This window comes from Sulfitobacter sp. 1A15299, from assembly GCF_043556915.1.
Taxonomy (GTDB): domain Bacteria; phylum Pseudomonadota; class Alphaproteobacteria; order Rhodobacterales; family Rhodobacteraceae; genus Sulfitobacter.
Genome location: NZ_JBIFFJ010000014.1, coordinates 1 through 55,604 on the forward strand (window position 1 = coordinate 1; position 55,604 = coordinate 55,604).

Here is a 55,604-nt window from a genome sequence, read left to right on the forward strand (position 1 = left end):
CGGTTGTAGCTCAGTTGGTTAGAGTACCGGCCTGTCACGCCGGGGGTCGCGGGTTCGAGCCCCGTCAACCGCGCCACCGCTGCCTGAAAAGGGGACCTCTCTGAGGTCCCTTTTTCCATTTCCAATCCCCTTAAAATGCCGCGCGAAAACTTCTTTCGAGAAAGCGCATTTTCTCGCGCGAATGCGCTTGACGTCCCGCGCCCCGTGGCCTATTCCGCCCCCATCGCGCGGTTGTAGCTCAGTTGGTTAGAGTACCGGCCTGTCACGCCGGGGGTCGCGGGTTCGAGCCCCGTCAACCGCGCCACTTTCCCCTCTATTTCGTAACGTGCAGGCGATAAGTCCCCGTTCGCGCAGGCTTATTCAGTGCGGCCCCTTGGCGCCTCGGAAGGTGGCATATGTGGCGACCGGGCAGGCCCGATCGCCAGCCTGCTCAGGTCAGCGCATCAATGATGCGCGCCCAGGAGCGGATGCCTTTGTGAAAACTTTCCATGTCGTATTTCTCGTTCGGGGAGTGGATCTGATCGTCATCTTTGCCGAAACCGATCAGCATCGGCTCGGTCCCGAGAATCTTCTGAAAATGCCCGGCAATCGGGATCGAGCCGCCACAGCCGATATAGGCCGCAGGCACCTGCCATTCGTCGCTCAGCGCTTGGCGGGCCGGTTCGAACATCGCATGGCCAATGTCCACCCCCGAGGCTTGGCTGGCGCCGTGGCCTGAGAATTCCACCGTGCAGTCTTCGGGCAGCATCTCAGCCACCATCTTGCGGAAGTTCTCACGGATGGCGAGCGGGTCTTGCGTGCCGACGAGGCGAAAGCTGATCTTGGCGTGGGCCTCGGAGGGCAGCACCGTTTTGAAGCCATCGCCGGTATAGCCGCCCCAGATGCCGTTAACCTCACAAGTCGGGCGGGACCAGATCATCTCAAGCGGGGTGCGGTCCTGCTCACCCGCCGGTTTGCTGAGGCCCACGTCGCCGAGGAAGGCGGCGTGGTCAAAGGCCAGCCCCTGCCACTGCGCTTCCAGATCCTCGGGCAGGTCGGGCACGCCGTCATAGAAGCCGGGGATGGTGATGCGGCCTTCGTCGTCATGCAACGCGGCGATCACCTTGCTCAGCGCGCGGATCGGGTTCATCGAAATACCGCCATACATGCCCGAATGCAGGTCTTTCGACGGTGCGGTGACGGTCAGCTCTTCGCCCAGAAGCCCGCGCAGCATGGTGACGATGGCGGGGGTCTTGCTCTCGAACAGCCCGGTGTCGCAGATCATCGCCACATCGGCTTTCAACTCCTCGGCGTTCTCCTCCATGAAAGGGACGAGTGAGGGGGAGCCGGATTCCTCTTCGCCTTCGAGGAAGAAGGTGATGCGGCAGGGCCAATCGCCTTTCACCTCTTTCCACGCGCGCAGGGCTTCGATGATGGTCATCAACTGGCCCTTGTCATCGGCGGCCCCGCGGCCCCGGATCACGCGGCCCTTCTCCGTCTCCTCAACCGCCGGATCGAAGGGATCGCGGTCCCAAAGGTTCAGCGGGTCGACCGGCTGCACGTCATAGTGGCCATAAAACAGCAGATGCGGCTTGCCTTCGCCGACATGACCCACGACCATCGGATGGCCCGGCGTGGTGCGTTTTTCGGCTTCCACGCCCATGGATGTGAGGTCGGCCACCAGCCAATCGGCGGCACGGTCGCAATCGGCCTTATAGGCCGGATCGGTCGAAATCGAGGGGATGCGCAGCAGGTCCAACAGACGTTCGGTGGCGGCGGGCAGATCGTCGTCGATCCGGGCGAGAACATCGTCGAGGGACATGGGTATAATTCCTTGCGCTTGTGAATTTGGCGCGAAGGTATCAGGCGGGCAGGGCGTGTCCAGTGGCCGCAAGCCCCGCGCTCAAAAGGTGAGCGAGAGGCGGCTGCCCTCGGCGGTAAGCTGGCTGTCGACCTGCGCGTTCAACTGCGACGCTGCCGCCGCCATCAGGGTTTTGCCAATGCTGTCGGCCCGCGCTTTGCCTTCGTTCGCAGCCCCGATGCCATCATCCTTGCAGTCAAGGCGGAAGCGCCCGTCCCGCAGGCTGAGGTCGATGTCGATATGGCCGGGCGCGCCATCCGGGAAGGCGTGTTTGATCGAATTGGCGGCAAACTCGCTAATGATCAGCCCCAAGGACGAGGCCGCGCTGGAGCGTAGTGTGGCGGGGTCTGACCGGTAGCTGATTTTGATATGCCCCGGCGCGGTTTCCTGCAAAAGCCCCACGACCTTGTCGAGGTATTTGCCCGCATCAACCTCATCGCGCCCCTGTCCGGATTGCAGCTCACTATGGAGCGTTGCCATGGCGTTGACCCGGCGCTGGATGCCGTTCAGCACATTGACGGTGGTCGTGTCGTCCAGTTGCCGGGTGTGCAGCCGCACCATGGCCGACAGCGTCTGGAGCGAGTTCTTGACCCGGTGATCCGCCTCGCTCATCAGCACGGCTTGGCTGCGCAGGGCAAGGCGCAGGTCGAGCTGTTTCATCACCTGACGGGACAAAACGGAAACGGCTTTGCGTTGTAGCGCGGTCAGTTGGCGGGGTTTGGTGTCAAGGATGCATAGGGTACCAAGCGGCAGCCCATTGGGCGCCAGCAAGAGGGCGCCCGCGTAAAAGCGCAGCCCTTCGCCCGCGGTGCAAAGCGGGTTGTCGGCCATGCGCGGGTCTTTCAGCGTGTCGGGTATCTCGACAAAAGGGTCTTCCAGAATCGCATGAGAGCAGAGCGAGGTTTCAAGCGGCGTCTCGCGGGCATTCAGGCCCACTTCGGCCTTGAACCACTGGCGGTCCTTGTCGATCAGATTGATCACTGAAATCGGCGCACCACAGATTTCGGCCGCCAGTTCGACGATCTCGTCGAACTCCTCTTCACGCGGGGTGTCGAGGATTTCGTAATTATAGAGCGTCCGCAGGCGCTGGTCCTGCTGGGGATGGGGATTGGCGCGCACAACAAACTGCCCTTTCTGGGTTGGCCTTCTGCAAACATCAAACTGGCTGGCAATACAAGCATACATTCATACATCCAGCGCCTGCCTGCGACAGTTCGCCCCGCAGAGGGGGCGGGATAAGCGATTGAAGCCTCGGCTTTGGATCTGTAATCATTCTAAAAGCTGAATATGGAGGGGGCCCTCCTGTTCGCGCCAAAAGATGGAGACGCGCAATGGACTATAACGAGAAGCTCGACGCGGCGATTGCGCGCCTGCATGACGAAGGACGCTACCGGACCTTCATCGACATCGAGCGCCGCAATGGTCAGTTCCCCCATGCCGTCTGGACCAAGCCCGATGGGTCGCAACAGGATATCACCGTCTGGTGCGGCAATGACTACCTTGGCATGGGGCAAAACCCCGTGGTGATCGAGGCCATGGAAGAAGCGCTGCGCGCCACCGGCGCAGGCTCTGGCGGGACACGCAACATCTCGGGCACGACGGTTTACCACAAGCAGCTTGAGGCCGAACTGGCCGATCTTCACGGCAAGGAAGCGGCGCTGCTGTTCACCTCGGCCTATATCGCCAACGATGCCACGCTCTCGACCCTGCCGAAGCTCTTTCCCGGGCTGATCATCTATTCCGACGCGCTGAACCATGCCTCCATGATCGAAGGCGTGCGCCGCAATGGCGGGGCAAAGCGCATCTTCCGCCACAATGATGTCGCCCATCTGCGCGAGTTGATGGAGGCGGATGACCCTGCCGCCCCCAAGCTGATCGCCTTTGAATCGATCTATTCGATGGACGGCGATTTCGGGCCCATCGAAGAAATTTGCGATCTGGCGGATGAATTCGGCGCGCTGACCTATATCGACGAGGTCCATGCCGTGGGCATGTATGGCCCGCGCGGGGCAGGGGTGGCCGAGCGTGACCGCCTGATGCACCGCCTCGACATCATCAATGGCACGCTGGCCAAAGCCTACGGCGTGATGGGCGGCTATATCGCCGCCTCGGCCAAGATGTGCGACGCGATCCGCTCCTATGCCCCGGGGTTCATCTTTACCACTTCGCTGCCGCCTGCCGTCGCCGCGGGTGCCGCCGCTTCGGTCGCCTATCTCAAACGTGCGCCCGAGCTGCGTGAGAAACACCAGCAGCAGGCCAAGGTGTTGAAGCTGCGGCTGAAGGGGCTGGGCTTGCCGATCATCGACCATGGCAGTCACATCGTGCCCGTCATGGTGGGCAACCCGGTGCACACCAAGCTTTTGTCGGACATGCTGCTCGAAGATCACGGCATCTATGTCCAACCCATCAACTTCCCCACCGTGCCGCGCGGCACGGAGCGGCTGCGCTTCACACCTTCGCCGGTGCATGGCCCCAAAGAGATGGATGCGCTTGTCCGGGGGATGGACGTGCTCTGGTCGCATTGTGCGCTGAATCGTGCCGAAGCTGCGGGCTAACGCAGCGCTATTCGTGTTTTGCGTTGTCTTGTGGTAGCCTTTTGTCAAGAAAAGGCTATATCCGAATCGTTGGGGCGTGTTTGGATCAAAGCTACAGGCTAATAGGGACAGGGCATATTGATGATCGGGCGATGGGCCTCCAGAACCGCTGAGGACGAAACAGTCGAACCCAAAGGGTTCGATGCATTCGAATTGCGGTTGGGGGATGTCATGCGTGGCGAACGGGCCACGCTTGGTAAATCCCTGCTCGATGTGCAGCGCGAATTGCGCATCAAAGCCTCCTATATCGCTGCTATCGAAAACTGTGATCCCGGCGCATTCGACACGCCCGGTTTCATCGCAGGCTATGTGCGCTCCTACGCGCGCTACCTCAATATGGACCCCGATCAGGCCTTCACCGCCTTCTGCAAGGAATCCGGTTTCGCCGTGGCCCATGGCATGTCCGCCGAAGCCTCCGTCGTGAAAAAGCCGAGCTTCGAGGAACGCCGCAAGACCCCGAAAGAAGACGATCTTTTCGCCCGGCCCAACACGCCCTTCGTGCCCACGGGCGACGGGTTGCTCAGCCGGATCGAGCCGGGGGCGGTTGGATCATCGCTGGTTCTGATCGCGCTGATCTCGGCCATTGGTTTTGGCGGCTGGACCGTGCTGAAAGAGGTGCAGCGCGTGCAGGTGGCCCCGGTGGATCAAACCCCGATCGTGCTTTCCGATCTCGACCCGCTGGATGGCGCACTGGCCAGCGCGCCTGATGCGGAAGACGATTCCGCCGCGCCGAAAAGCGTGGAAAGCCCCCGGGCCGAGGCACTGGACCGGCTTTATCGCCCTCAAGCGCTGGACGTGCCGGTGCTGGTGGCGCGTGACGCGCCGATCGCTTCGATCGATCCGCGTTCTGTCAGCAACTTTCCAACGCCGGACCGCCCCGACACCGCCGCGCAGGGCACCGTGGTGGCCGGCAGCGGTGATGGCTCTTCGGATAGCATTACCAGCGCGATCGACGAGGCGCTGGTGCTCGCCAATGCCGATACCGATCTGCCCAAACCTCAGGTTGTCGAGCCTTTGGGCGAGAAAGTGCGCATGGTCGCGGCTTACCCCTCATGGGTGCGGGTGCGCGCGGCTGACGGTACAGTGATTTTCGAAGGCGTGATGAACAAGGGCGATACATGGGATGTTCCCGTCACCGAAGAACCGCCTTCCCTGCGGACGGGCGAATCCGGTGCGCTTTATTTCGCAATGGCGGACGGCTGTTTTGGCCCCGTCGGGCCGCGCGGGGCGGTGACTTCCAACGTGCCGCTCCACGCGCAAGCGCTGGCTGAGCTCTATGAGCCGGTCGATCCGACGGCAGAGCAATCCCTCAGCCGGATGTTCGCCGATCTCGAAGGCTCGCTCGACCCTTCCGCGCTGGCGGCGATGCCCTGTCAGGGCAGCTAAACGCGCGGGCTGCCGCTTCCCATTGCACATGAGGGCTTGGCTGAATAGGTAGGGGGCCATAGCCCCTGATCCCGCGAAAGGTGTCTTCATGTCGCTTCATTCCATTCGCCCTTGGCGCGATATTCCGCGTCGCAAGTCCCGGCAGATCATGGTGGGCAATGTGCCGGTGGGCGGTGACGCGCCGATCACCGTGCAGACCATGACGAACACGCTGACCACCGATGTCGCCGCCACCATCGCGCAGGTCCAAGCCGCCGCCGAGGCGGGCGCCGATATCGTGCGGGTCTCGGTCCCGGATGAGGATTCGTCCAAAGCCCTGCGTGAGATCGTGCCCGAAGTGTCGGTGCCCATCGTTGCGGACATCCACTTTCACTACAAGCGTGGGATCGAAGCCGCCGAGGCCGGTGCCGCCTGCCTGCGCATCAACCCGGGCAACATCGGCGATGAAAAGCGGGTGCGTGAGGTCATCAAAGCCGCGCGGGACCACAATTGCTCGATCCGCATTGGCGTGAATGCAGGCTCGTTGGAGCGGCATTTGCTGGAGAAATACGGCGAACCTTGTCCCGATGCGATGGTGGAAAGCGGGCTGGATCACATCAAGATCCTGCAAGACAACGATTTCCACGAGTTCAAGATTTCCTGCAAAGCCTCGGACGTTTTCATGGCCGCGGCGGCCTATCAACAGCTTGCCGATGCCACCGACGCGCCCATCCACCTTGGCATCACCGAGGCGGGCGGGCTGATGTCGGGCACGATCAAATCGGCCATCGGTCTGGGCAATCTGCTATGGAGTGGCATCGGCGATACCATCCGTGTCTCCCTTTCCGCCGATCCGGTGGAAGAGGTGAAGGTCGGCTATGAGATTCTCAAATCCCTGGGCCTTCGGCACCGGGGCGTGAACATCATCTCTTGCCCCTCCTGCGCACGGCAGGGGTTCGACGTGATCAAAACCGTCGAGACCTTGGAGAAACGGCTGGAGCATATCAAGACGCCGATGAGCCTGTCGATCATCGGCTGCGTGGTGAACGGCCCCGGCGAGGCGCTCATGACGGACGTGGGCTTTACCGGCGGCGGGGCCGGGTCTGGCATGGTCTATCTGGCGGGCAAGCAGAGCCATAAGCTCGGCAACGAGGGTATGATTGACCATATTGTCGAGCAGGTCGAGGAACGCGCGGCACAGATTGAGGCTGAGGCGGTGAAGGCGGCTGAGTAGGTTGGAGGCTGAGCCGCTGACCCTGTGTTGGGTGAGAGGCTGCGCAGAGGTATTTTTAAAAGGATGAAGATGTAGGGGGAGCGCGTGAGTCGGGAGGTTTGCGCGCTTTGTCTTTTGTGGGAATGTCTATTTATGAGTGGGTTGCGGGTTTGTCTTCATCGTATTTGGGCTGAGGTGTTTTTCTAGGACCACGGGGGGCATGTGGCCATTGAGGACCATTTCGGGCAGCACATAGAAGGGGGCATTGGTGAGCCCGAGGGCGGCGGCCCAACGGGCGGGTTGGGGGTGGCTAAGATCGTGCTGGATGAAGGTGATGCCATAACGCTCTGTGATTGCGGTTAATTCCTTGACGGCGGTGGCGCAGCTCTCGCAGGTCTCTGTGGTGAAAACTGCGATGGGGTGGCCTGCCAAAAGGTCGGGGGCCAAGCGGTCGAGCAGGGAGAGGTCGTTTTGGATATGCCGTTGCATTTGCGACGGACCGGCCATCGCTTTGGCGATGACATCGCCATTGGCGAGGATCGCGGCGCGGAGTTCGGTTTCAAACGCATCACGCGCAGCCGGTTCATCGGCCCCGGCGGGCAAGGCCAGCGCGAGCGCGGCCACGACTGCCGGGGCGCGCATCTTTAGCCGCGCTTTTCTTCTACCAGCGCCATCATTTGATCATAGGGCAGGTAGCCGCGCAGCATTTCGTCTTGCATGACGAAGGTGGGGGTGCCGGTGATTTGCAGCTTTTCGGCCAGCGCGCGGGTCTGGGCGATCTCTTGTGTGACCGCGTCGCTGTCCATCTCGGCCTCGATCGCGGCGACATCCAGATCGAAGCTTTCGCCCAAGCGGCGCAGGGCGGGGAGGGTGACCTCTCCGTTGAAGGCCATAAGCGCATCGTTCAGTTGCTTGTAAGCGTCATCGCCCGCGACCTGTTTGGTTGCCACGGCAAAGCGCGAGGCCAGCAGCGATTGCTCACCAAGGATCGGGAATTCTTTGACGATCAGTTTGATGTTGCCGTCCGTTTCCAGCAGTTTGGCCACTTCGCCATGGGCGCGTTTGCAGTAGCCGCAGCGGTAGTCGAGGAATTCGACCAGTGTGATATCCCCCTCCGGATTACCACCGACCCAAGAGTAGCCATCGTCGAAGATTTCATCGGCATTGGCGGTAACCAGATCGAAATCCGCCTGCATCTGCGCTTGGGCCTGACGGTTTTGCATCTGCTCTACCGCTTGCAGGATCACTTCGGGGTTTTCCATCAGATAGGCGCGGACCTCGGCCCGGAACTGCGCGCGTTCGGCATCCGTAAGCTCGGTCAGGTCCATGGCCCCGGCGGGGGCGGCAAGGGCGACAGCACCGGCGAGGGCGGGGGCGAGGAGGCGGGCGAACATGGGCGGTCCTTTCGGTAAAGCTGCGAAATAGGGGCCAAGGGTTGACGCCCGGCATCAGGCGCGGTGAAAGCACATGCCGACAGTAGGAGCAAGCCCATGCGCAATTCAACCAGGTCCGCCGTTGATCCCTTTATCGTGATGGACGTGATGCAGGCCGCCAGCGCCGCCGAGGAGGCGGGCCGTCACATCATTCATATGGAAGTTGGCCAGCCCGGCACAGGCGCGCCGAAAGGGGCGGCTCAGGCGCTGACCAAGGCCATGAGTGAGGGGGCTTTGGGCTATACCGTGGCACTTGGGCTGCCTGCTTTGCGCGCGCGGATCGCGCAGATGTATGGCGAGTGGTATAACGTCGATCTCAATCCGGCCCGGGTGGTGATCACCCCCGGATCCTCGGGCGGGTTTTTGCTGGCATTTACCGCGCTTTTCGATTCCGGTGACCGGGTGGGCATCGGCGCGCCGGGCTATCCCAGCTACCGCCAGATCCTGCGCGCCTTGGGGATGCAGCCCGTCGATCTCCCCGCCGCGCCCGAGAACAGGTATCAGCCGGTCGCGGCGGATTTCGCGGGGGCGGACCTGCGCGGTTTGCTTGTGGCCTCCCCGGCCAATCCGTCGGGCACGATGCTCGACCGGCCCGCTTTGACGGCGCTGACGGATGCCTGCGCGGCCAATGGGATGTCCTTCATCTCGGATGAGATTTACCATGGCATCGAATATGACAAGAAGGCCGTGACCGCGCTGGAGGTCACCGATGACTGCTATGTGATCAACTCCTTCTCGAAGTATTTTTCGATGACCGGCTGGCGCGTGGGTTGGATGGTGGTGCCCGAGGATCAGGTGCGCGTGGTCGAGCGGATCGCGCAGAACATGTTCATCTGCGCGCCCCATGCCAGCCAGATCGCGGCGCTGGCGGCGATGGACTGTGACGACGAATTGCAGGCCAATCTGGCGGTCTACCGCCGCAATCGCGACCTGATGATCACGGGGTTGCAAGAGGCGGGGTTCACGGACATCGCGCCGCCCGATGGGGCGTTCTACGTCTATGCCGATGTCTCGCGCTTTACCGATGACAGCCGCGCCTTTGCGGCGGAAATTCTCGAGAAGGCGGGCGTAGCCGTGACCCCCGGGCTCGATTTCGACCCGGCGCGGGGGCATAAGACGCTGCGTTTTTCCTATGCGCGCAGCACGGCGGATATGGAGGAGGGGATCGCCCGGCTCAAAGCCTTCATGGCGGCGCGCTGAGCGCTGGTTTGGTCGCGCGGTAGGTGGTAGAAGGGCGAAAACGGGCAGGGTGGTCGACGATGCGGGCAATCTTTAGGGGACTGGCAGTGTTGCTGGCCTGTGCGGGGCCAATCACCGGCGCGGCACAGGAGTTGACGGCGCTGGCGCGGGTCGATCCGGTTGAGAGCGCAGTGAGTGATCGCTGGTTCGGCAAGACCGACCTGACCGTGGTGCTAAGCCAGGGCGTGCCTTTCCGTGTCTTCCTGTTGGACGATCCCGCCCGCCTGATCGTCGATTTCCGCGAGGCGGATTGGTCGAATGTCGCCCGGGGGGATCTGCTGGAAAAGCCGGGCCGTATCTCGGCCCTGCGGTTTGGCGCGTTTCAGCCCGGTTGGTCGCGTCTGGTGGCGGATCTGGCCGAGCCGATGGTCCCTGCCGAGATTGGCATGCCAGTGGACGCAAGCAGCGGCAAAGCGCGGCTTGAGATCACCTTGGAGACGGTCGAGCCTGCGATCTTCGGCGAGGCTGCGGGCGCGCCGGTGGACCCGGATTGGACCACCGCGCTGACCGCGCCGCCCAAACCTCAGGTGGGGGGCAAGGACAGTTTCACCGTCGTTCTGGACCCAGGCCACGGCGGCATCGACCCCGGGGCGCAGCGCGAAGGGTTGGACGAGAAAGACCTGATGCTCAACTTCGCCCGCGATCTGCGCGATGCGCTGCGCCGCAAGGGCGTGGATGTGCTGCTCACCCGGGACGAGGATATCTTTGTCGCCTTGGAACACCGGGTGGCCATCGCCCATCAGGCCGAGGCGGACCTTTTCATCTCGCTCCATGCCGACAGCCTGTCGCAGGGCGGGGCGAGCGGGGCGACGGTCTATACCCTTTCCGACGATGCCAGCGATGTGGCGACCGAACATCTGGCCGCGCGGCATGACCGGTCGGATATCATCGCGGGGGCGGACCTGACCGGCTCGGACGATCAGGTGGCGGGCATCCTGCTCGATCTTGCCCGGCAAGAGACCGAGCCGCGCTCGGATGCGCTGGCCGGGATTCTGGTCAAGGGGATGCGCGCGGCAGGCGGGCCGATGAACGGTCGACCGCTGCGGCGGGCGGGCTTCTCGGTTTTGAAATCCGCCGATATTCCTTCGGTTCTGGTCGAAGTGGGGTTCCTGAGTTCCAAGCGGGATCTGAGCAATCTGCGCGATCCGGTGTGGCGCGCGTCGATGGTGGGCGCGATGGCGGATGCGATCGTGTCATGGCGTGATCAGGATGCCGCGCTCAAGCCTTTGATCAGAAAGTAAAATGAAAAGATGTGGCCGCCGTGGCGATGGGCGAAGATTCGCCCCCGCTGGCGGCCATGTGTTTTGACCCGCGCCAGTGCATCCTGTATAGGCTCGGAACTGTCCCTAGCCAATGGTGGTCCGCGCGCGTGTTTCGATTTGTTCTGTCCTTTTTCGGGGGGATTTTCACCACCCTGACCCTGAGCGTCGGCATGGTGGCTTTGACCATCGGGGCGGTGTTCTGGATGTATGGCCGGGATTTGCCCAGCCATGAGTCGCTGGCGCAATATACGCCGCCGACGATCAGCCGGATTTACTCGGGCCAAGGTCGTTTGATCGACGAATTCGCCAAGGAACGCCGTCTTTTCGCCCCGGCCAATACCATCCCGGATCTGGTGAAACAGGCGTTTATCTCGGCTGAGGACAAGAACTTCTACCTCCACGAGGGCTATGACCTGCGCGGCATCGGTGCGGCGGCGGTGGATGCGGTCAAATCGCGCGGGCGCGATGTGCGCGGGGCTTCGACGATCACCCAGCAGGTGATGAAGAACTTCCTGTTGTCAGGGGACCGCCGGGCCGAGCGCAAGATCAAGGAGATCATCCTTGCCTCGCGTTTGGAAGAGACCTTGAGCAAAGAGAAAATTCTCGAACTCTATCTGAACGAGATTTTCCTCGGCCAGAACTCTTATGGCGTGGCGGCGGCGAGCCAGACGTATTTCAATAAGACATTGAGTGAGTTGGCCCCGCATGAGGCGGCCTTCCTCGCCTCGCTGCCCAAGGCACCGTCGGATTACCACCCGGTGCGCCGCAAGGACCGGCTGCTGGCGCGACGCAACTTCGTGCTGCGCGAGATGAAAGAGAACGGCTATATCTCGGAAGCGGTCTTTGAAACCGAGGTGGCGCAGCCGCTGCGCTCGGTCCAGAACGGCGATTTCGAGAGCTTCAAGGCCGAATTGCCGCCGCGGGACTACTTCACCGATGAAATTCGCCGCCAGTTGAGCGAGGATTTCGGCGAGGGGGAGTTCTTTACCGGCGGTCTGACCGTGCGCGCGACCATCGACAACGAGATGCAGCCCATCGCCGCCAACGCCCTACGCCGAGAGCTGGAACAATATGACCGCGGGCAGGGCGTCTGGCGCGGAACACGGTTCGAGATCCCCGCCGAACAACTGGGCAGCGAAGAGAAATGGCGTGCAGCGCTCGCCGACTTGCGGGTGCCGCGTGACATCGACCTGGAAAACCAGTGGTATCCGGCGGTGGTGCTTGAGGTCGGCAGCAGTGACGCCCGCATCGGCATCGAAGGGGTCGAGGAAGACGAAGACGGCCACTGGATTCCGGCCAAGGACGTGCAATGGGCGCGCAAGCGGCTGGAGGACGGCTCTCTCGGGCGCAAGGCTCAGGTGGCGGGCGACCTGCTTGAGGTGGGTGAAGTCGTCTTGGTCCGCCGCATGACCTCGGACAGCGACGGCTCTTTCATCCGCTGGACATTGCGGCAGGTGCCCGAAGTGCAGGGCGGTTTCGTCGCCATGGACGTGCACACGGGGCGCGTGATCGCGATGCAGGGCGGTTTTTCCTATCAGGCGAGCGTGTTCAACCGTGCCACACAGGCCAAGCGTCAGCCGGGATCGAGCTTCAAACCCTTTGTCTATGCCTCCGCGCTCGACAGTGGCTATAGCCCGGCGACCATCGTGGTTGACGCTCCGATCGAGATCAACACGCCGCAGGGCGTTTGGCGGCCACAGAACGCCTCTCATAAGTTTTACGGGCCGACGCCTTTGCGCACCGGGATCGAACAGTCGCGCAACCTGATGACCATCCGTCTGGCGCAGGAAGTCGGGATGGATGTGGTTGGCAGCTATGCGGAGCGTTTCGGCGTTTACGATGATCTCGCGCCCTTGCTGTCGAACGCGCTCGGCAGTCAGGAAACCACGCTGTACCAAATGGTTTCGGCCTATGCGATGTTCGCCAATGGCGGCGAGCGGGTGCAGCCCACTTTGGTCGACCGGGTGCAAGACCGCTATGGTCGCACGGTCTACAAACATGATGAGCGCAAATGCTACGATTGTGAGCAGATCGACCTCGCCCCCGGCGAGGCGCCGCGGATCATTTCCAACCGCGAGCGGGTGATGGACCCGGTGACCGCCTATCAGTTGACCTCCATGATGCGGGGCGTGGTCGAGCGTGGCACGGCGCGCAATGCGGTGAACCTGCCGGTGCCGATCGCGGGCAAGACAGGCACCACCAACGATGAGAAAGACGCGTGGTTCGTGGGCTTTTCCTCCAACGTCGTGGCGGGCTGCTACATCGGTTTCGACACCCCGCGCCCGATGGGCCGGGGCGCGGGCGGCGGGCGGCTCTGCGCGCCTGTCTTCCAGCGCTTCATGTCCGAGGCGATCAAGAAATATGGCGGCGGTGACTTCGCGGTCCCCGACCAGTGCCGCTTTATCAAGATCGACCGTTTCACCGGCGCGCGGCTGAGCGACAGTGCCACCGGTGGCAATGTCGTGTCGGAATGTTTCCGCGATGGCGAAGAGCCGCTTTTTGGCATCTCTTTCGACGGCGGTTTTGCCATGGGGGCGGACCTGCCACTGGTCGAAGAACTGGGCGGCTCCTCGTCGCGTCAGGTCACCACGTCGACCGGCAAGAAGGCCACCGTCGGCCCCAAGGCAAGCTTTGGCACGCTGAGCTCCGGCGGGCTTTACTAATCAGGCCGAAGGGGGCGGGGCAAAGCCCGGCTTTGCCGCCCCCACTTGCCGCCGCTGGCGGGCTGGTCTATCTCTCGTGCGGCTCCGGTTTTCGGGGCCGCATTACTTATCAAAGGCAGGCACACATGCGCGCAGAGGCACAGAATACCGCGGACCAGATCAGCAAATCGCTGGAATTGCTGGCCCAGCGACTGGATGTGGAGACCGCGCCCTACCGGCTGGAAGAATTCAACGCCCGCGTCGAAGACCCGAACCTTTGGGACAACCCCGATGCGGCGCAAAAGCTGATGCGCGAGCGTCAGTCGTTGGTCGATGCCATCGACACCTATGAGGGCATCAAACAGGAGTTGGCCGACAATCTAGAGCTGATCGAATTGGGCGAGATGGAAGAGGACGAAGAGGTCATCTCGGATGCCGAGGCGGCGCTGAAGGCGCTGGCCGAAAAGGCCGCGCAGAAGGAACTCGAAGCGCTGCTGAACGGTGAGGCCGACAGCAACGACACCTTCCTTGAGATCAACGCAGGCGCGGGCGGCACGGAAAGCTGCGACTGGGCCAGCATGTTGGCGCGGATGTATGTCCGCTGGGCCGAGAAAAAGGGCTATAAGGTCGATCTTCAGGCCGAAAGCGCGGGCGATGAGGCGGGCATCAAATCCGCGACCTATAAGATCGAAGGTCACAACGCCTATGGCTGGCTAAAATCCGAAAGCGGCGTGCATCGTCTGGTACGCATCTCGCCCTTCGACTCGGCAGCCAAACGGCACACTTCGTTCACCTCCGTGAAGGTTTACCCGGTGGTCGACGACAATATCGAGATCGAGGTTAACCCGTCCGATATTCGCATTGATACCTACCGGTCCTCCGGCGCGGGCGGTCAGCACGTCAACACCACCGACTCCGCGGTGCGGATCACCCACCACCCCACGGGCATCGTGGTGACCTCTTCGGAGAAGTCGCAGCACCAGAACCGTGACATCGCCATGAAAGCGCTGAAATCGCGGCTCTATCAGATGGAGTTGGACAAGCGCTCGGCACTGGTGAACGAGGCGCATGAGAATGCAGGCGACGCGGGCTGGGGCAACCAGATCCGCTCCTACGTTCTGCAGCCCTACCAGATGGTCAAAGACCTGCGCACCAATTACGAGACTTCGGACACCAAAGGCGTGCTTGACGGTGATCTCGACGGGTTGATGGGGGCGACGCTGGCGCTGGCGGTCTCGGGCAAAAGCCGGGCCGAAGCGCAGGGCGACTGAGCCCATGCTGTCCCCTTCATGGAATGACAATCACCAATAGGGGGGACATGATGGAATTGCTGAATTGGGACGCCACGGAGTTGGCCGAGGCGCTGGCCGCGCGAAAGATATCCGCGGTCGAGTTGATGCAGGCCACCTTGGCCCGGATCGAGGCGGTGAACGGCAAGGTGAACGCCGTCGTCTCCCTCCGCGACCGCGATGCCTTGCTGGCCGAGGCTCAGGCCGCCGATGCGGGCCCACGCGAGGGCTGGCTGCACGGCATTCCCATGGCGATCAAGGATTTGGCGGATGCGGAAGGGCTGCCCACCTCGCAGGGCTCGCCGCTGTTCGGCGCGGCGCCGGCCACGCAGGATCACCCGGCGGTGGCCCTGCTTCGTGCCGCGGGCGCCATCGTGATCGGCAAGACCAACACCCCGGAATTTGGCCTTGGCAGCCACACCTTCAACCCGGTGCATGGGGCGACCTGCAACCCCTATGACCTTGGCCGCTCGGCGGGCGGCTCCTCTGGCGGGGCGGCGGCGGCGCTGGCGGCGCGGATGGTGGCCGTGGCCGATGGCTCCGACATGATGGGCTCCCTGCGCAATCCGGCGGGGTGGAACAATGTCTACGGCATGCGGCCCAGCTGGGGCACGGTGCCTTCGGGCAATGACGGCGACCTGTTTCTGCACCAGCTTTCGACCCTGGGGCCGATGGCGCGCAGCCCGCGCGACCTTGCCGCCCTGTTGGACGTGATGACAGGCCACGACCCGCGCGAACCGCTGACCCGCGCCACCCCCGATGCAACACCGCTGATCGACGCGGCACTGGCCCCTCAGCGGATCGGCTGGCTGGGCGACTGGGGCGGTGCCTTCCCCTGTGCGCCGGGGATCATGGACCATAGCGAAGCGGCGCTGAAGCGCTTGGCCGACCTCGGCCATAGGGTCACGCCTTTGGCGGCCCCCTTCGAGGCGGAGGCCATGTGGGAAAGCTGGATCACCCTGCGGTCCTTTGCCGTGGCGGCGTCTCTCGGGGCGATCTATGACGACCCCGCCCGGCGCGAGGGGCTGAAACCTGCCGCGCAGTGGGAGGTCGCGCGGGGGCAGGGGTTCTCGGCCACCGATATCCAGCGCGCCAGTAGCATCCGCTCCGATTGGTTCCGCGCGGCGGAGGCTCTGTTCGAGGAGGTCGATGTGCTGGTGCTGCCTTCGGCGCAGGTCTGGCCCTTTGCGGTTGAACAGGTGCACCCGACTGAGATCGACGGCCAGCCGATGGATACCTATCACCGTTGGATGCAGGTGGTGGTCCCGGCCAGCCTGATCGGCCTGCCGGTGGTCAATATCCCCGCAGGTTTCGACGCGCGCGGCCTGCCATTGGGGCTGCAACTGATCGGCAAGCGCGGCAGTGATGCGCGTCTGTTGCAATTGGCCCAAGGTTGGCATGAGGCGACGGGCTATCCGCAGGCGCAGCCGCCCCGGCTTTAGCGGGGCTCAGTTAAAGGGCGCATCGGGCTGAAGCAGGCGGCGGTGGTAGGGCATCAGCGCGTCGATGTCGATAAACCCCGCCTGCCGCGCCGCGGGCAGCACCGTTTTCGGATCGCGACCCATAAATTCATAGGTCAGCCGCGTCACCCGCGCGTTCGCCGCGCTTTCCGGCGCGGTGCGGGTGACATAGCCGACCCAAAAGTTGTTCTCGAATGAGGCGACGCGGTTGAGGTAGTTGAACGATCCCGTCAGCGTCCGGCGCCGGGATACGACGATGGAAACGCCGTTCTCTTGCTGCGTGACAAGACCCCGGTATTCCCGCGCGCCGGGGCTGGTGGGCAACCCCTGTTCGCGCAGCGATCGCGCGCTTTCATATCCGCGCAGGAAGGTGCTGCTATTGTGGCGGCTGACGTGGACGAGCCCGGTTACGAACCTGTCCTGATCCAGAAACGACCGGCGCGCAAAACGGTAAAAGCCGCTCGGGAAATCCGCCTCGGGCACGTTCTGAACCCCGGTGCCCAGAAAGTCGCGCAAGAAGCTGTTGTTGATCGGATCTTGGTTCAGGGAAATCTCGGACACAGGCTCCAGCAGCACCCGCGCGTCGATCTCGAAAAAGCGGCAGATCCGGGCCAGCACGTCTGGCCGGGGGAAGCTTTCGCCCGAAAGGTAGCGGTTGAATTGCGTGCGATTGATGCCAAGCTGCCGGGCAAGGTCCGAAACCGAGGGGTAATCCGCTGCCAACTGGCGCAGATTGGCGCCGAACATGCTACGAAGTTCAGAGGGAGAGCGGTTGGGAGCGGACATGCAGCCTCGTTCTGAATGGGTCGCGACCTTGGAATAAAAGCCGCTAGGGCCAGATGGTTAACAGACTGACGCGAAGGCGCGTCAAAGCTGACGCCGTATTGTAGCTGACCCTACTGGAACCGACACAAAATGCAAGCGGACGTTGCATTCTAACCTATGTTTCACCTCTTTCGATTGTCGTAGAATGGAGAACAAACATCGAAAGCGGGGTGTACTATGATTGGTGTAGTTCTGTGGAGCGATAATAGCGCCGGAAAAGCGGTTTTCTGGTGCGAAGATCAAGGCGATCTTGCCTATTACGAAGAGCCCGCGATCCGTGTCGGGCAGGGGGCGGGGTTTGACACGGGCGATATGGTGCAGTTCGACGTCTCAGTGCATCGCAAGCTGCGTATCGCGGACAACCCCCGTCTGGTGCAAGAGAAGGCGGCCTCGTATTTGCCTGACGCGCTGCGTCAGGATAACCCCGTGGCGGCAGAGCCGCAGCCAGAGGGAAAGCGGCAGCAAGGCGCTCAGATCATCCCCTTTACCGCCAAGCCCGGACCGCGCCCATTTCGCGCGGCCCAGCTGAAAGCCTAAACGCCCCGCCTGTCAGACACCACGGGCGAGGGCGGCCACGCCCGTGCGGGCGACATCGGCCAAGCCCAGCGGGCGCATCAACTCGGCGAAAGCGTCGATCTTGTCGGGCGCGCCGGTGATCTCGAAAACAAAGCTTTCGAGCGTGCTGTCGACCACATTGGCGCGGAAGATATCCGCCAGCCGCAGCGCTTCGACCCGATGCTCGCCCTTGCCGACGACTTTGAAAATCGCCAGTTCCCGCTCCACGCTTGGCCCTTCGACGGTGAGGTCATGCACCTCATGCACCGGCACGATGCGACCGACCTGCGCCTTGATCTGCTCGATCACCTGCGGGGTGCCGCTGGTGACAATGGTGATACGCGACAGATGCCCGGTATGGTCCACCTCGGCCACGGTCAGACTGTCGATGTTATAGCCCCGGCCCGAGAACAGGCCGATCACCCGCGCCAGCGCGCCGGGCTCGTTCTCGACCAGCACGGCCAGCGTGTGTTTTTCAACCACATCCGAGAAGTTGGGCCGTAGGTTATAGGCGGAATGCGAGGTCGCACCTTTTTTGATTTTTAGGGCAGCCATGTCTTCGTCCTTCTTCATCTTCGCCGGAAATTCCACAAATTTCCGGGACGTTTTCTTTTAAAGAAAACGGGTTACACCAACACCGAGCCTTTTGCGTCGATCACACCTTGGGTCTCATGATCACCCGGCAACAGCATTTCGTTATGCGCCTTGCCGCTTGGGATCATGGGGAAGCAGTTCTCATGCTTCTCCACCAGACAGTCAAAGATCACAGGCCCGTCGTGGTTGATCATCTCCATGATCGCATCATCAAGGTCATCGGGGTCCGAGCAGATGATCCCCTTGGCGCCAAAGGCTTCGGCCAGTTTGACGAAATCGGGCAGGGCTTCGGACCAGCTTTGCGAATAGCGCTCGCCATGCAGCAGTTCCTGCCACTGGCGCACCATGCCAAGGCGTTCGTTGTTGAGGATGAACTGCTTCACCGGCAGGCCGAATTGCATCGCCGTGCCCATTTCTTGCATGTTCATCAGCCACGAGGCTTCACCCGCCACGTTGATCACCAGTGCCTCGGGGTGGGCCATCTGCACGCCGATGGAGGCGGGGAAACCATAGCCCATGGTGCCGAGGCCGCCCGAGGTCATCCAGCGGTTCGGTTCCTCAAAGCCGAGGTATTGCGCAGCCCACATCTGGTGTTGGCCCACTTCGGTGGTGATATAGCGGTCGTGATCCTTGGTCAGCGCTTCGAGACGCGACAGCGCGTGCTGCGGTTTGATCACCTTGCCGGATTGGTTGAACTTGAGGCAGTCGATGCTGCGCCATTCTTCGATCCGCTGCCACCATTTCGCCACCGCCTCGCTATTGGTTTTGCGGCCACGCGATTTCCAGACCTTCAACAGGTCTTCGAGCACATGGGCCACGTCGCCGACGATGGGGATGTCGATGCGGATCACCTTGTTGATCGACGAGGGGTCGATGTCGATATGCGCCTTGGTGGACTTCGGGCTGAAACTGTCGATCACGCCGGTGATCCGGTCATCGAACCGCGCGCCGATGTTAATCATCAGATCACAGTCATGCATTGCCATATTGGCCTCGTAAAGCCCGTGCATCCCGAGCATCCCAAGCCATTTGTCACCCGACGCCGGGTAGGCGCCGAGGCCCATCAGCGTGGAGGTGATGGGAAAGCCGGTGGCATCAACCAATTCGCGCAGCAACTGGCTCGCCGCCGGGCCGGAGTTGATGACCCCGCCGCCGGTGTAGAAGATCGGCCGCTTCGCCGTCTCCATCGCCGCCACCAGTTCGGTGATTTCGGCCATGTCGCCCTTGACCTGCGGCTGATAGCGCGAGGTCGAGGGTTTGGGGGACTCGTAATGCCCGGTGGCGAATTGCACGTCCTTCGGGATGTCGATCAGCACCGGGCCGGGGCGGCCATGGGTGGCGACGTGGAAGGCCTCATGCAGGGTGGCGCCAAGGGTGTCCGTCTCTTTCACCAGCCAATTGTGCTTGGTGCAGGGGCGGGTGATGCCCACGGTGTCGGCCTCTTGAAAGGCGTCAGAGCCGATCATGAAGGTCGGCACCTGACCGGTCAGGACCACAAGCGGAATGGAATCGAGCAGCGCATCCGTAAGGCCCGTGACCGCATTCGTGGCACCGGGGCCGGAGGTGACCAGCACAACGCCCGGTTTCCCGGTGGAGCGCGCATAGCCTTCGGCGGCGTGCACCGCCCCTTGCTCATGGCGCACCAGAACATGTTTGATCGCATTCTGCTGAAAGACCTCGTCGTAAATCGGTAGCACCGCGCCACCGGGATATCCAAAGACGGTGTCCACACCCTGGTCAATCAGGGCTTGGACGATCATTTTCGCTCCGGTCATCTGGCGTTTCATCTTGGGTGCTCCGTAAGGCAGGTTATTGCGATTGGCATAAAAAAACCCCCGGTCTGACGGGGGCGCATGGGAAGGATTATGGTCTACCGTTACCGGCCCATGCGCGTGTGTCTTACAATAATGACTAGGTTGGTCATCTTCAGGGTCCTTTAAGCGTGGCGTGAGATTATGAGCGGGAAAGAGGGGCGTCAACAGCGAAAAGGCGAAAAACTTGTGCATCGGTCGGGATTAATTTCAGGTTTATTTCGCCGTGATCCTGTTTTGCGTTATTTTTGGAAAGATTTGCCTCTCTCGGCGTATTTTCCTGCATCTCAAACGCGGCATCGCGCAAAATAAAGCGAGCAGCCCAAGGGGCCGCCCGGTGATCGTGGTAAAATCAATAGGTCTGCTCAGCGCGGGCTGACATCCGGCAGGGTAATATTGGCGACCTGTTCGGCAATAGGATCGTTGCTGAGCGGATGCTGGTCGGGCACGAAACCTTCAGGATCGCGCAACGTTTGCCATTGGCCGCCCATATAGACCTCAAGGCCTGAGAATTTGGCCTTATAGCCCATCTTTTGGCTGCCGGGCACCCAATAGCCCAGATAGACATAAGGCAGCCCCGCCGCGCGGGCGATTTCGATATGGTCGAGGATGATATAATTGCCCAGCCCGTTGCGGGGCCGGTCGGGGGTGTAGAAGGAATAGACCATGCTCACCCCGTCGCCCAGCACATCGGTCAGACAGACACCGATAAGCGCATTGTCGGCCTCGGGGTCGGTATACTCGATCACCCGGCTGCGGATCGGCGTTTCCTCGATCATGGCAGCGAATTCGAACACATCCATATCCGCCATGCCCCCATCCGCGTGGCGGCTATCAAGGTAGCTTCGGAAGAGATCATATTGCTCTTCCGTGGCCCAAGGCGATGTCGCGCGGCGCTCAAGTCCCGCGTTGCGCTTCAGGATGCGGCGCTGGCTTTTGCTGGGGCGAAAGGCCGCCACGTCGATCCGCGCCGAAAGGCAAGCGGCGCAATCGGCGCAAGACGGGCGGTAGAGAACATTTTGCGAGCGGCGGAAGCCTTGGCTCGACAGGCTGTCATTCAGGCGCGCGGCATTATCGCCCTGAAGGGCGGTGAACAGCTTGCGCTCCATCCGGCCCTCCAGATAGGGGCAGGGTTGCGGCGCTGTGACATAGAATTGCGGTGTCAAAGGCAGTGTATGTCGCATGGGCTTCCAACATTTATCGAGGGATGCTATCAACCACCCCCCGCTCCGCCAAGGGCAAATTTGCCTGCGTCCCTAGCGGCTGAGGCGCCGGTTCACCGGCACGGTGCCAAGCGTCATGTCCGTAAGGCTTTGACGGCGGGCCGTGGTACAGATGAGAACGGCCGAGACGACCTGAATGATGGTGACCGTCATCGACAGCGAATAGCCAGTGGTATGCAAAAGCGCGGTTATGAAATCGAAGGGCCGGTCGCGGTGGTCGCGCAGCTCCATCGCCATCAGGCGCATCCCCCATGTGGCCGAGCCGCTGGTCAGCGTGGCCACCCGGTAGGCAAAGCCCACCACCAGCGTCAGAAAGGGGAAAAAGAACAGCCCCGTAAAGGCCGTGAACGGCAGGATCAGCACGCAAAAGAGCAGGACAAGGGTCACGTCGATGACCCAAGCCAGCAGCCGTTTGCCAGCGATGCCGTCATAGAATTGCGGGTGTAGATCGGGGTCGGGGGTCTGGTTCATATCTTGTCCTGCGAAAGGCCCCCCGGGCGCAATGCCCGGGGGGCGGGGGTCAGGGTCGGATCAGGCGTTCGTGGCCGTCTCGTCCTGCTTGGCGCGTTCGTCCATGAACTGGTCGAACTCGGCCTTGTCCTTGGCCTCGCGCAGACGCTCAAGGAAGGCTTCGAAATTGTGCTGCTCTTCCTCCAAACGGCGCAGCGTGTCGGCCTTATAGGCATCAAAGGCGCGGTTGCCGGTGCTGCGCGACATCATCGCGCGGCTGGATTTGCGGCTGCAGGATTTCGAAGAGAACATGCGTTTGCTCCAAGTCATATAGGCAAGAAGGGCGAGGCCGAGGGGCCAGAAGAAGATGAAGCCGAGCACCATGGCGGCGATCCATGCGCCTTTGCCGCGTGCGTCCATCCAAGCTTCCGTCCGGGCCAGCCAACTGGGCCGGGGGGAATAGGTCGGGTCGGTGGTCACTGTCGTCATTGTTGAGCCTTTCGGTCGTGACGGGCCTGTCGCCGGCCCGGGCGTTTCGGATAATGTGAATGTCTTTCACATTGAATAGATCGGAACGCCGATGCCGTTTCGCAAGGGGCTATGTGAATGTTTTTTACATTATTTAGGAAGCGACAGTGAAATCCGCGACTTGCGCACCCGAAAGCTGCGCCATTCTCTGCGATTCGAGGCAGAAAACGTGATGCGGCGTGCCCGCGGCGGCCCAGACCAGCGGGAACCGCAGGAGGTTTCGGTCAAACCATGCGCGCGGCGGCGTGATATGCCCTAGAGGCGCGACGCCGCCGATGGCAAAGCCCGTTTGCGCCCGGATCAGCGCGGCATCGGCCTTGCCCAAAGACTCCCCCGCCAGCGCCGCGGCCCGTTCGAGATCGACCTGCTGTGCGCCTGCGGTAATGAAAAGCAGCGCCGCCCCGCTGTCTTCGCCGCGCAGAACGATGGATTTCGCGATTTGGTCGACCGCGCAATCAAGCGCCGTGGCCGCATCCACCGCCGTCCGCGCCAAAGCCGTCTCGCGGATTTCCGGTGTCACCCCTGCGGCCTCCAGCGTGGCGCGCACGCGTTTCAAACTTTTGCTCATCTTCTTTCCTTTGCTAGACGGCAAAGTCGTAGCAAGCCCGCACCCTGCCGCAACCCCCATTGACGCCGCTTGGATCAGCCCGCAAAGCTGGCCTCATGACAGACCTATCTCTCGCTGCCCGGATCACCCGCTCCCCCCGTGTCTATCACCGCGAACGCGCGCAGGATGCGGCGGCGCTGCTGCCCGATCTCGCGCCGGAGTTGCGCGAAATGATCTCGGCTGCGGCCTCGACCGCGCCCTATCTGATGGCGCTTTTGGAGAAAGAGGCGGGCTGGCTGAGCGCGGCGGTGGCCAATCCCGAAACCGCTCTGGCCGATAATTGCGCGGCAGCGGCGGAACTGGCCCCCGACCGGCTTGCCGATGGGCTGCGGCAGGGCAAGCGGCGTATGGCGCTGCTGACCGCGCTGGCCGATCTGGGTGGGGCATGGTCGCTGGAAGAGGTGACCGGGGCGCTGACCGAATACGCCGATGCCGCCTGCGGCGCGGCCCTGCGCGCGGGGCTCGCGGCACAGATCAAACGCGGCAAGCTGCCGGGCATGACGATGGATGATCTTTCCGATTGCGCGGGCATGGTCGTCTTTGCCATGGGCAAGATGGGCGCGGGGGAGCTGAACTATTCCTCCGACATCGACCTCATCTGCCTTTTCGACGAAAGCCGTTTCGCGCCCGATGATTTCCACGCCGCCCGCAGCGCCTTCGTCAAAGCCACGCGTGCCATGTCTGCCACGCTGAGCGAGAACACCGCCCAAGGCTATGTCTTCCGCACGGACCTGCGCCTGCGCCCCGACCCGGCGGTCACCCCCGTCTGCATCGCGATGGAGGCAGCCGAGCGCTACTACGAAAGCCTTGGCCGTACGTGGGAGCGCGCGGCCTATATCAAGGCCCGTCCGGCAGTGGGTGACATCGCGGCAGGCGAGGCGTTTTTGCAAGCGTTGCGCCCTTTCGTCTGGCGCCGCCATCTGGATTTCGCCGCGATCCAAGACGCCCATGACATGCGGCTGGCAATCCGGGAGCACAAGGGCTTGGGTGGCCCGATCACCCTGCCGGGCCATGACATGAAACTGGGCCGGGGCGGCATCCGCGAGATCGAGTTTTTCACCCAGACCCGGCAGCTCATCGCCGGGGGCCGGGATGCGGACCTGCGGCCCCGGGGGACGCTGGCAGGTTTGCAGGTGCTGGCCGAGAAGGGTTGGGTGCCCGCGGAGGTGGCCGAGACGCTCGGCAACCACTACCGCGCGCATCGCACGGTCGAGCACCGGTTGCAGATGGTGCAAGACGCCCAGACCCACACGCTGCCCCGCAATGACGCTGATTTCGACCGGCTGGCGGCCATGATGGATATGGATGTCAAAGACTTACGCGCCGATCTTCATGAACGCCTGCAGGCCGTGCACGACCTGATCGAAAGCTTTTTCGCCGCCACGAGGGAAGAGCCCGAAGCCGCCCGCCCGGCGCATCAATTCGACACGTCGGTGCTGGACCGCTGGCCCAGCTATCCCGCACTGCGCTCGGAACGAGGGGCGGATATCTTCGGGCGGTTGAAGCCACTGCTGCTCGACCGTCTGGCGCAATCGGCGAAACCGGATGAGGGGCTTTGGGCCTTTGACGGATTTCTCGCCGGGTTGCCCGCCGGGGTGCAGCTCTTCTCGCTTTTGCGGGCCAATCCGCAACTGGGCGATCTCTTGGTGGATATCGTCGCCACATCGCCCGCGCTTGCCACGCATCTGTCGCGCAACTCCGGCGTCTTCGACGCGGTGATCGGCGGGGATTTCTTCTCGGACTGGCCGGGGCAGGCCAAGCTGACCGAGATGCTAAGGCAGCATCTGGCGAGGGAGGCGGACTATGAATTGCGCCTTGACGGCACGCGCCGTTGGGCGCGCGAATGGCATTTTCGGATCGGCGTGCATCTGCTGCGCGGGCTGATCGACGCGGCCACCGCCGGGCGCCAATATGCCGAGCTTGCCCAAGCCGTCTTGCAGGCGCTCTGGCCCGTGGTCGTCGATCAATTCGCCACCCGCCATGGCCCGCCACCGGGGCGCGGGGCGGTGATCCTTGGCATGGGCTCGCTCGGGGCCGGGCGGCTGACGCCGACCTCGGACCTCGACATGCTGGTCATCTATGACGCCGACGGGGTGGAGAGTTCCGGCGGCCCCAAACCCCTCGCCACACGCAGTTATTACGCACGGCTAACCCAAGCGATGATCACTGCGATGACCGCGCCGATGGCCCAAGGCAAGCTCTACGACATCGACATGCGCCTGCGGCCTTCGGGCAATCAGGGGCCGGTGGCAACCAGTCTTGCCAGTTTCGAGAGCTATCAGAAAGAACAGGCATGGGTGTGGGAGCATCTGGCCCTCACCCGCGCCCGGGTGATCGCGGGGGCAGAGGATCTGGGCCGCGATGTCGACGCGCTGTGCAAAGACATCCTCAGCCGTGCCGCCCCGCGTGACAAGGTGCTGGGAGAGGTGGCCGATATGCGCCGCCGCATTGCCGCCGCCCGCAGCCCCGCAGGCGCGCTCGACGCCAAGACCGGTGCGGGCCGTTTGCAGGATATCGAACTCTTCGCGCAGGCGGGTGCGCTCATCGGCGGCACCGGCGCGCGTGAGATCGACGCGGGCCTTGCCGCCGCCCGCGACGAAGGCGTGATCGACACCGAAGGAGAGGCAACCCTCTCCGCCGCCTATACCGACGCTTGGACCCTGAACTGCGCCGCGCGGCTGCTCTCGGCCAATCCGATCGAGGCGGGGGCGATGGGGCAGGCCGGGGCGAGTTTTCTCTGTCGCGTGCTGGAGTGTGATGACCTCACGGCCTTGGAGAGCAAGATGCAGACCGACTACGACCGCGCCGCACAGATCATCGACGCCGCGCTGCCAGTGCCGAAGGGGGAGGGGGCATGAGCGATCCCGATGACCCCAAGGGGCTGATCCGCGAATCCTACCGCATGGAGGGGATCGGCCCCGCCGAGTGCCGCAGCATTTTCCTGGATTGGGCTTTAAGCTTGCCCGAGGGGCAGGACAGCGCCGCCGCCATCGCCCGACTGCTGGAACGGCACCGCGCCGCCGTTGATCACCCGATGACCCAAGTGCTGCGCGACGGGCAGACGACGCTGACCACCCCGCGCCGTCGGGGCGGTTGGCGAGGCAGGGCGCGCAACTGACCGCCGATCGCGGCCTGCGAAACCTCTTTCCCCAGCCGCGCGAACGCAGTACGAGGGGCGCTATGACAACGCCCCAAACCCCCTCCGCCCCGCAGCCTGCCACACGTCCCGTGGTGCGCCTATTGCCCAAGGCCAACGCCCGCGCCATCCGCCACGGCTTTCCTTGGGTCTATGCCAATGAACTGGTCACTGACCGCCGCACACGCGGGCTTGCCCCCGGCACGCTGGCGCTGTTGGAGGATGCCGAGCGTAAGCCCATGGGGCTGGTCGCGGTCAATCCGAATTCCAAGATCATTGCCCGGATGATCGACCAAGACCCTGAGGCGCAGGTCGATCAAGCATGGTTCGAAGCCCACCTCAATCGTGCCCTTCAACTGCGCAGCCAGCTTTACGATCAACCCTACTACCGCCTGATCCATGCCGAGGCCGACGGGCTGCCCGGGGTCATCATCGACCGTTTCGGGGATACCTGCGTGATCCAACCCAATGCCGCCTGGGCCGACGCGCTGATCGAACCGCTCGTGGCCGCGCTGCAATCGGTGACGGGTGTGCACAACGTGCTGAAAAACGCCTCTGGCCGGACCCGCAAGCTCGAAGGGCTCGACGATGCCTCGGCCACGCTGGCGGGCGAGACGCCCGAGGGGCCGCTGCCGGTGCCGATGAATGGCGCGACCTATATGGCCGACCTCACCGGCGGGCAGAAAACCGGCCTGTTCTATGACCAACGCCCAAACCACGCCTTTGCCGCGAATCTTTCGCGGAATGGTGCGCGGGTGCTCGATGTCTTCTCCCACGTCGGCGGCTTCTCTCTCGCAGCACTTGCGGGCGGCGCATCCTCGGCGCTGGCGGTGGACGGCTCCGCCCCCGCGCTGGAACTGGCCGAGGCCGGGGCCAACGCGATGGGCATGCAAGACCGGTTTGCCACCCGCCAAGGCGATGCTTTCGACGTGCTCACCGCCCTGCGGGACGAGGGCGAGACTTTCGACGTGGTGATCTGCGACCCGCCCGCCTTTGCCCCCTCGCGCCAAGCGGTCGACGCCGGGCTGCGTGCCTATGAACGTGTCGCGCGGCTCTCGGCGCAGCTGGTGGCGGAAAACGGCATTCTGGGGCTCTGCTCCTGCTCCCATGCCGCTGATCTGAACCAATTCCGCACCGCCTCTGTGCGCGGTATCGGTCGGGCCGGACGCCGCGCCATGCTGCTGCACACCGGATTTGCCGGGGCGGACCACCCGCAATTGCCGCAGCTTGCGGAAAGCGGCTACCTCAAGTCGCTGTTTTTCCGCCTGTGATGGAAACGCGCCCCCGCGTGCTGATCGACGCTTGCGTGCTTTACCCGACGGTGATGCGCGAAATGGTGCTCGGCGTGGCCGCAGGGGGCGCGTTCGAGCCGATTTGGTCGGCGCGTATCTTGGAGGAATGGGCCCGCGCGGCGGTCAAGCTTGGGCCCACGGGAGAAGTGCAGGCACGGGCCGAGATTGCGCTGTTGCGCGGCAAATGGCCGGGGGCCGAGCGTGAGGCTTCCCCCGGTCTGCAAGCGCGGCTCTGGCTGCCGGATGAGAATGACATCCATGTGCTGGCCGTTGCCGTGGCCAGCAGCGCCGATATGATCCTGACGCTGAACGCCAAGGACTTCCCGCGCCAAATCCTCGCCGAAGAGGGGCTGAGCCGCGCCGATCCCGATAGCTACCTACATGGCATCTGGCAGGCGACGCCAGAGAGGGTCGCCCCCGTGGCCGAAGCCGTTCTGCAAGAGGCGCGGCGGCTTTCAGGGGAGCCGTGGGAGATGCGCGCGCTGCTAAAAAAGGCGCGGCTGCCCCGGTTGGCAAAAGCGCTCGGCTAGGTCAGCGGTCCCACCGCAACTGCATTTGCCGCAGCTTGTCGATCCGCTCTTCCGTCTTCGGATGGCTCAGCAGCCAGGCGGGCGGACGGTTGCCACCGGATTGGCTTAGCGCGTCGAGCTTTTCAAACAGAGAGATTTGCGGCCCAATGCCGATCCCGGCCTTGGTGAGCAGGGCGGCGGCATAGGCGTCGGCCTCATATTCATCGTTACGCGACAGCCGCGCGGCGAGCAGGCTGGTCAGCCCGCTGGCGATCCAGACGCCGATGCCGGGGATGAGCCGCCCCAGCACCATCGCGAGGGCAGTGCGCAGGGCGTTCTGGCCCGAGAAATCAATCATCCGGCGGCGAAAATGGCCAAGGGCGACATGGCCCAGCTCATGGGCGATAACGCTTGCCAATTCCTCGGCCGTTACAGCACCTTGGCGGAACTTGTTATAAAAGCCGCGGGTGATGAAAATCCGCCCATCGGGGGCTGCCAGACCGTTGACGGGTTCGATCTCATAAAGATGCACCTTGATGCGCGGCAGGTCGAGCGCGCGGGCCATGCGGCTGCTGACCTCGTTCAATTTCGGATCGACCAGCGGCGTCGATTTGGCATCCAACTCCCGCGCCGTGCGCCAAGCCGAGAAACGGTACATCGCCAGCGCATAGAGGATGGCGAGAAGAATGGGGATAACGCGGATCATGCGCCCAATATGGGGAGCAGGGGGACCGGGGGCAAGCGGCCATGGCCTGCGCCCCGGTGGTATGTATGGCGATCAGACGAGTTTCGCGTCCATCGTGATTTCAGCCGTCAGCAGCTTGGAAATCGGGCAGTTCTCCTTGGCGGTTTTCGCCGCCTTGTCAAAGTCCTTTTGGCTCGCGCCGGGGATGCTGGCCTCAACCGTCAGATGCACTTTGGGCACATGAAAGCCGCCGTCTTTCTGCTCAAGATGGACCTCTGCCTTGGTCTCGATACTGTCGGGCGTCAGGTCGCTTTGGCCAAGGATCATCGACAGGGCCATCGAAAAGCAGGAGGCATGGGCCGCGCCAATCAGCTCTTCGGGGTTGGTGCCTGCCTTGCCTTCGAAACGGGTGTTGAAGCCATAGGGCTGGTCGGAGAGCACGCCGCTTTCGGTCGAGACATGGCCGTTGCCCTCTTTAAGCGAGCCTTCCCATTTCGCGCTGCCGGATTTGATGATCGGGGACATTCTATTTCCTTCCACATTGCTCGCCTTCGCCCCCTGAAGTGGCGCGGCGCAGCAGGCTGTCAAGGAACGGGTCAGCGTGTCATGGTCTTGATGCCCCGGCTCAACCCTTCAAGGGTCATGGGCACCATGGCCTCGGGGCCGAAGATCTCTTGGATCATCGCGATGGATTGGGTGTAGCCCCATTGCCGTTCGGGAACGGGGTTGATCCACAGGTGGTTTGGCCATTGGTCGCGGGCGCGTGCCAGCCATGTGGCCCCGGCCTCGGCGTTCCAATGTTCATTCGCGCCGCCCGGATAGGCGATCTCATAGGGTGACATGCTGGCGTCGCCCACGAAGATGCATTTGTAGTCAGACCCATAGCTGCGCAGCACCTCATGGGTGGGGATCTGCGCATCCCAACGGCGGCGGTTGTCGCGCCACACGCCTTCGTAGAGGCAGTTGTGGAAGTAGAAATGTTCGAGATGTTTGAACTCGCCCTTCGCGGCGCTGAACAGTTCCTCGACCACCTTTACGTGCGGGTCCATCGAACCGCCGATGTCGAGAAACAGCAGCACTTTCACCGCATTGCGCCGCTCGGGGCGGGTCTTGACGTCGAGATAGCCATGTTCCGCCGTGGCGCGGATCGTGCCGTTGAGGTCAAACTCCTCTGCCGCGCCATCGCGCGCCCAACGGCGCAGGCGCTTCAGCGCCAGTTTGATGTTGCGGGTGCCGATCTCGACATTGTCGTCGAGGTTGCGAAACTCACGTTTGTCCCAGACTTTGACCGCGCGTTGGTGGCGGCTTTCCTTCTGGCCGATCCGCACGCCCTCGGGATTGTAGCCATAGGCGCCGAAGGGCGAGGTGCCCGCCGTGCCAACCCATTTAGAGCCGCCCTGATGCCGGCCCTTTTGCTCCTCCAGCCGCTTTTTCAGCGTCTCCATCAACTTGTCGAAACCGCCCATGGCTTCGATCTCGGCCTTTTCCTCGGGTGAGAGATGCTTTTCGGCCATCTTGCGCAGCCAGTCTTCGGGCAGGTCCACGGCATCGAGCACATCGTCGAGGCTGATCTTTTCCAACCCTTTGAAGGTGGCGGCGAAAGCGCGGTCGAACTTGTCGATGTTGCGCTCGTCTTTGACCATCGACACGCGGGCGAGGTAGTAGAACGCCTCCACGTCATAGGTCGCAAGCCCCGCTTTCATGCCTTCGAGAAAGGCCAGAAACTCTCGCAGGGACACTGGAACATTGTGGCGGCGCAGCTGGTCGAAGAAGGGCAGAAACATCAGACGCTCAATGCGCGGTCCAGCAGAACCGTGGCGATCATGCCGACGATGAGAAAGGCCATGCCATAGCCTGCGGCATATTGCGCGATGTCCTTGCGGTTGCCGCCGCGTTTGCGCGCGGTCAGCCCGCCGATAATCGCGCCGATCAATGCCAATCCGAGTGCTATCATAACCTATTGCCCGTTTGTTTTGCGGGCCTATCCATTGCGCGGGTTCAGGCTTGCGATCTCGCGCAGCTTGGCCCGCACGGCCCAGTCAGGGCCAAAGCCGTATCGCGCCCAGCCGATGCTGTCCAGCCTGACGCGGCGCGCCTCAATGACGCGGCCTTCGATCTCCAACGCTTCGGCTTTGAGCAGCATGAGCGTGGCCAGAAGGGCGGCGTTTTCGCTGGCTTTGGCCACGGGCAGATGCGGTTCGATCAGGGCCAGCGCGCCTGCGCTATCGCCGATGGTCACCGCATAGCCCGCCCGCTGGGTGGCGACATAGGCGCGGTGCAGCGTGGTGCCTGGGCTGTGGGCATAGAGCGCGTCCGAATTAAGATAATGGGCCTGCGCGGCGGCCGGGTCGGTCATCTGGGTAACGCGGCCCATGGCGTAATGCGAAAAGGCGTGGCGATTGTCCTGCCAGCCTTGGGTCTGGGCGATGCGCAGCGCGTCGCGGGCGGCGTTCAGGCGGGCATTGCGGCTCACATCGCGGCCAAGGGCGGTTTGGATCGCGCGGCTCCAGACCTGCGGCGTGGCGCGCGCGGGGCGGGGGGCGACGGTGCCGCCTGTGGGGTTCACCCGGGCCAGAATGCCCGGTAGACGGGCGGCCACCTCCTCGCGGTTCATGCCCGAGCGCAGCGCGGGGTCATAATAGATGCGCAGCACCAGCATGTCGAAACCGGTCAGCACCGTATGCACATTGTCGTCGTTAAACACCGAATCCGGCAGGCGGTAGAGATCGTTCAGCGGCCCAAGCGCTTGGGCCAGTTCCTCATGCAGGCAGTCGCGGCTTTCCTGCGGGCTCACGTCATTGGGTAGGAAGATCGCCAGCTTGCGCCGTTCGGTCAGGCGGGTCCAATCGGTGGCGGGCGAGCGCCGCGTGCGGCGATATTCTTCAAGCGTGCTGACGTTTGGCACCACGAAACAGGCTGCCTGCGGCAGCAGACGCCGGATCTGGCTGCGGTTCACCGCTTGAATGGTGATGCTTGCCTCTCCGCCCGTGACCTCACGCAGTTCGATCCCGGCCTCGCGGCGCAGACGGGCCAGCAGACGCGCAAGGTCCGGCCCCAGCGTGGCGGGTGGCTGGCCCAGAACGCGCAGGGTGATCGGCCCTTCGAAACGGGTCAGCATGGGCAGGGCGCGGCCACTTTCCATCCGGAAGGACAGGTCGAGGAAATCCTCCGCCAGCGCGGCATTCGACACATGCGGCTGAGCGGGGCGGGCTTGGGTGAACTGTTTCATCGGAGGCAGGGTGCTGTCGGCGATGACCGCGCGGGTCGCCACCTCGGAATGCGAGGCGGGCACGCAGGCGTTCAGCAGCAGCATCAGCGGCAGGATCAGCCGCGCCTTCCCGCTGCGCCTCATGCGCCGGGGCTTCATGCGCCCGGGCCTTTCTGCTTCCCCGCCTGGGCGGGTCTATCCCAATATGCGCGTGGCGCGGTTGCTGACTGTCCTTGCATCTGCCTGCCCCATCGGTCGTTTGAATCCGGGTCTTTGCGCCCGTGATTGACCTCAGCCTAGGCAGGCAAAAAATCAAAAGCGAGGGAAATACCCGCTTTTGACGTAAAGTCGCAGTTGTGTTGCAGCCCTACCGCTGGCGCCGCGCCATGAAGGCCAGCCGCTCGAACAGATGCACGTCCTGTTCGTTCTTCAGCAGCGCGCCGTGCAGCTTCGGCAGGGCGTTGGGGCCATCCTTGGCCAAATCCTCGGCGTCCATATCCTCGGCCAGCAGCAGTTTCAGCCAATCCAGCACCTCGGAGGTCGAGGGTTTCTTCTTCAGCCCCTGCTGCTCGCGGATCTCGTAGAATTGCGTCAGCGCAGTGGTCAGCAGCTGTTGCTTGATGCCCGGATGGTGAACTTCGACGATCTGTTTCAGCGTCTCCATGTCGGGGAATTGGATGTAATGAAAGAAGCAGCGGCGCAGGAAGGCGTCGGGCAGTTCCTTTTCATTGTTCGAGGTGATGATGACGATGGGGCGCTGACGCGCGCGGATCGTCTCACCCGTCTCATAGACGAAGAATTCCATCTTATCGAGTTCCTGCAATAGGTCGTTGGGGAACTCGATATCGGCCTTGTCGATCTCGTCGATCAGCAGAACGACCTTCTCATCGGCCTCGAAAGCCTGCCAGAGCTTGCCCTTGCGGATGTAGTTCTTCACGTCATGCACCCGCTCGTCGCCCAACTGGCTGTCGCGCAGGCGGTTCACGGCGTCATATTCGTAAAGCCCTTGTTGCGCGCGGGTGGTCGATTTGATGTTCCATTCGATCATGCGCAGGCCCAAAGCGTCGCTCACCTGCCGCGCAAGCTCGGTCTTGCCGGTGCCCGGCTCGCCCTTCACCAGCAAAGGCCGCTCCAGCGTCACCGCCGCATTGACGGCAATTTTCAAGTCCTCGGTGGCGACGTAGTCTTTGGTGCCTTGGAATTTCATCTTGTTTTCAACCTCGTGTGACGGGCGCTTGATCCACGGCCTTTAACCAAAAATCAAAGGGATTGTGTAGTGACAATTGTTACCCGCTCAGATAGACGCTGCGGCAGGGGACGATGTCGGGAGACAGGCCTTTTTAATGTCTGAGTTGAAAAACGCCGGGGAAAAACAAATGAAGCAGGAAATCTTCCTGCCGGACGACTATCGTCCGGCCGAGGACGAGCCATTCATGAATGACCGTCAGCTTGAGTACTTTCGGCGCAAGCTGATCAACTGGAAAGCGGAACTGTTGGCAGGCAGCCGCGACACCATCGAAACACTGCAAGACGGCACCCGGAACATCCCGGACGTGACCGACCGCGCCTCGGAAGAGACCGACCGCGCGTTGGAACTGCGCACCCGGGACCGGGCGCGTAAATTGGTCGGCAAGATCGACGCGGCGCTGCGGCGGATCGACGAGGGAGAGTTCGGTTACTGCATGGTCTCGGGCGATCCGATCTCGCTCAAGCGGCTGGACGCGCGGCCCATCGCCACCATGACCCTTGAGGCGCAAGAGCGCCACGAGCGCCGCGAGAAAGTCCACCGCGACGACTGACATCACCTGAAACACCACACGCCGAAGCAAATGCTTCGGCGTTTGTGGTTGGGGCGCGAATGAAACCTTCCAATGCGATTGTCGTGGGCGGCGGGATCGGCGGGCTGGCGCTGGCCACGGCCTTGGCGCGGCGTGGCGTGGCCGTGACCCTGCTGGAACAGGCCGCCCGCTTTTCCGAAATCGGTGCCGGGTTGCAGATCAGCCCCAATGGCCTGGCCGTCCTGCGTGGGCTGGGGCTTGAGCGTGGGCTGGCGGCGCGCGGTGCCGTGCGTGGGCAGGCGGTCCGGCTTTGCGACCATGCCAAGGGCGGCCAAGTGGCGCGGCTGGATCTGACCCGTCTGCCGGAGGACCAGCGTTATGACTTCCTCCACCGTGCCGATCTGATCGACCTTCTGCGCGAGGCGGCGCAGCGCGCCAATGTCAGTTTCGAGACCGATGCGCAGGTCGCCTCCATCCACCCCGGCGCTCTGCCGCAGGTGCAGATGGCGCGCGGCGGGCGGCGACGGGCGGAACTGGTGGTGGCCGCCGATGGCATCCACTCGGTCGGGCGGGTGCAGTTGAACGGAGCGGATCAGGCCCGTTTCTCGGGGCAGGTCGCGTGGCGGGCGCTGATCCCCAATGTGGTCGATCATCCGCCCGAGGCACGGGTCACCATGGGGCCGGGGAAACATCTGGTCAGCTATCCGCTACGCGCGGGGCGTATGGTTAACCTCGTGGCCGTTGAAGAGCGTGACGATTGGGCCGCCGAAGGCTGGCACCATCGCGACGATCCCGTCAATCTGCGCCGCGCCTTTGCCGGTTTCGGGGGCGAGGCTGCGCAGATGCTCGATGCGGTGCTGGAGGTGTCCCTTTGGGGGCTGCACCACCACCCCGTCGCCGCCAATTGGCAGGCCGATGGCGTGGCGCTTTTGGGCGACGCGGCCCATCCGACGCTGCCCTTTTTGGCGCAGGGCGCGAATATGGCGCTGGAGGACGCATGGGTTTTGGCTGACTGCCTGACCCGGCTGCCGCGCGATGCGGCCCTTGCGGCCTATCAGGCCGCGCGTATCGACCGCGCGCGGCGCATCGTGAAAACCTCCGAAGGCAATGCCACCCGGTATCACCTGCGTTCCGGCCCGATCCGCCTTGCGGCCCATACCGGGCTGCGCATCGCCTCAACGCTGGCCCCCGGGGCGATGCTGCGGGCCTTCGATTGGCTCTACGCCCATGATGTGACGAAAGGGTAGAGGCCGCCGGGGAAGAACGGCGACCTCAAAGGCTCAGCCCGCGCGTTGCAGCATCCCGAAAAGGTCGCGCGGATCGTCCGGGTCGGCGAGAAGGTCGAGCGGCTGGAACAGCCCGGTCTCGGCGATCTGGTCGCGCACGTAGCGCAGGGCCGAGAAATCCTCGATCGCAAAACCCACGGAATCGAATAGCGTGATCTGCTGCTGGTCGCGGCGCCCCTCGGCCTGACCGGTCAGCACCTGCCAGATCTCGGTCACCGGGTGGTCGGGCTCAAGCTGCTGAATCTCGCCCTCGATGCGGGTCTGCTCGGGGAATTCCACGAAGATGCCCGAGCGGTGCAGGATTGCGGGGGCCAGTTCCGTCTTGCCCGGGCAGTCGCCGCCAATCGCGTTGATATGCACGCCGGAGCCGACCATGTTGTCGGTCAGGATCGTGGCATATTGCTTGTCCGCGGTGCAGGTCGTGATGATCTGCGCGCCCATGATCGCGTCTTCGGCGGTGTCACATTCCACGACCTTCAGCCCCGAGCCCGCCAGATTGCGCGCGCATTTCGCGGTCGCCGCGCGGTCGATGTCGTAGAGCCGCACCTCGTCCACACCGCAGATCGCCTTCATGGCGAGGCTCTGGAACTCGGACTGCGCGCCGTTGCCGATCATCGCCATGACCCGGCTGCCCTTGGGCGCCAGCAGGCGCGCCACCACCGCCGAGGTCGCCGCCGTGCGCAGCGCCGTGAGGATCGTCATCTCGGTCAGCAGCACCGGGTAGCCGTTGGCGACATTCGCCAAAAGGCCAAAGGCGGTGACAGTCTGAAAGCCGGTCTTGGTGTTGTCGGGGTGGCCGTTGACGTATTTGAAGCCGTAGACATCGCCGTCCGAGGTCGGCATCAGCTCGATCACGCCTTTCTCGGAGTGGCTCGCCACGCGCGGGGTCTTGTCGAAAAGCTCCCAGCGTCTGAAATCGGCTTCGATATACTCGGCCAGCCCGCGCAGCATCTCTTCGACGCCGACATGATGGATCAGCTTCATCATCTGGTCGACGGAAACGAAAGGCACCAGCGCCTTGTCGGAGGGTTTGAGGTTGGTCATGTCAGGTCTCTTTCATTGCGGCGGGCGAGGTGCAGACCGGCGATCATGCACCGGACGGACCCGCCTGCGGTCTCGATTGTGGGGATGGACAGGGGCAGGATGCGGACCTGCGCCTCGATCCGTTTGATCTGCTCAGGCGTCAGCGCGGCCATGGCGCGGGCAGAGATCGCCAGCACCGGGCCTTGCCTGCCTGAAAGCTCGATGGCGTTGCCCGCGAACTCGTTGATCTGATGTGCGCTCAGCGCGATCACGTCGCGGCCGGTCTCTTCCAGCCGCTCCTGCACCATGGCACGGCGTGCGGGGTCGGAAATCATCTCAAGCCCCACCAGCGCAATGCCCGTGCCCACGGCCATCAGCACATTGGTGTGATAGACCGGACGGCCCTCGGCGTCTGCGGCGTCAAAGACGATCGGCTCGAAGTTGAAATGCGTGCAGAAACGCTCGAGCAAGACCGGATCGGCCCGGTGTGAGCGGGCCACGTAGGCCACCCGCCCGATATGATCGAGCACCATGGCCCCGGTGCCTTCAAGCGCCAGCCCGTCCTGCTCCAGCCCGGAATAGTCGATCACGTCCTGCACCCGGTAGCGGGTCTTCAGCAGGTCGATCACGTCCCACCGCCGTTCGCGGCGGCGGTTGGCGGCATACATCGGATAGACCGCGACATAGCTGCCCGCATGGGACGAGAACCAGTTGTTGGGAAAGACGCTGTCGGGCGTCTCGGCGCCGGTGTCGTCGAAGTCATGCACAGTCACGCCATGGTCGCGCAGGGCGGCCACGACGCCGTCGAACTCCGCCCGCGCGGCCCCGGCGACATCCCCGATGCTGGCGCGCTGGAACGCGTTGTCGGCCTGGGTTTCGGGGTTCGAGCGGAAGTGATGTGGCCGGATCATCACCACCGACTGGGGGGCTTGCAGTTGCATGGTCAATAGGCCCGCGTCGGACGGTCGAAGACACGGCGGCCAAAGGCCGAAGCGGTGAGATCGACCATCAGCTGCGCGGTGCGCCCGCGTTCGTCGAGGAAGGGGTTCAGCTCCACAAGGTCGAGCGAGGTCATCAGCCCGCTGTCCGAGAGGATCTCCATCACCAGATGGCCCTCGCGCACAGTGGCGCCGCCCGGCACGGTGGTGCCCACGGCGGGTGCCACGGAAGGATCGAGGAAATCAACGTCGAGCGAGACATGCAGCATACCGCCCGCGGCCTCGACCTTGTCGAGGAAACGTTGCAACGGCTTGGCGATGCCGCTCTCGTCGATCTCGCGCATGTCGACATAGGTGACGGTGGTCTCCTGCAGCGCCGCGCGTTCGGCGGCATCGACGGAGCGCAGCCCGATCATGGCGATGTTGTCATGGGGCAGGGGCGTATCGATCTTCGGGAACCCGTCGAAGCCCTCGCGCCCGGTGACATAGCCCAGGGGCGTGCCGTGCAGGTTGCCGCTGTCGCTGGTCTGGGGCGTGTGGAAATCGGTATGCGCGTCGAGCCAGAGCACGAAGAGCGGGCGGCCTGCCTTTTCAGCGTGGCGCATCGCGCCCAGCACGGTGCCGAGCGCCAGCGCGTGGTCGCCGCCCATGAAGATCGGCAGGCCTTCGTCCATCGCCGCATCTGCGGCGGCGGCGAGGCTCTCGGTCCAGGCGATGGTCTCTTCCAGCGCGTGCAGCTTTTCATGCTCTTTGGCGTGAAAGGGGGCAGGGGCCACGTTGCCGCGGTCGGTCACGCTATGGCCAAGGTCACGCAGCGCGCGCTCCAGCCCCGCGGTGCGGTAGGCGTCCGGCCCCATCAGGCAGCCGCGACGGCGCTTGCCGCTGTCCAGCGGAACGCCCAGCAAAATACAGTTTTGTTGGTTCGACATGGGGGACTCCTGAGATATTTGATCTCAGATAATCCGCGCATCTGTCGAACGACAAGCCGTCAAACTGTCCGTTTCGGGGGTGTTTTTGACAAACTGTAAGGCCTACTGTCCAGTTTGTCAGGTTCTCGTCTCTCAGGCCGCTTTTCGCGCGGCGGCGACCCAAAGGCCGACCAAGATGAAAGAGACAATCGCGTTCCACCCGGCCATCGACAGGCCCAGAAACTGCCAGACGATTTCATCGCACATGACCAAGCCGCTCGGGCCTTCGGTTGATAAGAGCGACCCGCCATCGAGGCTGCCCAAATCCATGCCGCCGCCGGTGCAGGAGCTTGGACCCGGCCACCAGCCCCATTCCACACCGGCATGAAAGACGCCGATCAGCGCGGTCACCGCCGCCGCAAAAGCGCCGAGCCACGCCAGAACGCGCGGCCCGCCAAACAGCACGATTGCCCCGATCAGCACGGCCGCCGCATGGGGCCAACGCTGCCACAGGCACATCTGGCAGGGCGCGTAGCCGCCCAGATGCTGAAACCCGAAAGCCCCCAGCAACAGTGCGGCCGAACCGAGTGTTGCCAGCAATGTCAATGTCTTACCCGTCATAGAACCTTCACCACCATGAAGCCGCCGATCAATAGGGCGACGGCCAATGTGAACATCAATCCCAAGCGCCTTTCAATGAAGTCTCGGATCGGTGCGCCAAAGCGCCACAGCAGCCCCGCCACGACAAAGAACCGCAGCCCACGGGCAAGGATCGAGGTCATGATGAAGGTGCCAAGTGGCATCCCGGTCCAGCCCGACATGATCGTGATAACCTTGTAAGGGAAGGGGGTGACCCCGGCGACCAGCACCGCCCAAAAGCCCAGGTCGTTGAACCGGGTCGAGAATTCCGCCATCGCATCAGTCTTGCCCAGACTTGCAAGGATCGGCTGGCCAAGGCTCTCAAAGGCCAGCGCGCCGATGGCATAGCCCAAAAGCCCGCCCAAGACCGAAGCCACCAGCGCCACCCCGGCGATCAGCCAAGCGCGATTTGGCCGCGCGATGATCATCGGGATCATCAGGATGTCAGGGGGGATCGGAAAGAAGGAGCTTTCGACAAAAGCGACGACGGCAAGCGCCCAGAGGGCATGGCGATGTTGGGCCAGGCCCAGGGTCCAGTCATAAAGGCGGCGGATCATTCTCGGGGGCTCCGGCTGTTTTGAATGCCTCACCATGTCGCGCGGCCAAGGTCAAGCAACTGGGCGCGCAGCGGGGGTGAAAATCCACTTGCTCCTGCCGCTTTTGCAGGCTACATCGCCCTACGTGCCCAAGTGGCGGAATGGTAGACGCAGGGGATTCAAAATCCCCCGCCGCGAGGCGTGCCGGTTCGAGTCCGGCCTTGGGTACCACCTTCTTCGTAAGGTTTTCCGCATATTTACATGAATGACACCGGTGCTCTGCGCCTTTCGAGCCCGTTCATTCCTCGCGCCAAAATCCTGCGATCACCTCCTGCGCCGCCTTGTTCTGCACCGTAAAGTCGGTGTCTCCCACGCCGCCGCCTTCGGGGTCGGTGAACCAGCGCCAGATCCAGACATCTTGAATCCCGCGGGCCTCAAGGGCGCGGAGCCAGCGTTCCAGCACCGCGGCCTGAAGCGCCATATCGGCGGGGGCGGCGCGTTCCTCGGCGCTTTCCCATGGCCGGGCGGTCGCGCCTTTGGCGGAGCGGAGACCGATTTCAGCAATCCAGATGGGTTTTGCGTGTTTTTGCGCCACGGCAGCGACCCGGTCCAATTCCGCGGCGATGGCGCGGTCCCAATCGGCAGGCGCATCGTCGGCCCCCAGAACCGGGTAGAGCGAGACCGCCACGGCATCCAGTTCGGGCCAGAAGGTGATCTTCTCGGCCTCGTCGGCACCATGGGCGACATAGGTGAGCTTTCCGCTGAAAAGCGCGCGTATCTCGGCGATGGTCTCGCCCCACTGCGCCGCCCCCGAGACGCCGCGCAATTCGGTGCCAAGGACAAGCACTTCGGCGCCGTTGCGCTCGGCCGTGACGGCGATGGCGTGCAGAACCTCGGCGTAGGCGGCGTGCCATGCCGCGGCGCTGTCCGGCTCGGGCGCAATCGCGCCGGCCCAGCTTTCGGGCACCCAGACATGCGGTTTGACGATGGCGGCCAGACCGGCGGCGTGCAACTGCGCGATCCCGGCGGCGATCCTGTCATGGGGCAGCGCATCCCCCATGACGATGGCACCGGAACTGGGCGAGCGCTGCCATAGGAAGGGGATCACCGTCGCCGCCGTCGCGCCCGTGTCACGCAGCCGCGCGATGCTTTGGGCGGCGGCGGGGCTGCCGAAGGGGGCGTTTGGCGTCTCGATCAGGTTGAACCCGCGTAGTAGGCCACCCGCCTGTCGCGAAAACGCCGCCGTCGCGGTCAAAGCGGTAGAGCCAAGTGCCCAGAGAAGCGTGCGACGGTCGATCATGGGGCTAGGGTAGGATGACTTCCCCTGCCGCACAACGGCACGCTGGCGAAAGATGCGCGGTCTTTTGGGCGCAGCTGCGGGCCAAATAGCGCCAATTTCGCGCAAAATTGGCAGGCTTTCATCTGCCGGCCCCGCGCAACACCCAATGACAATTCCCTTTTCCCGGTCCGACCAAACGCGTAGGCAGCGCCTACCTTGGAAAACGAGACATATCATGGCGCAGAATGCCACCATCTACAAAATCGAGCTTTCGGTCTCGGACATGGATCGTCACTATTACGAGACCCATAAGCTGACCATCGCCAAACACCCATCGGAAACCGATGAGCGCCTGATGGTGCGTCTGGTGGCCTTTGCCCTCAACGCCCATGAGCATCTGGAGATGACCAAGGGCCTCTCGACGGACGATGAGCCGGACATCTGGCAAAAAAGCCTGAGCGGCGAGTTGGACGTTTGGATCACGCTTGGCTTGCCGAGTGAGAAGGTGCTGCGCCAGTCCTGCAACAAGGCCGCCAAGGTCGTGGTCTACCCCTATGGCGGCAAAACGGCAGAGGTCTGGTGGGATAAGGTCAAGAACGGCACCACCCGTTTTGACAATCTGGAGGTGGTGAACTTTGCCGAGGGTAACACCAAGGCGCTGGCGGAACTGGCCAGCCGGGCGATGAAGCTTCAGGTGATGGTTCAGGACGGCGAGGTGACGGTGAACCTTGATGAGGCGATGGTGACGCTCACGCTCGACCTTTGGAAGACCTCCCGGTAGGCGGCGCGGTAAAACACTGTCAGAAAAAGGCGCGCCACTCTGGGCGCGCCTTTTAGTTTAAACGTCGAGCTTCTTGTCGCCGCGCTTCCATGCCAGCGGCTGGAAAACCTCGTCCACCGGGGTTTCGGCGACGTGGTTGACGTAGTTGGAGATGGTCTTCTGTGCCATGCCAAGGATCACGTCCAGCACTGCGCGGTGGCCATAGCCTGCGTCGAAAAACGCCTGCATCTGCGTATCGGAAACAAAGCCGCGGTTGCGCACCATCTGCACGGTGAAAGTGCGTAGCGCTTCGAGTTTGGGCGTCGGCAGGGGCGTTTCATTGCGCAGCGCGTCGCTGATCTCATCCGAGACCTTCATCATCTTGGCGATGCCGGTGTGGGCGGGCACGCAGTAATGGCATTCGTTCTCGACGTTGATCGACTGCCAAACCACGGTCAGCTCTTCGGCGTCGAACTCGGTCTCGGTGAAGAGCTTGTGCAGCACCTGATAGCCTTCAAAGGCCTGCGGGCTTTCGGCCAGCACCCTGTGCAGCCCCGGCAGACGGCCAAAGGCCTTTTGCGATTCTTCCAGCAGCGGCTTGGAGGCTTCGGGCGCGCTGTCTTGGTCGTGGGACGGGAAAGTCATGATTTCTACCTTTGTAAATCGTCGATATCCGTCATTTAGGCTTTCTTGAGCGATCGCTCAAGTATATATTTGAGTGATCGTTCAACATATGGTGATCTCATGCCCCGCAAACCGAACCACGACCGTGCCGAGTTGATCGACCGCGCCCGCGATCTGTTCTGGCGTCAGGGCTGGGCGGGCACCTCGCTGAAAGACCTCGAAGCGGTGCTGAAGATGAAGCCCGGCAGTTTCTACGCGGCCTTCGGATCGAAAGAGGCGCTGTTTGAAATTGCTCTGGACAAATATGCCGAGGATGGGGCCGGGCGTCTGGCTGAATTGGTCGCTTCGCATGGCCCGATGGCGGCGCTGAAACGCTATCCCGAACTGGCGATCTGCCGCGAAGCGGCCCCGGCCAAAGCCTGCATGTTGTCGAAAACCTTGTTGGAGCTACAGGCCCATGGCCACCCGCTGGCCAAACGGGCCAGCGCGCATCTGATGGGGATGGAAGAGCAATTTGCAGCGCTTTTCGCCCAAATGCAGCAGGAGGGAGAGATCGCGGCGGAACATGATCCGAAATCGCTGGCTCGACGCTATCAGAGCGATCTTTTGGGCCTGCGCGTCTCAGCTGAGCGGGAGGGGGTCGACGCCCATGCCATCGCCCGTGAGATCGCGGAGGGGCTGGACCGGTTGTAGCCCCAAAGCGCGCTATTCGATCTGCTCTTCCAACATCGTGGTAATCTTACGCCGTTGAAAGATATTGCGGATCTGATGCGCCATGATCCGTTCCGGCACAAAATAGGGTTTGCCGTCTTTCCATTCCGCCCGGAACTCATGCCGGGCGGCAATCAGCCTTGTGGTATGCCCATCCGCGGCAGCGACCGTCAGGTCCATCTGCCGGACCTTTTCAAAGAGCCCTTCGGTCCCGATCCGCGTCTCGGCCCGGCGCAACAGGTCGAGGAAACTGCCGATGTCGATGAAATCGCCGCTCTTGATCGGTCCTTGATTGGTGCGGGTCAGGGGGTTCTCCACATCGTTCAACGCCACCTCTTCGCGTTCGGTGACCTTGACGTGGTAGGTTTTGTCATCCGTCACCACCCGCGCCATGACTTCGAGCAGGTAAATCGGCTCGGCCCCCATATTGGTCACGAAACAATGGGCATTCTCATCCCGCGCGATCGAGCGGTTGATCAGGATCACCGGCTGGCGTTGGCGCCGGAAGTTGAGCCATAGGATATGCAGATAGGCCAGCCAAACCACCGCCGTAAGAAGGCTCACCGCCACTTGCAACGTGCCGGAATTCTCTGCGATCCAATCGAGCATCCTATCTCATCCTTACCAAGCCTGCGGGGGGCGCGAGATCAACGCGCGGGACGGCGCTTCGTTGCACAGAGATTGGCAGGCGGGGTTGACCGCGCGATAATATATCAATAATTCGCGATATATGGATAATGAAAACGCCCTCCAAGCCTTCGCCGCCTTGGGTCAGCCGACCCGGCTGGATGTCTTTCGCCTGCTGATCAAAGCGGGTGGTAAAGGCATGTCGGCGGGCGAGATCGGCACCGCGCTTGATGTGCGGCAAAATACGATGTCGGCCAACCTCTCGGTGTTGGCCCGCGCGGGGCTGATCCGCAGCAAGCGCGAAGGGCGCAGCATCCGCTATTTCGCCGATATGGACGGGTTGCGCGCGCTGCTGGGCTTTCTCTTGGAAGACTGCTGCGGCGGCGAGCCGGAACGGTGCCAACCGCTGCTGGATGAGCTGACCTGCTGCTAACCCCCGAACACCAAACGCGAAAGACCACCATGACCGATACCGCTGATCCCGCAACCGCTGGCCTTGGGGCCTTTGAGCGCTGGCTCTCGCTCTGGGTGGCGCTGGCCATCGGGGCGGGGCTTTTGCTGGGCAATCTCTTTCCCGGCCTCTTCGGCGCGCTGGCGGCGCTTGAAGTTGCCTCGGTCAACCTGCCGGTGGCGGTGCTGATCTGGGCCATGGTCTTTCCGATGATGGTCGGCGTCGATTTCGGCGCGCTGCGGCAGGTGGGGGACAAGCCCAAAGGGCTGGTGGTGACGCTGGTGGTCAATTGGCTGATCAAACCCTTCACCATGGCCGCCCTTGGGGTGCTGTTCTTTAACCATGTCTTCGCCGGGCTGATCCCACCCGATGACGCGCAGGCCTATCTGGCGGGGGTGATCCTCTTGGGGGCCGCGCCCTGTACCGCCATGGTCTTTGTCTGGTCCAACCTCACCCGGGGCGATGCGACCTATACGCTGGTGCAGGTCAGCGTGAACGATGTGATCATGGTCTTTGCCTTCGCCCCAATCGTGGCTTTTCTCTTGGGCGTGACCGAGTTCACCGTGCCTTGGGACACGCTGCTGATCTCGGTCGGCCTTTACGTCATGCTGCCGCTGCTGGCGGGCTATCTCACCCGCGGGCGGTTGCTGGCCAAGGGTGGCGCGGCGGCGGTCGACGCTTTCAAGGCCCGGGTGCAGCCCTTTGCCTTCATGGGGCTTTTGCTAACGGTCGTGCTGCTCTTTGGTTTTCAGGGGGAGGTGATCCTCGACCGTCCGCTCGTCATTGCGCTGATTGCCGTGCCGCTGTTGCTGCAATCCTACGGCATCTTCTTCATCGCCTATGGCGCCGCGCGGGCCTGGGGCATTCCCTTCAACGTGGCCGCCCCCTGCGCCCTGATCGGCACGTCGAACTTCTTTGAACTGGCGGTCGCCGTGGCGATCAGCCTCTTCGGGCTGGAGTCGGGCGCGGCCTTGGCCACCGTCGTGGGCGTCTTGGTCGAAGTGCCGGTCATGCTCTCCCTCGTGGGCTTTGCCAACCGCACGCAGCATTGGTTCCGCGCCGACAAATGAACCTCGCGCCATAACCCCCTTCCGCCTAAGGAAATCCCCGTGACCGACACGCCAAACATCGAAGAAGAGCACTTCACCCCCATCGACGCGCACCGCCTCCTGTGGCCCGAACGCGCCGCCCACGGCCCGCGCATTCTGCTGCTCTACGGCTCGCTTCGCCCGCGGTCCTTCAGCCGCCTGATGACCGAAGAGGCCGCCCGCATCCTCGCCCGGCTCGGGGCCGAGATGCGGACCTTCAACCCCACGGGGCTGCCGCTGCCCGACGATGCCGCGCCTGAGCACCCCAAGGTGCAGGAACTGCGCGATCTGGTGTCATGGTCCGAAGGCATGGTCTGGTGCTCGCCCGAACGCCACGGGGCGATGACGGGGATCATGAAAACCCAAGTCGACTGGATCCCCCTGTCGCTCGGTGGGGTGCGCCCGACCCAAGGCAAGACCTTGGCGATGATGCAGGTCAGCGGCGGCTCGCAAAGTTTCAATGCGGTGAACCAGTTGCGAATCTTAGGCCGCTGGATGCGGCTGCTGACCATCCCCAATCAATCCTCGACCCCCAAGGCTTTCTTGGAGTTTGACGAGGAGGACCGGATGAAACCCTCGCCCTTCTATGACCGCGTGGTCGATGTGATGGAGGAGTTGGTGAAGTTCACCCTGCTGACCCGCGACAACAAGGACTATCTGCTCGACCGTTATAGCGAGCGGAAGGAAAGCGCCGAGGAACTGTCGAAACGGGTCAATCAAAAGGCGATCTGACCGCCAAAATGCAAACGGCAGGGCCAATCTTGGCCCTGCCGCATTGCGAGACTGAAGAGCGATCAGTCGTTGGACCAGCCGGACACCGCTTTGACTTCGCAGAAGTCCTCGATCCCCCAGACGCCACCTTCGCGCCCGTTGCCGGAGCGCTTCATGCCGCCGAAGGGCGCGCCTGCGCCACGGCTTTCGCCGTTCATCTCAACCATGCCCGAACGCAGCTTGGTCGCCAGACGGTTGCGGCGGGCGCCATCGCTGGACTGGACATAGTTGGTCAGGCCGTAGACCGTGTCATTGGCCATCTCGACGGCTTGATCTTCGCTCTCGAACTTCATGATCGACAGGACGGGGCCAAAGATCTCTTCGCGGGCGATGGTCATATCGGGCGTCACATCGGCGAAAACGGTAGGTTTGACATAGAAACCCCGGTTCAGATGCTCGGGCCGACCGGTGCCACCGGCCACCAGCCGCGCGCCTTCGTCGATGCCTTTCTGGATCAGGTCTTGGATCTTGCCCCATTGCGCTTCGTTCACGACCGGGCCGATGTGGCGGCCCTCTTCGCTGGCGGGGCCGACTTCGACCTTATTGGCCACTTCGGCTGCCGTTTCGACCGCTTGGTCATAGACGCTGGCCTCGACCATCATCCGGCTGGGGGCGTTGCAGCTTTGGCCGGTGTTGTTCATCATATGCAGCACGCCGCGTTTGACGGCCTTGTCGTCGGCATCGGCGAAGACAAGGTTCGCGCCCTTGCCGCCAAGCTCCAGATGGACCTTCTTCAGCGTATCCGCCGCGTTCTTGGAAATCGCGATCCCGGCGCGGGTGGAGCCGGTGAAGCTCACCATATCCACATCCTCGTGACCGGTCAGGGCGGTGCCCACGGTCGCGCCGTCACCGTTCACAAGGTTGAAGACACCGGCGGGAAATCCTGCCTCATCCATCATCTCGGCAAAGATCACCGCACTCAGCGGGCTTTCCTCAGACGGTTTGAGCACCATGGTGCAACCCGCGGCGACAGCAGCGCCGACTTTCAGCATCACCTGGTTCATCGGCCAGTTCCACGGCGTGATCATCGCCACGACGCCAACCGCCTCGTGAATGATCCGGTCGTTCGGCGCGTGATCACCCAAGGGCTTTACGAATTTGAAATCTTTCGCCGCTTTGATGAAGTTCTTCAGGTGGCTGTAACCCGCCCCCCATTGGGAGCTACGCGCCATCTCGATGGGTGCGCCCATCTCGGTGCTGATCGCTTGGGCCATATCCTCGGTCCGGGCTTTATAGACCTCGGCCAGTTTTTCCATCAGGGCGATGCGCTCTTCAGGGGCGGTGGCCATCCACGCGGGCAGGGCGGCCTTGGCCGCGGCCACGGCGGCGTCCACGTCCTTTGGCCCGCCGAGCGAGATCACGGTGCAGGGTTCTTCGGTCGAGGGATCGATGACCTTATGTTCACGGCCCTCAAGCGGGGCGACCCATTTGCCGTCGATATAGAAATCACGTTTTTCGATCATGCTCTGTCTCCGTTATTGGCCAGGCGGGCGATGTTCTTGCCGCCTGGAAGTGTCCGGGAATCGCCGGCTCCCGATATGCCTAGGACAATTTTACGGGGCGGAAAAGTTCAGAGGTGATTTTTGATCAAAAAGACGGGCGCGGCGGCCCGAACCCCGTAGGCGGGCAGGGCGCGCGCTCAGCCCTGCGCCGGGAAGCTGATTTCGACACAAAGCCCGTCTTGGCCTTCGACCTTCAGCGTCGCTTCGTGCTGGAAGGTCAGCGTGCGGATCATGCGCCAGCCCAACGAATCCGACCTCTCGGGCCGTTTGGCATCTTCGGGCAGGCCGACGCCATCGTCATAGACCTTGAGCGTCAGACCTTCGTCATCCTCTTGGGTGACTTCGATGGTGATCACCCCTTTGTCGCGCCCCTTGAAGGCGTGTTTATAGGCGTTGGTGATCAACTCCCCCACGATCAGCCCGATGTCGACCGCCAGTTTGTTGTCCATCTTGAGGCTGGGGCAAATTAGCTTGATCGCGATGCTCTGACGATCTCCGGTAAAGGCGCGTTCGGCGTTTTTCGCGACTTCATCCAGCATATCCGCCAGATCAAGGTCGGTGCTGTCGGTTGAGCGTTGCATCAGCTCATGCGCCTTGGAGAGCGAACCCACGCGGGTCTCCAACTCGCGCAACACTTGGCGGGTCTCATCGGCCTTGGCGTGGGTCTTGCTCATCCGGATCAGCGCCACGATGAGGGCAAGGTTGTTGCCCGTCCGGTGGTGGAGTTCCTGCATCAAGAGATCGCGGTCGGCGATGCCCTCGCTGAGTTCGCGGTTCTGTTCGGTCAATGCCGCGGTCGGGTCTTTGGCGTTATAGGCCTCCAGCGCCGCCATAGCGTCGGCCCTGATCTGCTCGACGGCGGATTGCGGTTCGGGCAGCAGAAATTCCGCGTGAATTCGCGTGCCTTCTTGTCCGGTATCCACATCGAAACGCGCCGCGATCCGCTGCACGCCCCGCAGGCCCAGCCCCATGCCCGTCTCCGACACGATGGCGCGGTTGGGGTCGAGCTTGTCCTCTTCGATCCCACGGCCCTGATCAATCACCGTCAGCCCAAGGGCGGGCTTGCCGTTGACATCCGTAAGCGAAAAGCGCGCGCGGCCTTTCTGCCCATGCTCGATCGCGTTGCGCCCCAGTTCCACAGCGGCGGTGACGGTGCGCGTCCGCTCGAATGAGGTAAAGCGCATGGCCTCGGTCAGGGTCAGGGCGATCTGACGCAGGGCCGCGATATCGCCGCCTTTCTCAAGGTTCACCGATGTGAGGTTGGTTGCTTTCATCAGTCCGCGTCCCGTGCAATGCGTATGACCACGATGGAGGCGTCGTCACGCCCGCGAAATGCCCGGTCGAGCAGGTAGCCAGCGATCAAAAGCGGAGATTTCCACAATAGACCCTGTGGAAGATAGTTGTCGCGCAGGGTTTTCAAGCCGTCGCTGTGCAGGATCATCAGATCCCCCGGCTGAAGGTCAAAGCTTTCTTCATAGCCCCGCGTGGCGCGGGCGCCGATCCGCCCGTCGCGCACCGGCAGGCGTTTGACCTCACCGTCGCGGACCCGCAGGGTGGCGATATTGCCCAAAGCGGCATAGCGCAGGACCATCTGCGGCTGTGCGATATGCACAAGGGCCGCCACCGCGCCGCGCTTGCCGGTCAATTGGTCGGTCACCTCATGCATCACCGCGCCCGGCTCGCTGTTGAAACTGCTTGTGGCTTGGACGGCGTCGGTGACCTCCAGCGACGCGGCTGCGGCCTCGGGGCCGTGGCCCAGACCATCGCAGAGCAGGATATCGGTGGCAGTGGGCGTTTTGCGCAGCAGGTAATCGTCGCCGCATTCGGTTTCGTTCGGGTGGCAGACCCGCAGGCCCACGGCCTCGACCCCATGGGTCGGGAAAGGGGTGCTGTTTTTGACAAAGCTGCAAACGATGGTGGTGCCCACCTCTGGCCCGCTGAAAATGTCGAAGTCATTCGACAGGCGCCGGATCGCGCCAAGCCCCAGCCCGGCCGAGCCGCCGCTGCTCATGCCGTCTTGGAACATACGGTCCATATCGCCGATGCCCGGGCCGCGGTCGGTAAAGACCATTACGATCCGGTCGCCCTTGCCCTCCGGTGGGGCGGTGATCAGGGCGCGGCCTTTATCGGCATAACGCAGGATGTTGGTCGTGGCCTCCGTGGCGACGATGGCCAACTCATCGGTCCGGTGTTTGGGCCAACCGTGATCCGCCGCGACACGGCGCGCCGCGCGGCGCACCACGGCGATGGCGCTTTGGTCCTGAACTTCGACCCATTGTATCATAGGTTTACACTCATCAACACGCTGGTGCCCCCGCCAACGGCGGTGCGGATTTCAAACTTCTGGGCCAGCCGCTGCGCGCCGCCCAAGCCCCGGCCAAGCCCGCCGCCCGAGGTATAGCCGTCCGTGAGGGCCAGTGCCACGTCATCGATCCCCGGTCCCTTGTCCCAACAGACCACGCTCAGCCGCTTGGCCTTTGGGTCGACATAGATGGAAAATTCGCCGCCGCCAGCGTGAACGATCGCATTGCGGGCGATCTCGCTGACGGCGGTGGCAAACCGGGTGACCATCAGCGCCGAAGCACCGTTTTCCTTCATGTAGCGCGCCACGGCTTGGCGGACCGTTACCGCGTCGCCGCTGGTCTTCAACTTGAACTGAGAGAGAAGAACCTGCGCTCCTAGGTCCTTTTCGTCAAAAGCGACGTAGCTGGGTGAGGGCATGTGTCAGGCTCAGGGCGGTGCGAATTTCGGGCAAATACATGCCAAGCTCGACCAGCGTGACGGCGACCGTGGGGCGCATGCCGACGACATAGGTATCCGCCGCAAGCAGCCGCGAAATCCCCGCAAGCTGCGCGATCACACGGCCCACGAAAGTGTCCACGATCTCAAGAGCCGAGATATCGAGGATCACCCCGTCGACGCGATTTTCGGATATCTTGTTCGACAGGCGATCCTGAAGCTCCAAAATCTCCGTGTCCGTGATGTCATCCTGTATCGAAACGAGGAGCGCATGTTCGACCAGATTAATCGACGTGACACCGGCCACCTTATTGGCCCTCGGTCTTCTTGATCACATAGCCGACGGTCATCAGCGCATCCGACAGGGCGGTGCGGATGCTGGACCGGGTGGAAACGGTGCCCACGTCGATGCCAAGCTGCACCATGGTCTGGGCAATCATCGGGCTGATGCCGCTGATGATGCATTCCGCCCCCATCAGGCGCACGGCGGCGGCCGCGCGCAGCAGGTGTTGCGCCACCTGCGTGTCGACGGTGCCGACGCCGGTGATGTCCATGATGACCACTTCGGCCTGACGCTCCAGAATGGTTTGCAGTAGGTTCTCCATCACCTCTTGGGCACGGGCGGAATCCAGCGTGCCGATCAGTGGCAGGGTCAAAACGCGGTCCCAAAGCTCGACCACGGGGGTCGAAAGCTCCAACATCTCTTGGCGTTGACGGTCGATGATCTGCTCACGCTCAAGAATGAAAATCTCGTTGGTGTAGATTGCAAAGGCATCGACCAGACGGGTCACCAGCATCACGTCGCGGATCAGCATCCCGTGATCGCTGTCTTGCATCGCTTCGAGCCGTTTGAACAGCGGCGCCTTCAGCGCCAGCACAAAGGTTGCCATCTCGGTCGGGGTCACGCCGCGGTTGACCCGCTCGCGGCTGACATCGGTCAGCACGGCGCGCAAATCGTCCCACTGCGTGTCGTCAAAGTCGAAATCCTCGCCGCTGACGCCATTGCGCACACCTTTGGAGAAGGCTTTGAGCAATTCACGGTTCTGGGTCCGGCTTTCCGTATCGGAGAACAGGTCAGAACGTTTCACGCCCTCTTTGACCTGCGTTCCCAGCCACTCCTCGATGATGCCTTTGAAGTCGGTGTCGAGAACAGTGAGAATATTGGCCGTAGCAGATTGCGGCATCTTGAACCCCAGTTTTAAATTTCATCCCCCATAGGCCAATCGTGGGGGTGAGTGTCAATAGGACGCAAGGATTTTGATCGGCGGCAAAGCGCCGTTTTACATAATGAAACGGCGTTTAAGTTTTTGTTTTATGCGGGGTTTTGGGGCGTAAATGCGGGGGCGTCCTGCGAAAAGGGCAGCAGTGGCTCTGTGACCGGATGCTGCCCTTCTTGTTTCCCGCCGCGGGGCTGCCGCGACGTTATTCGGCCGCTTCGCCGGGGTGGCGTGGCACCAATGCGCGCACCAGATCGCGCATATGCAGCACGCCGACCTGTTTGCCCGCGCGCATGACGCGGTAGTTGTTGGTGGTATCCCCGCCAGAGACCGCGATGATGCTTTCCAGCGTGTCGTCGAAATCGACCTCACCGGCCACATCCGTTGGCGGCACATCGGTCTTTTCCATGACCGAGCGGACGCGCAGCACGCGGGCGCGGTTGATGTCGCTGACGAAGGCTTCGATATAGGGATCGTTGGGGTTCAGCAGGATGTGCTGCGGCTCGCCCTGTTGGACGATGAACCCGTCTTTGAGGATCACCAGATGGTCCGCCAGTTTCAGCGCCTCGTCCAGATCGTGGGTGATGAAGATCACCGTCTTATGCAGTTCTTCCTGCAATTCGATGAGCAGATCCTGCATGTCGGTGCGGATCAGCGGGTCAAGCGCGGAAAACGCCTCGTCCATCAGCATCACGTCGGAGTTCGAGGTCAGGGCGCGGGCGATGCCCACACGTTGCTGCATCCCGCCCGAAAGCTGCGCGGGATACTGCTCTCCCTGACCCTCCAGCCCGACGCGGTTGAGCCATTTGGTGGCCTCACCCGCGTATTTGCTGCGGCTCTTGCCTTCGATCTCCCAACTCAGTCCGGTGTTTTCCAGCACCGTGCGGTGGGGCAGCAGGGCGAACTTTTGGAACACCATCGACATGTCATGCTTGCGCAGCTGGCGCAGGCGACGCTCGTTATAGTCGAGGATGTTCTCGCCGTTCACGATGACCTCGCCCGCCGTGGGGTCAATCAGCCGGTTGAGGTGGCGGATCAGCGTCGATTTGCCCGAGCCCGAGAGCCCCATGATCACCGTGGTCTTGCCCGCGGGCATGTCCACGTTGATGTCATTGAGGCCCAGCACATGGCCGGTCTCGGCCTGAAGTTCGGCCTTGGACATGCCGCCGCGGACCTTCTCCAGCGCCATTTTGGGGTCGTCGCCGAAGATCTTATAGAGGTTGCGGACGGAAATCTTGATGTCGTCTGTCATGTCTGGCCTCACTTCTGCGCCGCGTTGATCCGCGCAAGCGCGGCTTTGGTGACCCGGTCGAGGATGATCGCAAGCAGCACGATCCCCAGACCCGACAGGAGGCCCACGCCCAATTCAAGGCTGCGAATGCCGCGCAGCACCAGCACGCCGAGGCCGGGGGCGGAGACCAGCGAAGCGATCACGACCATAGCAAGGCTCATCATGATGGTCTGGTTCACACCGGCCATGATATTGGGCAGCGCCAGGGGGATCTGCACCTTGAAGAGCTTTTGGCGGTTGGTCATGCCAAAGGCATCGGCGGCTTCGATCACGTCCTTATCGACCAGCCGGATGCCGAGGTCTGTCAGGCGCACCACCGGCACGATGGCATAGAGGATGATCGCGATGCCGTAGAGCTTGGGCTCGGTCACCGAAAAGAGGAAGATCAGCGGAATGAGGTAGACGAAGGGCGGCAGGGTTTGCAGCATGTCCAGCACCGGGATCATCGTGCGCTGTACGCGGTCGCTGCGCGACATGGCGATGCCGATGGGCACGCCAAAGAGTACGCAGATGAAGGCGCAGACAAAGATGATTGCCAGGGTCTGCATCGTGTGTTCGTAAAAGTCGATGAAGGCGAGGAAACCAAAGACCAGCGCCACCAGTCCCACCAGCTTGAGCGAACGGCCCACCGCATAGGTGATCGCCATCAAAAGCGGGATCATCACGAACCACGGCACCGATTGCATCAGCCAAAGCGCGTTTTCCAGCGCCCAGCTCAGCGGTTGGGTGAGGGGGTCGACAACGACTTTGAGACTGTCCTTGATGGCAAGGAAGCCTTGCTCCAGCCCTTGGGTCAGGTCGCGCGATTGCGGGATCGCTTCGCAACTGTCGTGCAGCGCATCCAGAGAGGGGAAGGGCATGTCCCAAAGCGTGGTGTCGGTGTCACCGCCCGCTTGGCCCATGAGATCGGCCATGGAGCTTAGCCCGCCGCCTTGATCGTCGCCGCACCAGTCCCGCAGACCGAGCGTGTCAAAGAGATTGTCGTAGGTTGCCATCTGTCGCTTTCCCGGTCTGCATCAGACCGTTTGCTTTTGGGGAGGGGGCCGGTGCGCCGCGCAGGCCGCGCGGCGTCGGCTGCCCCATGCAGTGGCGGCAATCCAAACCTATGTCCTTACAAAGGAACTGCGCTTCGGGCCAAAGGGGCCAAGGCGCAGTCGGTATGAAAAGACGTAAGTCTTGCCGCCGGTCATCGAAACGAACGGGCGGGAAACCCTGATGAGTTCCCCGCCCGCCGTTTTGGTCAGTCTGTCTTACTGCTCAAGCAGCTTGGACAGGTTGCCGCGGGCGTCATCGCTCAGCCATTCGGCCCAGACGTCGTTGTTGTTTTGCAGGAAATACACCGCCGCCTCTTCGTTGGAGGCGTTGTTTTCACCCTGCCATGCCAGCAGCTTGCTCATCTCGTCGGTCTTGAAGGTCACATTGCCGATGAACTCCGCGATCTCGGGGTTCTCGTCGTGGAAATCCTTGGTCATGACGGTCAGCACCGGCGCGGTCGGGAAGGCCGAGGGCTTGGGGTCCGGCGTGTCGGCGTTCTGGTTGGCGTTATGCGCGGCTTCGTCATATTCGCCCAGATCGACGCTGGTCATGTCGTATTTGCCAAGCGGCGTCGTCGGCGCCCAGTAGTAGCCGAACCACGGCTCTTGGCTCTCATAGGCCGAGGCCATCGAGGTCACCATCGTCTCGCCCGAGCCGTGGTTGAAGACTTCGATGCCGTTGCCTTCGAGGTCATAGGCCCGCGCGAGGTTGTCGCTCACCACGCGGCAGCCCCAGCCATCGGGGCAGTTGTTGAACATGCCGCCGACCAGTTCGGGGTTTTCCAAGATGCCTTCGATGGTCTTCAACTCGGGGTGCTCTTCGGCCAGATAGGTGGGGATCCACCAGCCTTCGACGCCACCGGGATCAAGCACGGAGGTCAGCTCAACGATCTTGCCATCCGCTTTCAGCTTTTTATACGCGTCACCGGCGGAGTTCGGCCACAGTTCGGGCACGATGTCCGGCTCGTTGTTCTCCGACAAGGAGGTCACGGCGGGGGTGGTGTCCGAAGGCACCACGGTGACGTCGCAGGAATATCCCTGCGTCAGCAGGAATTCGGTCACGGCGGTGACGATCTGCGCCGAGGCCCAGTTCATCTCGGCGATCGAGACTTCGCCACAGTCCTGCGCGGCGGCGGCCATCGGGGTTGCAACGGCAAAAGCCGTGCCAAGCAAATAGCGTTTCATAGTGATATCTCCTCTATTGTATCCGCAGTGTCGCGCAGCCGCGCACCGCTGATCTTTGCCCCTTTCCATCAAGAAGGAGCCGGTCGCGCGATAGGCGCGGCAGCTTTCGATGGGCGGGTTTGCTGGAGATATGAAAACAAATCATGCGCCCCGGTGCAACACGATTGCCGGGCGCAAGACGCAAGAACGGGCACCGCACCGGGCCTGACGCGATGCCGCTATATGCGGCGTTCCCATGCAGAACGCCATATTTTTAAGGTGTGCCGTGGCCCAGCAAGCGGGGCGCGGCCAGGGCCGGTTAGCGGCGGGAAAAACTTTCCATATCGCGGATGTATTGGGGGATGTCTTTGCGGTTCAGGCCGATATCCTGCAGCAGGCGGTCGTCCATCGCGTTCAGCGTCGACAGCGTGCGGTTACGCTCCCAACGGCGCGCGGTGTCGCGCAGCACGCGGCGCAGCATGGCGACAAGGGCGAGCCCCTCGGCATTGGCGACTTGACCAAGGGTGCCATTAAAGGCGGTTCCGGGCATCCCGGCGATCTGGTTGGTGTTTTTCAGCAGGCGGAAGTGCATGGCATGCTCCATATCAAAAAGGTCGAAATGGGAAGGATCCGCAAAAGACGACGGTCGGGCCAGAAGGCCGGGCCGGGCCGGTTGTGTGGGTCTCATCCCGAGTGTGATCCGGAAAGTCAGTTGGAACCCCAATGGTCTAAACAGGCGGATCGGCCTGTCCGACCGGGGTTACCGGCGGTTCAGCAGCGTGCCCGGCTTGCGCGGGCGCCTCTTATGAACAGCATACATCAACATGCCGCGCATTTGGTCCACCCGGGCGGGCTTTGCAATAGGGTGAAATAGGGGTGCGACACCCTGCCGCATCTGCGGGGCGCAGAACCCACTATGGCTGAGGTTTGCGCCCGCTCGGCACGGTGTCGCTTGCGGTGTCTGAAGTGTCGTTTTGAGCGTCGAATTTGGCGCATTTTCGCGGGGCGCTTTGGGCGTCACTCGGCGGGTATTCGAAACCGTTCGAGGGGTGCAGGACGCAGCCCCTCATGACGTCGGAGTCTGCGCTGTTTTCTGCGCCGTGGGGCATCACTGCTGCGATGTATTGATTCGGCGGGAATAAGGCGGGCCGCCCGTGGTTTCGTCACCAGTTTCGCATGTTTATGGGCAATTGGTTCCAGCGGGTGAACAAGCAATCGAAAAGAATGACGAAAACAAGGCGGCGCAGATGCGGCTGTTTTGCGGCGACATTGTCCCATAATGCGAAACAGTGTTGCTAGCCGTGGGGATGGTGGCGCGGCCGAGGGGCGTTAATTCACCTTAATCCTATGGCGTTTTGCAAATCCGCAGTTGAGCGGTCCGGAAACAATCGCGTCGGAATCACGTGCTAAACCACCTGAATTGCGGCAAAACTTCATTTGGTTCCGGCAATTTTCAAACATTTTTTGCTTTGTCCATT

55 protein-coding genes and 2 tRNA genes are annotated in these 55,604 nt (G+C 62.7%); 22 read left to right on the forward strand and 35 right to left on the reverse strand.

What is annotated here, in order from left to right:
- Positions 1–227 precede the first annotated feature (227 nt).
- A tRNA-Asp gene (locus tag ACGYK7_RS13235) sits at positions 228–304 on the forward strand.
- A 126-nt stretch (positions 305–430) separates the two neighbouring features.
- Here ACGYK7_RS13235 and ACGYK7_RS13240 read toward each other — a convergent pair.
- On the reverse strand, positions 431–1,801 hold the full coding sequence (locus ACGYK7_RS13240; protein ID WP_394402794.1) for a M20/M25/M40 family metallo-hydrolase: 1,371 nt from the start codon (positions 1,799–1,801) through the stop codon (positions 431–433).
- 81 nt (positions 1,802–1,882) lie between these two features.
- Complete coding sequence (locus tag ACGYK7_RS13245; protein WP_394402796.1) at positions 1,883–2,959, reverse strand: sensor histidine kinase; 1,077 nt, start codon at positions 2,957–2,959, stop codon at positions 1,883–1,885.
- 212 nt (positions 2,960–3,171) lie between these two features.
- On the opposite strand from ACGYK7_RS13245, the gene hemA reads away from it, so the two are divergent.
- From hemA to ispG, 3 genes are all read left to right on the forward strand, one after another.
- The gene (gene hemA / locus ACGYK7_RS13250) at positions 3,172–4,395 is read left to right on the forward strand and encodes a 5-aminolevulinate synthase (RefSeq protein WP_394402797.1); all 1,224 of its coding nucleotides are present in this window, start codon (positions 3,172–3,174) and stop codon (positions 4,393–4,395) included.
- 120 nt (positions 4,396–4,515) lie between these two features.
- Positions 4,516–5,820, forward strand: coding sequence for a helix-turn-helix domain-containing protein (locus ACGYK7_RS13255; RefSeq protein WP_394402799.1), 1,305 nt, complete (start codon positions 4,516–4,518; stop codon positions 5,818–5,820).
- An 88-nt stretch (positions 5,821–5,908) separates the two neighbouring features.
- On the forward strand, positions 5,909–7,033 hold the full coding sequence (gene ispG, locus ACGYK7_RS13260; RefSeq protein ID WP_394402801.1) for a flavodoxin-dependent (E)-4-hydroxy-3-methylbut-2-enyl-diphosphate synthase: 1,125 nt from the start codon (positions 5,909–5,911) through the stop codon (positions 7,031–7,033).
- Between the two features lie 126 nt (positions 7,034–7,159).
- Here ispG and ACGYK7_RS13265 read toward each other — a convergent pair whose 3' ends face one another.
- Both ACGYK7_RS13265 and ACGYK7_RS13270 read right to left on the reverse strand, forming a co-directional pair.
- On the reverse strand, positions 7,160–7,654 hold the full coding sequence (locus ACGYK7_RS13265) for a disulfide bond formation protein DsbA (protein WP_394402803.1): 495 nt from the start codon (positions 7,652–7,654) through the stop codon (positions 7,160–7,162).
- A gap of 2 nt (positions 7,655–7,656) precedes the next feature.
- A complete protein-coding gene (locus ACGYK7_RS13270; RefSeq protein WP_394402804.1) occupies positions 7,657–8,406 on the reverse strand; it encodes a DsbA family protein in 750 nt (249 codons plus the stop codon).
- A 96-nt stretch (positions 8,407–8,502) separates the two neighbouring features.
- On the opposite strand from ACGYK7_RS13270, the gene ACGYK7_RS13275 reads away from it, so the two are divergent.
- The 5 genes from ACGYK7_RS13275 (at position 8,503) to ACGYK7_RS13295 (ending at position 16,319) form a co-directional block, all read left to right on the forward strand.
- Positions 8,503–9,645 carry a pyridoxal phosphate-dependent aminotransferase gene (locus tag ACGYK7_RS13275; RefSeq protein WP_394402806.1) on the forward strand — a complete coding sequence of 381 codons (1,143 nt, stop codon included), beginning with the start codon at positions 8,503–8,505 and terminating at the stop codon, positions 9,643–9,645.
- A gap of 59 nt (positions 9,646–9,704) precedes the next feature.
- Positions 9,705–10,925, forward strand: a complete 1,221-nt coding sequence (locus ACGYK7_RS13280; protein WP_394402808.1) for an N-acetylmuramoyl-L-alanine amidase — start codon at positions 9,705–9,707, stop codon at positions 10,923–10,925.
- Between the two features lie 128 nt (positions 10,926–11,053).
- On the forward strand, positions 11,054–13,609 hold the full coding sequence (locus tag ACGYK7_RS13285; RefSeq protein ID WP_394402810.1) for a penicillin-binding protein 1A: 2,556 nt from the start codon (positions 11,054–11,056) through the stop codon (positions 13,607–13,609).
- A gap of 125 nt (positions 13,610–13,734) precedes the next feature.
- Positions 13,735–14,859 (forward strand): peptide chain release factor 2, encoded by a 1,125-nt coding sequence (gene prfB / locus ACGYK7_RS13290; protein ID WP_394402811.1) that lies wholly within the window; start codon positions 13,735–13,737, stop codon positions 14,857–14,859.
- Between the two features lie 50 nt (positions 14,860–14,909).
- Positions 14,910–16,319: an amidase gene (locus tag ACGYK7_RS13295; protein ID WP_394402812.1), complete on the forward strand. Its 1,410-nt coding sequence runs from the start codon at positions 14,910–14,912 to the stop codon at positions 16,317–16,319.
- 6 nt (positions 16,320–16,325) lie between these two features.
- Here ACGYK7_RS13295 and ACGYK7_RS13300 read toward each other — a convergent pair whose 3' ends face one another.
- Positions 16,326–17,084, reverse strand: a complete 759-nt coding sequence (locus tag ACGYK7_RS13300) for a helix-turn-helix domain-containing protein (RefSeq protein WP_394402814.1) — start codon at positions 17,082–17,084, stop codon at positions 16,326–16,328.
- Positions 17,085–17,339: 255 nt separating this feature from the next.
- Here ACGYK7_RS13300 and ACGYK7_RS13305 point away from each other — a divergent pair, with 255 nt between their 5' ends.
- The gene (locus ACGYK7_RS13305) at positions 17,340–17,699 is read left to right on the forward strand and encodes a hypothetical protein (RefSeq protein WP_394402816.1); all 360 of its coding nucleotides are present in this window, start codon (positions 17,340–17,342) and stop codon (positions 17,697–17,699) included.
- Positions 17,700–17,711: 12 nt separating this feature from the next.
- Here the strand turns inward: ACGYK7_RS13305 and ilvN are convergent, their stop codons facing one another.
- From ilvN to ACGYK7_RS13335, 6 genes are all read right to left on the reverse strand, one after another.
- Positions 17,712–18,272, reverse strand: a complete 561-nt coding sequence (gene ilvN / locus ACGYK7_RS13310) for an acetolactate synthase small subunit (protein ID WP_067268661.1) — start codon at positions 18,270–18,272, stop codon at positions 17,712–17,714.
- Positions 18,273–18,343: 71 nt separating this feature from the next.
- Complete coding sequence (locus tag ACGYK7_RS13315; protein WP_394402819.1) at positions 18,344–20,098, reverse strand: acetolactate synthase 3 large subunit; 1,755 nt, start codon at positions 20,096–20,098, stop codon at positions 18,344–18,346.
- 389 nt (positions 20,099–20,487) lie between these two features.
- Positions 20,488–21,306: an arginyltransferase gene (locus ACGYK7_RS13320; RefSeq protein ID WP_394402820.1), complete on the reverse strand. Its 819-nt coding sequence runs from the start codon at positions 21,304–21,306 to the stop codon at positions 20,488–20,490.
- 72 nt (positions 21,307–21,378) lie between these two features.
- Entirely contained in the window at positions 21,379–21,816 is a 438-nt protein-coding gene (locus tag ACGYK7_RS13325; protein WP_394402822.1) for an RDD family protein, read from the reverse strand.
- Positions 21,817–21,876: 60 nt separating this feature from the next.
- Positions 21,877–22,284: a DUF2852 domain-containing protein gene (locus tag ACGYK7_RS13330; RefSeq protein WP_394402824.1), complete on the reverse strand. Its 408-nt coding sequence runs from the start codon at positions 22,282–22,284 to the stop codon at positions 21,877–21,879.
- 133 nt (positions 22,285–22,417) lie between these two features.
- Positions 22,418–22,891 carry a YbaK/EbsC family protein gene (locus ACGYK7_RS13335; RefSeq protein WP_394402826.1) on the reverse strand — a complete coding sequence of 158 codons (474 nt, stop codon included), beginning with the start codon at positions 22,889–22,891 and terminating at the stop codon, positions 22,418–22,420.
- A gap of 95 nt (positions 22,892–22,986) precedes the next feature.
- Between ACGYK7_RS13335 and ACGYK7_RS13340 the strand changes: the two genes are divergently transcribed.
- The 4 genes from ACGYK7_RS13340 (at position 22,987) to ACGYK7_RS13355 (ending at position 27,888) form a co-directional block, all read left to right on the forward strand.
- The gene (locus ACGYK7_RS13340; protein ID WP_394402827.1) at positions 22,987–25,788 is read left to right on the forward strand and encodes a glutamine-synthetase adenylyltransferase; all 2,802 of its coding nucleotides are present in this window, start codon (positions 22,987–22,989) and stop codon (positions 25,786–25,788) included.
- Positions 25,785–26,048 (forward strand): hypothetical protein, encoded by a 264-nt coding sequence (locus ACGYK7_RS13345; protein ID WP_394402829.1) that lies wholly within the window; start codon positions 25,785–25,787, stop codon positions 26,046–26,048. The genes ACGYK7_RS13340 and ACGYK7_RS13345 overlap by 4 nt, the downstream gene beginning before the upstream one ends.
- 62 nt (positions 26,049–26,110) lie before the next feature.
- Positions 26,111–27,337: an RSP_2647 family RNA methyltransferase gene (locus ACGYK7_RS13350; RefSeq protein WP_394402831.1), complete on the forward strand. Its 1,227-nt coding sequence runs from the start codon at positions 26,111–26,113 to the stop codon at positions 27,335–27,337.
- A complete protein-coding gene (locus ACGYK7_RS13355) occupies positions 27,337–27,888 on the forward strand; it encodes an RSP_2648 family PIN domain-containing protein (protein ID WP_394402833.1) in 552 nt (183 codons plus the stop codon). Before ACGYK7_RS13350 ends, ACGYK7_RS13355 begins: the two co-directional genes overlap by 1 nt.
- Before the next feature lies 1 nt (position 27,889).
- Here ACGYK7_RS13355 and ACGYK7_RS13360 read toward each other — a convergent pair whose 3' ends face one another.
- The 6 genes from ACGYK7_RS13360 to ACGYK7_RS13385 form a co-directional block, all read right to left on the reverse strand.
- The gene (locus tag ACGYK7_RS13360; RefSeq protein ID WP_394402835.1) at positions 27,890–28,573 is read right to left on the reverse strand and encodes a M48 family metalloprotease; all 684 of its coding nucleotides are present in this window, start codon (positions 28,571–28,573) and stop codon (positions 27,890–27,892) included.
- A gap of 72 nt (positions 28,574–28,645) precedes the next feature.
- Positions 28,646–29,077, reverse strand: coding sequence for an OsmC family protein (locus ACGYK7_RS13365; protein ID WP_394402837.1), 432 nt, complete (start codon positions 29,075–29,077; stop codon positions 28,646–28,648).
- A 71-nt stretch (positions 29,078–29,148) separates the two neighbouring features.
- Positions 29,149–30,336: a VWA domain-containing protein gene (locus tag ACGYK7_RS13370; RefSeq protein WP_394402838.1), complete on the reverse strand. Its 1,188-nt coding sequence runs from the start codon at positions 30,334–30,336 to the stop codon at positions 29,149–29,151.
- A complete protein-coding gene (locus ACGYK7_RS13375) occupies positions 30,336–30,491 on the reverse strand; it encodes an apolipoprotein acyltransferase (protein WP_394402839.1) in 156 nt (51 codons plus the stop codon). Before ACGYK7_RS13375 ends, ACGYK7_RS13370 begins: the two co-directional genes overlap by 1 nt.
- A gap of 42 nt (positions 30,492–30,533) precedes the next feature.
- Positions 30,534–31,904, reverse strand: a complete 1,371-nt coding sequence (locus ACGYK7_RS13380) for a DUF2927 domain-containing protein (protein ID WP_394402841.1) — start codon at positions 31,902–31,904, stop codon at positions 30,534–30,536.
- Between the two features lie 223 nt (positions 31,905–32,127).
- Positions 32,128–32,967, reverse strand: a complete 840-nt coding sequence (locus ACGYK7_RS13385) for a MoxR family ATPase (RefSeq protein ID WP_271693512.1) — start codon at positions 32,965–32,967, stop codon at positions 32,128–32,130.
- Between the two features lie 169 nt (positions 32,968–33,136).
- On the opposite strand from ACGYK7_RS13385, the gene dksA reads away from it, so the two are divergent.
- Both dksA and ACGYK7_RS13395 read left to right on the forward strand, forming a co-directional pair.
- Entirely contained in the window at positions 33,137–33,559 is a 423-nt protein-coding gene (gene dksA / locus ACGYK7_RS13390; protein WP_394402843.1) for an RNA polymerase-binding protein DksA, read from the forward strand.
- 59 nt (positions 33,560–33,618) lie between these two features.
- Positions 33,619–34,785 (forward strand): FAD-dependent monooxygenase, encoded by a 1,167-nt coding sequence (locus ACGYK7_RS13395; protein ID WP_394402845.1) that lies wholly within the window; start codon positions 33,619–33,621, stop codon positions 34,783–34,785.
- Between the two features lie 33 nt (positions 34,786–34,818).
- Here the strand turns inward: ACGYK7_RS13395 and ACGYK7_RS13400 are convergent, their stop codons facing one another.
- The 5 genes from ACGYK7_RS13400 to ACGYK7_RS13420 form a co-directional block, all read right to left on the reverse strand.
- A complete protein-coding gene (locus tag ACGYK7_RS13400) occupies positions 34,819–35,868 on the reverse strand; it encodes an ornithine cyclodeaminase (RefSeq protein WP_394402847.1) in 1,050 nt (349 codons plus the stop codon).
- Positions 35,865–36,788 (reverse strand): citrulline utilization hydrolase CtlX, encoded by a 924-nt coding sequence (gene ctlX, locus ACGYK7_RS13405; RefSeq protein WP_394402849.1) that lies wholly within the window; start codon positions 36,786–36,788, stop codon positions 35,865–35,867. Before ctlX ends, ACGYK7_RS13400 begins: the two co-directional genes overlap by 4 nt.
- A gap of 2 nt (positions 36,789–36,790) precedes the next feature.
- Positions 36,791–37,714 carry an arginase gene (gene rocF, locus ACGYK7_RS13410; protein ID WP_394402850.1) on the reverse strand — a complete coding sequence of 308 codons (924 nt, stop codon included), beginning with the start codon at positions 37,712–37,714 and terminating at the stop codon, positions 36,791–36,793.
- 132 nt (positions 37,715–37,846) lie between these two features.
- Positions 37,847–38,314 (reverse strand): disulfide bond formation protein B, encoded by a 468-nt coding sequence (locus ACGYK7_RS13415; RefSeq protein ID WP_394402851.1) that lies wholly within the window; start codon positions 38,312–38,314, stop codon positions 37,847–37,849.
- Complete coding sequence (locus ACGYK7_RS13420; RefSeq protein WP_394402853.1) at positions 38,311–38,889, reverse strand: YqaA family protein; 579 nt, start codon at positions 38,887–38,889, stop codon at positions 38,311–38,313. The genes ACGYK7_RS13415 and ACGYK7_RS13420 overlap by 4 nt, the downstream gene beginning before the upstream one ends.
- A gap of 126 nt (positions 38,890–39,015) precedes the next feature.
- Between ACGYK7_RS13420 and ACGYK7_RS13425 the strand changes: the two genes are divergently transcribed.
- Positions 39,016–39,099 (forward strand) — tRNA-Leu (locus ACGYK7_RS13425).
- A gap of 67 nt (positions 39,100–39,166) precedes the next feature.
- On the opposite strand, the gene ACGYK7_RS13430 is transcribed toward ACGYK7_RS13425, so the two are convergent.
- Entirely contained in the window at positions 39,167–40,168 is a 1,002-nt protein-coding gene (locus ACGYK7_RS13430; protein WP_394402855.1) for a glycoside hydrolase family 113, read from the reverse strand.
- Between the two features lie 214 nt (positions 40,169–40,382).
- Between ACGYK7_RS13430 and ACGYK7_RS13435 the strand changes: the two genes are divergently transcribed.
- Positions 40,383–40,928, forward strand: a complete 546-nt coding sequence (locus tag ACGYK7_RS13435; RefSeq protein WP_394402857.1) for a YaeQ family protein — start codon at positions 40,383–40,385, stop codon at positions 40,926–40,928.
- Positions 40,929–40,985: 57 nt separating this feature from the next.
- Here the strand turns inward: ACGYK7_RS13435 and ACGYK7_RS13440 are convergent, their stop codons facing one another.
- Complete coding sequence (locus tag ACGYK7_RS13440) at positions 40,986–41,552, reverse strand: carboxymuconolactone decarboxylase family protein (RefSeq protein WP_394402859.1); 567 nt, start codon at positions 41,550–41,552, stop codon at positions 40,986–40,988.
- Between the two features lie 99 nt (positions 41,553–41,651).
- Here ACGYK7_RS13440 and ACGYK7_RS13445 point away from each other — a divergent pair, with 99 nt between their 5' ends.
- Positions 41,652–42,224, forward strand: a complete 573-nt coding sequence (locus ACGYK7_RS13445) for a TetR/AcrR family transcriptional regulator (protein WP_394402861.1) — start codon at positions 41,652–41,654, stop codon at positions 42,222–42,224.
- Positions 42,225–42,236: 12 nt separating this feature from the next.
- Here the strand turns inward: ACGYK7_RS13445 and ACGYK7_RS13450 are convergent, their stop codons facing one another.
- Positions 42,237–42,851: a hypothetical protein gene (locus ACGYK7_RS13450; RefSeq protein WP_394402863.1), complete on the reverse strand. Its 615-nt coding sequence runs from the start codon at positions 42,849–42,851 to the stop codon at positions 42,237–42,239.
- A gap of 121 nt (positions 42,852–42,972) precedes the next feature.
- Here ACGYK7_RS13450 and ACGYK7_RS13455 point away from each other — a divergent pair, with 121 nt between their 5' ends.
- Genes ACGYK7_RS13455 through arsH form a run of 3 tightly spaced genes read left to right on the forward strand, consistent with a single transcriptional unit; the run spans position 42,973 to position 45,140 of the window.
- Positions 42,973–43,302 carry an ArsR/SmtB family transcription factor gene (locus ACGYK7_RS13455; RefSeq protein ID WP_394402865.1) on the forward strand — a complete coding sequence of 110 codons (330 nt, stop codon included), beginning with the start codon at positions 42,973–42,975 and terminating at the stop codon, positions 43,300–43,302.
- A 29-nt stretch (positions 43,303–43,331) separates the two neighbouring features.
- Complete coding sequence (arsB, locus tag ACGYK7_RS13460; protein WP_394402867.1) at positions 43,332–44,390, forward strand: ACR3 family arsenite efflux transporter; 1,059 nt, start codon at positions 43,332–43,334, stop codon at positions 44,388–44,390.
- A gap of 39 nt (positions 44,391–44,429) precedes the next feature.
- Positions 44,430–45,140 (forward strand): arsenical resistance protein ArsH, encoded by a 711-nt coding sequence (gene arsH, locus ACGYK7_RS13465; RefSeq protein ID WP_394402869.1) that lies wholly within the window; start codon positions 44,430–44,432, stop codon positions 45,138–45,140.
- 62 nt (positions 45,141–45,202) lie between these two features.
- Here arsH and ACGYK7_RS13470 read toward each other — a convergent pair whose 3' ends face one another.
- The 10 genes from ACGYK7_RS13470 to ACGYK7_RS13515 form a co-directional block, all read right to left on the reverse strand.
- Positions 45,203–46,642 (reverse strand): aldehyde dehydrogenase family protein, encoded by a 1,440-nt coding sequence (locus ACGYK7_RS13470; RefSeq protein ID WP_394402871.1) that lies wholly within the window; start codon positions 46,640–46,642, stop codon positions 45,203–45,205.
- 176 nt (positions 46,643–46,818) lie between these two features.
- On the reverse strand, positions 46,819–47,955 hold the full coding sequence (locus ACGYK7_RS13475) for a sensor histidine kinase (RefSeq protein WP_394402872.1): 1,137 nt from the start codon (positions 47,953–47,955) through the stop codon (positions 46,819–46,821).
- Positions 47,955–48,965 carry a SpoIIE family protein phosphatase gene (locus ACGYK7_RS13480; protein ID WP_394402874.1) on the reverse strand — a complete coding sequence of 337 codons (1,011 nt, stop codon included), beginning with the start codon at positions 48,963–48,965 and terminating at the stop codon, positions 47,955–47,957. Before ACGYK7_RS13480 ends, ACGYK7_RS13475 begins: the two co-directional genes overlap by 1 nt.
- Positions 48,962–49,402 carry an ATP-binding protein gene (locus ACGYK7_RS13485; protein ID WP_394402876.1) on the reverse strand — a complete coding sequence of 147 codons (441 nt, stop codon included), beginning with the start codon at positions 49,400–49,402 and terminating at the stop codon, positions 48,962–48,964. Before ACGYK7_RS13485 ends, ACGYK7_RS13480 begins: the two co-directional genes overlap by 4 nt.
- Positions 49,374–49,727: an STAS domain-containing protein gene (locus tag ACGYK7_RS13490; RefSeq protein WP_394402878.1), complete on the reverse strand. Its 354-nt coding sequence runs from the start codon at positions 49,725–49,727 to the stop codon at positions 49,374–49,376. Before ACGYK7_RS13490 ends, ACGYK7_RS13485 begins: the two co-directional genes overlap by 29 nt.
- Before the next feature lies 1 nt (position 49,728).
- Positions 49,729–50,604: an STAS domain-containing protein gene (locus ACGYK7_RS13495; RefSeq protein ID WP_394402879.1), complete on the reverse strand. Its 876-nt coding sequence runs from the start codon at positions 50,602–50,604 to the stop codon at positions 49,729–49,731.
- Positions 50,605–50,842: 238 nt separating this feature from the next.
- Entirely contained in the window at positions 50,843–51,889 is a 1,047-nt protein-coding gene (locus ACGYK7_RS13500) for a glycine betaine/L-proline ABC transporter ATP-binding protein (protein WP_394402881.1), read from the reverse strand.
- An 8-nt stretch (positions 51,890–51,897) separates the two neighbouring features.
- Positions 51,898–52,923: an ABC transporter permease gene (locus ACGYK7_RS13505; protein WP_394402882.1), complete on the reverse strand. Its 1,026-nt coding sequence runs from the start codon at positions 52,921–52,923 to the stop codon at positions 51,898–51,900.
- A gap of 255 nt (positions 52,924–53,178) precedes the next feature.
- Complete coding sequence (locus ACGYK7_RS13510) at positions 53,179–54,147, reverse strand: ABC transporter substrate-binding protein (protein ID WP_394402884.1); 969 nt, start codon at positions 54,145–54,147, stop codon at positions 53,179–53,181.
- Between the two features lie 298 nt (positions 54,148–54,445).
- On the reverse strand, positions 54,446–54,718 hold the full coding sequence (locus ACGYK7_RS13515) for a DUF1127 domain-containing protein (RefSeq protein WP_394402885.1): 273 nt from the start codon (positions 54,716–54,718) through the stop codon (positions 54,446–54,448).
- Positions 54,719–55,604 lie beyond the last annotated feature (886 nt).

Coding starts and splice junctions, on each gene's coding strand:
- ACGYK7_RS13305 (WP_394402816.1), top strand. CDS start 17,340: ATGATTGGTGTAGTTCTGTGGAGCGATAATAGCGCCGGAAAAGCGGTT.
- ACGYK7_RS13480 (WP_394402874.1), bottom strand. CDS start 48,965: ATGATACAATGGGTCGAAGTTCAGGACCAAAGCGCCATCGCCGTGGTG.
- ACGYK7_RS13435 (WP_394402857.1), top strand. CDS start 40,383: ATGGCGCAGAATGCCACCATCTACAAAATCGAGCTTTCGGTCTCGGAC.
- ACGYK7_RS13385 (WP_271693512.1), bottom strand. CDS start 32,967: ATGAAATTCCAAGGCACCAAAGACTACGTCGCCACCGAGGACTTGAAA.
- ilvN (WP_067268661.1), bottom strand. CDS start 18,272: ATGGCTGCCCTAAAAATCAAAAAAGGTGCGACCTCGCATTCCGCCTAT.
- arsB (WP_394402867.1), top strand. CDS start 43,332: ATGACCGATACCGCTGATCCCGCAACCGCTGGCCTTGGGGCCTTTGAG.
- ACGYK7_RS13365 (WP_394402837.1), bottom strand. CDS start 29,077: ATGTCCCCGATCATCAAATCCGGCAGCGCGAAATGGGAAGGCTCGCTT.
- ACGYK7_RS13265 (WP_394402803.1), bottom strand. CDS start 7,654: ATGCGCGCCCCGGCAGTCGTGGCCGCGCTCGCGCTGGCCTTGCCCGCC.
- ACGYK7_RS13455 (WP_394402865.1), top strand. CDS start 42,973: ATGGATAATGAAAACGCCCTCCAAGCCTTCGCCGCCTTGGGTCAGCCG.
- ispG (WP_394402801.1), top strand. CDS start 5,909: ATGTCGCTTCATTCCATTCGCCCTTGGCGCGATATTCCGCGTCGCAAG.
- ACGYK7_RS13440 (WP_394402859.1), bottom strand. CDS start 41,552: ATGACTTTCCCGTCCCACGACCAAGACAGCGCGCCCGAAGCCTCCAAG.
- ACGYK7_RS13420 (WP_394402853.1), bottom strand. CDS start 38,889: ATGATCCGCCGCCTTTATGACTGGACCCTGGGCCTGGCCCAACATCGC.
- ACGYK7_RS13270 (WP_394402804.1), bottom strand. CDS start 8,406: ATGTTCGCCCGCCTCCTCGCCCCCGCCCTCGCCGGTGCTGTCGCCCTT.
- ACGYK7_RS13255 (WP_394402799.1), top strand. CDS start 4,516: ATGATCGGGCGATGGGCCTCCAGAACCGCTGAGGACGAAACAGTCGAA.
- ACGYK7_RS13350 (WP_394402831.1), top strand. CDS start 26,111: ATGACAACGCCCCAAACCCCCTCCGCCCCGCAGCCTGCCACACGTCCC.
- ACGYK7_RS13300 (WP_394402814.1), bottom strand. CDS start 17,084: ATGTTCGGCGCCAATCTGCGCCAGTTGGCAGCGGATTACCCCTCGGTT.
- ACGYK7_RS13330 (WP_394402824.1), bottom strand. CDS start 22,284: ATGACGACAGTGACCACCGACCCGACCTATTCCCCCCGGCCCAGTTGG.
- hemA (WP_394402797.1), top strand. CDS start 3,172: ATGGACTATAACGAGAAGCTCGACGCGGCGATTGCGCGCCTGCATGAC.
- ACGYK7_RS13430 (WP_394402855.1), bottom strand. CDS start 40,168: ATGATCGACCGTCGCACGCTTCTCTGGGCACTTGGCTCTACCGCTTTG.
- ACGYK7_RS13340 (WP_394402827.1), top strand. CDS start 22,987: ATGACAGACCTATCTCTCGCTGCCCGGATCACCCGCTCCCCCCGTGTC.
- ACGYK7_RS13415 (WP_394402851.1), bottom strand. CDS start 38,314: ATGACGGGTAAGACATTGACATTGCTGGCAACACTCGGTTCGGCCGCA.
- ACGYK7_RS13335 (WP_394402826.1), bottom strand. CDS start 22,891: ATGAGCAAAAGTTTGAAACGCGTGCGCGCCACGCTGGAGGCCGCAGGG.
- ACGYK7_RS13485 (WP_394402876.1), bottom strand. CDS start 49,402: ATGCCCTCACCCAGCTACGTCGCTTTTGACGAAAAGGACCTAGGAGCG.
- ACGYK7_RS13320 (WP_394402820.1), bottom strand. CDS start 21,306: ATGCGACATACACTGCCTTTGACACCGCAATTCTATGTCACAGCGCCG.
- ACGYK7_RS13510 (WP_394402884.1), bottom strand. CDS start 54,147: ATGAAACGCTATTTGCTTGGCACGGCTTTTGCCGTTGCAACCCCGATG.
- ACGYK7_RS13240 (WP_394402794.1), bottom strand. CDS start 1,801: ATGTCCCTCGACGATGTTCTCGCCCGGATCGACGACGATCTGCCCGCC.
- ACGYK7_RS13515 (WP_394402885.1), bottom strand. CDS start 54,718: ATGCACTTCCGCCTGCTGAAAAACACCAACCAGATCGCCGGGATGCCC.
- ACGYK7_RS13445 (WP_394402861.1), top strand. CDS start 41,652: ATGCCCCGCAAACCGAACCACGACCGTGCCGAGTTGATCGACCGCGCC.
- ACGYK7_RS13355 (WP_394402833.1), top strand. CDS start 27,337: ATGGAAACGCGCCCCCGCGTGCTGATCGACGCTTGCGTGCTTTACCCG.
- ctlX (WP_394402849.1), bottom strand. CDS start 36,788: ATGCAACTGCAAGCCCCCCAGTCGGTGGTGATGATCCGGCCACATCAC.
- ACGYK7_RS13275 (WP_394402806.1), top strand. CDS start 8,503: ATGCGCAATTCAACCAGGTCCGCCGTTGATCCCTTTATCGTGATGGAC.
- ACGYK7_RS13450 (WP_394402863.1), bottom strand. CDS start 42,851: ATGCTCGATTGGATCGCAGAGAATTCCGGCACGTTGCAAGTGGCGGTG.
- ACGYK7_RS13500 (WP_394402881.1), bottom strand. CDS start 51,889: ATGACAGACGACATCAAGATTTCCGTCCGCAACCTCTATAAGATCTTC.
- ACGYK7_RS13400 (WP_394402847.1), bottom strand. CDS start 35,868: ATGACCAACCTCAAACCCTCCGACAAGGCGCTGGTGCCTTTCGTTTCC.
- prfB (WP_394402811.1), top strand. CDS start 13,735: ATGCGCGCAGAGGCACAGAATACCGCGGACCAGATCAGCAAATCGCTG.
- ACGYK7_RS13295 (WP_394402812.1), top strand. CDS start 14,910: ATGGAATTGCTGAATTGGGACGCCACGGAGTTGGCCGAGGCGCTGGCC.
- ACGYK7_RS13395 (WP_394402845.1), top strand. CDS start 33,619: ATGAAACCTTCCAATGCGATTGTCGTGGGCGGCGGGATCGGCGGGCTG.
- rocF (WP_394402850.1), bottom strand. CDS start 37,714: ATGTCGAACCAACAAAACTGTATTTTGCTGGGCGTTCCGCTGGACAGC.
- dksA (WP_394402843.1), top strand. CDS start 33,137: ATGAAGCAGGAAATCTTCCTGCCGGACGACTATCGTCCGGCCGAGGAC.
- ACGYK7_RS13280 (WP_394402808.1), top strand. CDS start 9,705: ATGCGGGCAATCTTTAGGGGACTGGCAGTGTTGCTGGCCTGTGCGGGG.
- ACGYK7_RS13470 (WP_394402871.1), bottom strand. CDS start 46,642: ATGATCGAAAAACGTGATTTCTATATCGACGGCAAATGGGTCGCCCCG.
- ACGYK7_RS13345 (WP_394402829.1), top strand. CDS start 25,785: ATGAGCGATCCCGATGACCCCAAGGGGCTGATCCGCGAATCCTACCGC.
- ACGYK7_RS13380 (WP_394402841.1), bottom strand. CDS start 31,904: ATGAGGCGCAGCGGGAAGGCGCGGCTGATCCTGCCGCTGATGCTGCTG.
- ACGYK7_RS13360 (WP_394402835.1), bottom strand. CDS start 28,573: ATGATCCGCGTTATCCCCATTCTTCTCGCCATCCTCTATGCGCTGGCG.
- ACGYK7_RS13325 (WP_394402822.1), bottom strand. CDS start 21,816: ATGAACCAGACCCCCGACCCCGATCTACACCCGCAATTCTATGACGGC.
- ACGYK7_RS13505 (WP_394402882.1), bottom strand. CDS start 52,923: ATGGCAACCTACGACAATCTCTTTGACACGCTCGGTCTGCGGGACTGG.
- ACGYK7_RS13370 (WP_394402838.1), bottom strand. CDS start 30,336: ATGTTTCTGCCCTTCTTCGACCAGCTGCGCCGCCACAATGTTCCAGTG.
- ACGYK7_RS13315 (WP_394402819.1), bottom strand. CDS start 20,098: ATGAAACGCCAGATGACCGGAGCGAAAATGATCGTCCAAGCCCTGATT.
- ACGYK7_RS13495 (WP_394402879.1), bottom strand. CDS start 50,604: ATGCCGCAATCTGCTACGGCCAATATTCTCACTGTTCTCGACACCGAC.
- ACGYK7_RS13475 (WP_394402872.1), bottom strand. CDS start 47,955: ATGAAAGCAACCAACCTCACATCGGTGAACCTTGAGAAAGGCGGCGAT.